Origin of the sequence: Duganella callida (assembly GCF_004614165.1) — a bacterium.
Taxonomy (GTDB): Bacteria; Pseudomonadota; Gammaproteobacteria; order Burkholderiales; family Burkholderiaceae_D; genus Rugamonas; species Rugamonas callida.
In genome coordinates this window covers 1-51,422 of record NZ_SPVG01000245.1, presented here as the reverse complement: position 1 = coordinate 51,422, position 51,422 = coordinate 1, and the positions used below count along the sequence as shown (strand labels likewise).

At 62.7% G+C, this 51,422-nt stretch carries 71 protein-coding genes, 2 tRNA genes and 2 pseudogenes (1 of these 75 running past the window's edge); 41 read left to right on the top strand and 34 right to left on the bottom strand.

Going from position 1 to position 51,422, the window contains the following annotated elements:
• From E4L98_RS24995 to E4L98_RS24930, 16 genes are all read right to left on the bottom strand, one after another.
• Positions 1-135, bottom strand: the 5' portion of a protein-coding gene (locus tag E4L98_RS24995; RefSeq protein ID WP_135204239.1) for a hypothetical protein. It extends 111 nt beyond the left edge of the window; the window shows 135 of its 246 coding nt (coding positions 1-135); it begins with the start codon at positions 133-135; the stop codon falls past the left edge of the window.
• A 37-nt stretch (positions 136-172) separates the two neighbouring features.
• The gene (locus E4L98_RS24990) at positions 173-625 is read right to left on the bottom strand and encodes a hypothetical protein (RefSeq protein ID WP_135204238.1); all 453 of its coding nucleotides are present in this window, start codon (positions 623-625) and stop codon (positions 173-175) included.
• 283 nt (positions 626-908) lie between these two features.
• The gene (locus tag E4L98_RS24985; protein ID WP_135204237.1) at positions 909-1,214 is read right to left on the bottom strand and encodes a hypothetical protein; all 306 of its coding nucleotides are present in this window, start codon (positions 1,212-1,214) and stop codon (positions 909-911) included.
• 2 nt (positions 1,215-1,216) lie between these two features.
• A complete protein-coding gene (locus tag E4L98_RS30215) occupies positions 1,217-1,363 on the bottom strand; it encodes a hypothetical protein (protein WP_167761448.1) in 147 nt (48 codons plus the stop codon).
• A gap of 173 nt (positions 1,364-1,536) precedes the next feature.
• Positions 1,537-1,628 (bottom strand) — tRNA-Tyr (locus E4L98_RS24980).
• A gap of 302 nt (positions 1,629-1,930) precedes the next feature.
• Positions 1,931-2,074: a hypothetical protein gene (locus tag E4L98_RS30210; protein ID WP_167761447.1), complete on the bottom strand. Its 144-nt coding sequence runs from the start codon at positions 2,072-2,074 to the stop codon at positions 1,931-1,933.
• Positions 2,075-2,291: 217 nt separating this feature from the next.
• Positions 2,292-2,852: a hypothetical protein gene (locus E4L98_RS24975; RefSeq protein WP_135204236.1), complete on the bottom strand. Its 561-nt coding sequence runs from the start codon at positions 2,850-2,852 to the stop codon at positions 2,292-2,294.
• A 77-nt stretch (positions 2,853-2,929) separates the two neighbouring features.
• Positions 2,930-3,340 (bottom strand): hypothetical protein, encoded by a 411-nt coding sequence (locus tag E4L98_RS24970; protein ID WP_135204235.1) that lies wholly within the window; start codon positions 3,338-3,340, stop codon positions 2,930-2,932.
• Positions 3,337-4,116, bottom strand: coding sequence for an ATP-binding protein (locus E4L98_RS24965; RefSeq protein WP_135204234.1), 780 nt, complete (start codon positions 4,114-4,116; stop codon positions 3,337-3,339). Before E4L98_RS24965 ends, E4L98_RS24970 begins: the two co-directional genes overlap by 4 nt.
• On the bottom strand, positions 4,103-5,035 hold the full coding sequence (locus E4L98_RS24960) for a phage replication protein O (RefSeq protein WP_135204233.1): 933 nt from the start codon (positions 5,033-5,035) through the stop codon (positions 4,103-4,105). The genes E4L98_RS24965 and E4L98_RS24960 overlap by 14 nt, the downstream gene beginning before the upstream one ends.
• On the bottom strand, positions 5,028-5,444 hold the full coding sequence (locus E4L98_RS24955) for a hypothetical protein (RefSeq protein ID WP_135204232.1): 417 nt from the start codon (positions 5,442-5,444) through the stop codon (positions 5,028-5,030). The genes E4L98_RS24960 and E4L98_RS24955 overlap by 8 nt, the downstream gene beginning before the upstream one ends.
• Positions 5,441-8,083: a DNA methyltransferase gene (locus E4L98_RS24950; RefSeq protein WP_135204231.1), complete on the bottom strand. Its 2,643-nt coding sequence runs from the start codon at positions 8,081-8,083 to the stop codon at positions 5,441-5,443. The genes E4L98_RS24955 and E4L98_RS24950 overlap by 4 nt, the downstream gene beginning before the upstream one ends.
• Positions 8,084-8,114: 31 nt before the next feature.
• Positions 8,115-8,756 (bottom strand): recombination protein NinG, encoded by a 642-nt coding sequence (locus tag E4L98_RS24945; RefSeq protein ID WP_167761446.1) that lies wholly within the window; start codon positions 8,754-8,756, stop codon positions 8,115-8,117.
• Positions 8,757-8,794: 38 nt separating this feature from the next.
• Entirely contained in the window at positions 8,795-9,196 is a 402-nt protein-coding gene (locus tag E4L98_RS24940; RefSeq protein WP_135204229.1) for a hypothetical protein, read from the bottom strand.
• On the bottom strand, positions 9,193-9,798 hold the full coding sequence (locus tag E4L98_RS24935) for a hypothetical protein (RefSeq protein WP_135204228.1): 606 nt from the start codon (positions 9,796-9,798) through the stop codon (positions 9,193-9,195). Before E4L98_RS24935 ends, E4L98_RS24940 begins: the two co-directional genes overlap by 4 nt.
• The gene (locus E4L98_RS24930) at positions 9,795-10,232 is read right to left on the bottom strand and encodes a hypothetical protein (RefSeq protein WP_135204227.1); all 438 of its coding nucleotides are present in this window, start codon (positions 10,230-10,232) and stop codon (positions 9,795-9,797) included. The genes E4L98_RS24935 and E4L98_RS24930 overlap by 4 nt, the downstream gene beginning before the upstream one ends.
• 31 nt (positions 10,233-10,263) lie before the next feature.
• Here E4L98_RS24930 and E4L98_RS24925 point away from each other — a divergent pair, with 31 nt between their 5' ends.
• Positions 10,264-10,464: a hypothetical protein gene (locus E4L98_RS24925; protein ID WP_135204226.1), complete on the top strand. Its 201-nt coding sequence runs from the start codon at positions 10,264-10,266 to the stop codon at positions 10,462-10,464.
• Positions 10,465-10,472: 8 nt separating this feature from the next.
• Here the strand turns inward: E4L98_RS24925 and E4L98_RS24920 are convergent, their stop codons facing one another.
• From E4L98_RS24920 to E4L98_RS31210, 9 genes are all read right to left on the bottom strand, one after another.
• On the bottom strand, positions 10,473-12,758 hold the full coding sequence (locus E4L98_RS24920; RefSeq protein ID WP_135204225.1) for a DNA cytosine methyltransferase: 2,286 nt from the start codon (positions 12,756-12,758) through the stop codon (positions 10,473-10,475).
• Positions 12,755-13,102: a hypothetical protein gene (locus tag E4L98_RS24915; protein ID WP_135204224.1), complete on the bottom strand. Its 348-nt coding sequence runs from the start codon at positions 13,100-13,102 to the stop codon at positions 12,755-12,757. Before E4L98_RS24915 ends, E4L98_RS24920 begins: the two co-directional genes overlap by 4 nt.
• A complete protein-coding gene (locus E4L98_RS24910; protein ID WP_135204223.1) occupies positions 13,099-13,302 on the bottom strand; it encodes a hypothetical protein in 204 nt (67 codons plus the stop codon). Before E4L98_RS24910 ends, E4L98_RS24915 begins: the two co-directional genes overlap by 4 nt.
• Positions 13,303-13,454: 152 nt before the next feature.
• Positions 13,455-13,595, bottom strand: coding sequence for a hypothetical protein (locus tag E4L98_RS30205; protein ID WP_167761445.1), 141 nt, complete (start codon positions 13,593-13,595; stop codon positions 13,455-13,457).
• Positions 13,592-13,846 (bottom strand): hypothetical protein, encoded by a 255-nt coding sequence (locus E4L98_RS24905; RefSeq protein WP_135204222.1) that lies wholly within the window; start codon positions 13,844-13,846, stop codon positions 13,592-13,594. The genes E4L98_RS30205 and E4L98_RS24905 overlap by 4 nt, the downstream gene beginning before the upstream one ends.
• 96 nt (positions 13,847-13,942) lie before the next feature.
• Positions 13,943-14,215 (bottom strand): hypothetical protein, encoded by a 273-nt coding sequence (locus E4L98_RS24900; protein WP_135204221.1) that lies wholly within the window; start codon positions 14,213-14,215, stop codon positions 13,943-13,945.
• Between the two features lie 78 nt (positions 14,216-14,293).
• The gene (locus tag E4L98_RS24895) at positions 14,294-14,737 is read right to left on the bottom strand and encodes a hypothetical protein (protein ID WP_135204220.1); all 444 of its coding nucleotides are present in this window, start codon (positions 14,735-14,737) and stop codon (positions 14,294-14,296) included.
• 239 nt (positions 14,738-14,976) lie between these two features.
• Positions 14,977-15,471 (bottom strand): hypothetical protein, encoded by a 495-nt coding sequence (locus E4L98_RS24890; RefSeq protein ID WP_135204219.1) that lies wholly within the window; start codon positions 15,469-15,471, stop codon positions 14,977-14,979.
• Positions 15,468-15,815, bottom strand: coding sequence for a transcriptional regulator (locus E4L98_RS31210; protein WP_135204218.1), 348 nt, complete (start codon positions 15,813-15,815; stop codon positions 15,468-15,470). The genes E4L98_RS24890 and E4L98_RS31210 overlap by 4 nt, the downstream gene beginning before the upstream one ends.
• Positions 15,816-15,941: 126 nt before the next feature.
• On the opposite strand from E4L98_RS31210, the gene E4L98_RS24880 reads away from it, so the two are divergent.
• From E4L98_RS24880 to E4L98_RS24860, 5 genes are all read left to right on the top strand, one after another.
• On the top strand, positions 15,942-16,580 hold the full coding sequence (locus E4L98_RS24880) for a S24 family peptidase (protein WP_167761444.1): 639 nt from the start codon (positions 15,942-15,944) through the stop codon (positions 16,578-16,580).
• A gap of 14 nt (positions 16,581-16,594) precedes the next feature.
• Entirely contained in the window at positions 16,595-17,533 is a 939-nt protein-coding gene (locus E4L98_RS24875) for a hypothetical protein (RefSeq protein ID WP_135204216.1), read from the top strand.
• A gap of 73 nt (positions 17,534-17,606) precedes the next feature.
• Positions 17,607-17,894 carry a hypothetical protein gene (locus E4L98_RS24870; protein WP_135204297.1) on the top strand — a complete coding sequence of 96 codons (288 nt, stop codon included), beginning with the start codon at positions 17,607-17,609 and terminating at the stop codon, positions 17,892-17,894.
• A 3-nt stretch (positions 17,895-17,897) separates the two neighbouring features.
• Entirely contained in the window at positions 17,898-18,212 is a 315-nt protein-coding gene (locus E4L98_RS24865) for a DUF3761 domain-containing protein (protein WP_135204215.1), read from the top strand.
• Between the two features lie 304 nt (positions 18,213-18,516).
• Entirely contained in the window at positions 18,517-19,005 is a 489-nt protein-coding gene (locus E4L98_RS24860) for a hypothetical protein (protein WP_135204214.1), read from the top strand.
• Between the two features lie 344 nt (positions 19,006-19,349).
• On the opposite strand, the gene E4L98_RS24855 is transcribed toward E4L98_RS24860, so the two are convergent.
• Positions 19,350-19,952, bottom strand: a complete 603-nt coding sequence (locus tag E4L98_RS24855; RefSeq protein ID WP_135204213.1) for a hypothetical protein — start codon at positions 19,950-19,952, stop codon at positions 19,350-19,352.
• 188 nt (positions 19,953-20,140) lie between these two features.
• Positions 20,141-20,806: a PEP-CTERM sorting domain-containing protein gene (locus tag E4L98_RS30890; protein WP_229257559.1), complete on the bottom strand. Its 666-nt coding sequence runs from the start codon at positions 20,804-20,806 to the stop codon at positions 20,141-20,143.
• Between the two features lie 434 nt (positions 20,807-21,240).
• On the opposite strand from E4L98_RS30890, the gene E4L98_RS24845 reads away from it, so the two are divergent.
• From E4L98_RS24845 to E4L98_RS31205, 19 genes and pseudogenes are all read left to right on the top strand, one after another.
• Positions 21,241-21,462: a hypothetical protein gene (locus E4L98_RS24845; protein ID WP_135204212.1), complete on the top strand. Its 222-nt coding sequence runs from the start codon at positions 21,241-21,243 to the stop codon at positions 21,460-21,462.
• Positions 21,459-21,827 carry a hypothetical protein gene (locus E4L98_RS24840; RefSeq protein ID WP_135204211.1) on the top strand — a complete coding sequence of 123 codons (369 nt, stop codon included), beginning with the start codon at positions 21,459-21,461 and terminating at the stop codon, positions 21,825-21,827. The genes E4L98_RS24845 and E4L98_RS24840 overlap by 4 nt, the downstream gene beginning before the upstream one ends.
• 153 nt (positions 21,828-21,980) lie before the next feature.
• Positions 21,981-22,166, top strand: a complete 186-nt coding sequence (locus tag E4L98_RS24835) for a hypothetical protein (protein WP_135204210.1) — start codon at positions 21,981-21,983, stop codon at positions 22,164-22,166.
• Between the two features lie 89 nt (positions 22,167-22,255).
• Complete coding sequence (locus E4L98_RS30200) at positions 22,256-22,408, top strand: hypothetical protein (protein WP_167761443.1); 153 nt, start codon at positions 22,256-22,258, stop codon at positions 22,406-22,408.
• Positions 22,409-22,447: 39 nt separating this feature from the next.
• Positions 22,448-22,529, top strand: a tRNA-OTHER gene (locus E4L98_RS30195).
• Positions 22,530-22,780: 251 nt separating this feature from the next.
• Positions 22,781-22,969, top strand: coding sequence for a hypothetical protein (locus E4L98_RS24830; RefSeq protein WP_135204209.1), 189 nt, complete (start codon positions 22,781-22,783; stop codon positions 22,967-22,969).
• Entirely contained in the window at positions 22,966-23,322 is a 357-nt protein-coding gene (locus E4L98_RS24825) for a hypothetical protein (RefSeq protein ID WP_135204208.1), read from the top strand. The genes E4L98_RS24830 and E4L98_RS24825 overlap by 4 nt, the downstream gene beginning before the upstream one ends.
• Complete coding sequence (locus tag E4L98_RS24820) at positions 23,319-23,540, top strand: hypothetical protein (protein WP_135204207.1); 222 nt, start codon at positions 23,319-23,321, stop codon at positions 23,538-23,540. Before E4L98_RS24825 ends, E4L98_RS24820 begins: the two co-directional genes overlap by 4 nt.
• Positions 23,527-23,661, top strand: a complete 135-nt coding sequence (locus E4L98_RS31095) for a hypothetical protein (protein ID WP_267874927.1) — start codon at positions 23,527-23,529, stop codon at positions 23,659-23,661. Before E4L98_RS24820 ends, E4L98_RS31095 begins: the two co-directional genes overlap by 14 nt.
• The gene (locus E4L98_RS30190; protein WP_167761442.1) at positions 23,658-23,798 is read left to right on the top strand and encodes a hypothetical protein; all 141 of its coding nucleotides are present in this window, start codon (positions 23,658-23,660) and stop codon (positions 23,796-23,798) included. The genes E4L98_RS31095 and E4L98_RS30190 overlap by 4 nt, the downstream gene beginning before the upstream one ends.
• Entirely contained in the window at positions 23,795-24,652 is an 858-nt protein-coding gene (locus E4L98_RS24815) for an ERF family protein (protein ID WP_167761441.1), read from the top strand. Before E4L98_RS30190 ends, E4L98_RS24815 begins: the two co-directional genes overlap by 4 nt.
• 2 nt (positions 24,653-24,654) lie before the next feature.
• The gene (locus E4L98_RS24810; protein ID WP_135204205.1) at positions 24,655-26,568 is read left to right on the top strand and encodes a YqaJ viral recombinase family protein; all 1,914 of its coding nucleotides are present in this window, start codon (positions 24,655-24,657) and stop codon (positions 26,566-26,568) included.
• Between the two features lie 18 nt (positions 26,569-26,586).
• Positions 26,587-27,351: a KTSC domain-containing protein gene (locus E4L98_RS30435; RefSeq protein WP_205746827.1), complete on the top strand. Its 765-nt coding sequence runs from the start codon at positions 26,587-26,589 to the stop codon at positions 27,349-27,351.
• The gene (locus tag E4L98_RS24795) at positions 27,348-27,602 is read left to right on the top strand and encodes a hypothetical protein (RefSeq protein WP_135204204.1); all 255 of its coding nucleotides are present in this window, start codon (positions 27,348-27,350) and stop codon (positions 27,600-27,602) included. The genes E4L98_RS30435 and E4L98_RS24795 overlap by 4 nt, the downstream gene beginning before the upstream one ends.
• Positions 27,599-28,231, top strand: a complete 633-nt coding sequence (locus E4L98_RS24790; RefSeq protein WP_135204203.1) for a hypothetical protein — start codon at positions 27,599-27,601, stop codon at positions 28,229-28,231. Before E4L98_RS24795 ends, E4L98_RS24790 begins: the two co-directional genes overlap by 4 nt.
• Positions 28,228-28,875, top strand: a complete 648-nt coding sequence (locus E4L98_RS24785) for a hypothetical protein (RefSeq protein WP_135204202.1) — start codon at positions 28,228-28,230, stop codon at positions 28,873-28,875. The genes E4L98_RS24790 and E4L98_RS24785 overlap by 4 nt, the downstream gene beginning before the upstream one ends.
• Complete coding sequence (locus E4L98_RS24780; protein WP_135204201.1) at positions 28,872-29,285, top strand: recombination protein NinB; 414 nt, start codon at positions 28,872-28,874, stop codon at positions 29,283-29,285. The genes E4L98_RS24785 and E4L98_RS24780 overlap by 4 nt, the downstream gene beginning before the upstream one ends.
• 8 nt (positions 29,286-29,293) lie before the next feature.
• Positions 29,294-30,190: pseudogene (locus tag E4L98_RS30885) on the top strand (recombination-associated protein RdgC); the annotation flags it as partial.
• A complete protein-coding gene (locus tag E4L98_RS31205; RefSeq protein WP_307722146.1) occupies positions 30,185-30,733 on the top strand; it encodes a DNA translocase FtsK in 549 nt (182 codons plus the stop codon). The pseudogene E4L98_RS30885 and the gene E4L98_RS31205, both read left to right, overlap by 6 nt.
• A gap of 4 nt (positions 30,734-30,737) precedes the next feature.
• On the opposite strand, the gene E4L98_RS24770 is transcribed toward E4L98_RS31205, so the two are convergent.
• Positions 30,738-31,502 carry a RipA family octameric membrane protein gene (locus tag E4L98_RS24770; protein WP_135204199.1) on the bottom strand — a complete coding sequence of 255 codons (765 nt, stop codon included), beginning with the start codon at positions 31,500-31,502 and terminating at the stop codon, positions 30,738-30,740.
• A gap of 69 nt (positions 31,503-31,571) precedes the next feature.
• On the opposite strand from E4L98_RS24770, the gene E4L98_RS24765 reads away from it, so the two are divergent.
• The 11 genes from E4L98_RS24765 to E4L98_RS24715 all read left to right on the top strand — a co-directional run bounded on the left by E4L98_RS24765 (position 31,572) and on the right by E4L98_RS24715 (position 39,343).
• Positions 31,572-32,270: an ASCH domain-containing protein gene (locus E4L98_RS24765; protein WP_229257558.1), complete on the top strand. Its 699-nt coding sequence runs from the start codon at positions 31,572-31,574 to the stop codon at positions 32,268-32,270.
• A complete protein-coding gene (locus tag E4L98_RS24760) occupies positions 32,267-32,596 on the top strand; it encodes a hypothetical protein (protein WP_135204197.1) in 330 nt (109 codons plus the stop codon). The genes E4L98_RS24765 and E4L98_RS24760 overlap by 4 nt, the downstream gene beginning before the upstream one ends.
• Before the next feature lie 109 nt (positions 32,597-32,705).
• Complete coding sequence (locus E4L98_RS24755; protein WP_135204196.1) at positions 32,706-32,948, top strand: hypothetical protein; 243 nt, start codon at positions 32,706-32,708, stop codon at positions 32,946-32,948.
• The gene (locus tag E4L98_RS30875; protein ID WP_229257557.1) at positions 32,945-34,003 is read left to right on the top strand and encodes a hypothetical protein; all 1,059 of its coding nucleotides are present in this window, start codon (positions 32,945-32,947) and stop codon (positions 34,001-34,003) included. Before E4L98_RS24755 ends, E4L98_RS30875 begins: the two co-directional genes overlap by 4 nt.
• Positions 34,004-34,105: 102 nt before the next feature.
• Positions 34,106-35,350, top strand: a complete 1,245-nt coding sequence (locus E4L98_RS24745) for a hypothetical protein (RefSeq protein WP_135204195.1) — start codon at positions 34,106-34,108, stop codon at positions 35,348-35,350.
• Complete coding sequence (locus E4L98_RS24740; RefSeq protein WP_135204194.1) at positions 35,347-35,757, top strand: hypothetical protein; 411 nt, start codon at positions 35,347-35,349, stop codon at positions 35,755-35,757. Before E4L98_RS24745 ends, E4L98_RS24740 begins: the two co-directional genes overlap by 4 nt.
• Entirely contained in the window at positions 35,744-36,001 is a 258-nt protein-coding gene (locus tag E4L98_RS24735; protein ID WP_135204193.1) for a hypothetical protein, read from the top strand. Before E4L98_RS24740 ends, E4L98_RS24735 begins: the two co-directional genes overlap by 14 nt.
• A gap of 47 nt (positions 36,002-36,048) precedes the next feature.
• Positions 36,049-36,318 carry a hypothetical protein gene (locus E4L98_RS24730; protein ID WP_229257556.1) on the top strand — a complete coding sequence of 90 codons (270 nt, stop codon included), beginning with the start codon at positions 36,049-36,051 and terminating at the stop codon, positions 36,316-36,318.
• A gap of 336 nt (positions 36,319-36,654) precedes the next feature.
• Positions 36,655-37,158, top strand: a complete 504-nt coding sequence (locus E4L98_RS24725) for a hypothetical protein (protein ID WP_135204192.1) — start codon at positions 36,655-36,657, stop codon at positions 37,156-37,158.
• 406 nt (positions 37,159-37,564) lie between these two features.
• The gene (locus tag E4L98_RS24720; RefSeq protein WP_229257555.1) at positions 37,565-38,308 is read left to right on the top strand and encodes a PEP-CTERM sorting domain-containing protein; all 744 of its coding nucleotides are present in this window, start codon (positions 37,565-37,567) and stop codon (positions 38,306-38,308) included.
• Positions 38,309-38,473: 165 nt separating this feature from the next.
• Positions 38,474-39,343: a DUF72 domain-containing protein gene (locus E4L98_RS24715; RefSeq protein ID WP_135204191.1), complete on the top strand. Its 870-nt coding sequence runs from the start codon at positions 38,474-38,476 to the stop codon at positions 39,341-39,343.
• Here E4L98_RS24715 and E4L98_RS24710 read toward each other — a convergent pair.
• The 6 genes from E4L98_RS24710 to E4L98_RS24685 form a co-directional block, all read right to left on the bottom strand.
• The gene (locus E4L98_RS24710) at positions 39,335-40,597 is read right to left on the bottom strand and encodes a voltage-gated chloride channel family protein (RefSeq protein WP_135204190.1); all 1,263 of its coding nucleotides are present in this window, start codon (positions 40,595-40,597) and stop codon (positions 39,335-39,337) included. The two genes, E4L98_RS24715 and E4L98_RS24710, sit on opposite strands and share 9 nt — an antisense overlap.
• Positions 40,598-40,652: 55 nt before the next feature.
• Positions 40,653-42,026, bottom strand: coding sequence for a multicopper oxidase family protein (locus E4L98_RS24705; RefSeq protein WP_135204189.1), 1,374 nt, complete (start codon positions 42,024-42,026; stop codon positions 40,653-40,655).
• Complete coding sequence (locus E4L98_RS24700; RefSeq protein WP_135204188.1) at positions 42,023-43,405, bottom strand: TolC family protein; 1,383 nt, start codon at positions 43,403-43,405, stop codon at positions 42,023-42,025. Before E4L98_RS24700 ends, E4L98_RS24705 begins: the two co-directional genes overlap by 4 nt.
• A gap of 61 nt (positions 43,406-43,466) precedes the next feature.
• Positions 43,467-43,871, bottom strand: coding sequence for a hypothetical protein (locus tag E4L98_RS24695; RefSeq protein ID WP_135204187.1), 405 nt, complete (start codon positions 43,869-43,871; stop codon positions 43,467-43,469).
• 58 nt (positions 43,872-43,929) lie between these two features.
• Entirely contained in the window at positions 43,930-44,169 is a 240-nt protein-coding gene (locus E4L98_RS24690) for a hypothetical protein (RefSeq protein WP_135204186.1), read from the bottom strand.
• A gap of 73 nt (positions 44,170-44,242) precedes the next feature.
• Positions 44,243-45,670 (bottom strand): M20/M25/M40 family metallo-hydrolase, encoded by a 1,428-nt coding sequence (locus tag E4L98_RS24685; protein ID WP_135204185.1) that lies wholly within the window; start codon positions 45,668-45,670, stop codon positions 44,243-44,245.
• Between the two features lie 126 nt (positions 45,671-45,796).
• Between E4L98_RS24685 and E4L98_RS24680 the strand changes: the two genes are divergently transcribed.
• The 5 genes and pseudogenes from E4L98_RS24680 to E4L98_RS24660 all read left to right on the top strand — a co-directional run.
• Positions 45,797-46,327 (top strand): GNAT family N-acetyltransferase, encoded by a 531-nt coding sequence (locus E4L98_RS24680; protein ID WP_135204184.1) that lies wholly within the window; start codon positions 45,797-45,799, stop codon positions 46,325-46,327.
• Between the two features lie 134 nt (positions 46,328-46,461).
• Positions 46,462-46,890: a YMGG-like glycine zipper-containing protein gene (locus E4L98_RS24675; protein ID WP_135204183.1), complete on the top strand. Its 429-nt coding sequence runs from the start codon at positions 46,462-46,464 to the stop codon at positions 46,888-46,890.
• Between the two features lie 106 nt (positions 46,891-46,996).
• Positions 46,997-48,037 (top strand): serine/threonine-protein kinase, encoded by a 1,041-nt coding sequence (locus tag E4L98_RS24670; protein WP_135204182.1) that lies wholly within the window; start codon positions 46,997-46,999, stop codon positions 48,035-48,037.
• Positions 48,034-50,583 carry an FtsW/RodA/SpoVE family cell cycle protein gene (locus tag E4L98_RS24665; protein ID WP_229257554.1) on the top strand — a complete coding sequence of 850 codons (2,550 nt, stop codon included), beginning with the start codon at positions 48,034-48,036 and terminating at the stop codon, positions 50,581-50,583. Before E4L98_RS24670 ends, E4L98_RS24665 begins: the two co-directional genes overlap by 4 nt.
• A 3-nt stretch (positions 50,584-50,586) precedes the next feature.
• A pseudogene (locus E4L98_RS24660) lies at positions 50,587-51,422 on the top strand (hypothetical protein); the annotation flags it as partial.

The window sequence follows — 51,422 nt, the reverse complement described above, 5'->3', positions numbered from 1 at the left end:
GTAGGAGACGACCGCCTCCATGTCGCCAAACTTGGCGCGCGTGATCGGCAGCGCGGAGCAAGGCAGTTCGCCCTGGTCCCAACCAGCCGGCGCGCCGAGTACGTCGTTGTTCGATGGATGCTGGATTTTATTCATTGAAAAAAAACCGCCATGTAGGCGGTTCGGGGCGGGGTTAAATTTGCGGGAGAGCTTCTTGAATTGCGTGCAGCAATTCTATTGCTATACGCCTCCGAGTTTGCGTTGGATTCGTCGTCTCGCCCATGTAGTAAGGATGAACAACGCTACCATCGCTAAACTCGAACCCAGCCTCCAGAATCTTGCGAGAGAAGATTATCGGGCCGAACTCGCCATTAGGCAAAGACTCTCTCAAAACAAGTTGACCTATGATCTGCCCATCCATTCGCGCGTGCTGGACAATGCCAGCGAAATCCTTTCGATGTGCCCCAACATAGAGCGCCCAGCCACGAGGAGAGCCATCAGCAATAAGCAAGTGCTTCGGCTCCGGAAAATCCAATTGTTCGGCTGATAGGATGGTTTTGATGAACCAATCCGCCATCTCATCTGCCGCCAATCCTTGGTCAGCTCGTTGCTTTGCTTCCATGTATGTCTTTTGTACATTCATCATTATTCTCCCGAGTTTAGGAGAGTTAACAATAACACAAAAGATGGATGTCGCCGCCCGCTCCGGGCTAGAGCCGCTGGGTGTGTAGCGCACCCGGCAGCCGGACCCACCCGGCCATGTTTCGTCAGCGACTGCGCCCGCTTTTTGAGCCCGCCCGCTGGAGCGCGATGGGCGGCAACGCAACGTTACTGGTATGGCCAGGAAGCCGGGGTTGGTGTGCGCGGCGTGGCCGGCACTGGTGCAGGGCGCTCTACGCCCCACAGGATCATCATGATGGCGAGCATGCTCATGCTGGTAGCCGCGACGTGCGCGCCATGAAGTCAGCGTGAGCGCGCTCGGTGCGGCGGCGCAGCCATGCGTCGAAGTCCATATCCTCCAGCACGATTTCGACTTGGCCGCGCAGCACCTGCAGTTCGGCGAACTCGCCGTCGCGGAAGATTTCGCCGTTGGCGTCGAGGCGATAGCACTCGGCGGTGCCGGCCTCGTCGTCGGCGGTGACGCAGTGCTTCAACTGCTCGCCATTCAGAAACACGGTGGCCTGGCGGCTGCATGTCGAGTAGTGCGGGCTCTTCGGATCGGCGGAAATGCGCATAGTCAGGCCGTCACGGCGAGCAGGATAGGCTTGAGCCAAGCCCACACATATGGGCCCAGCCACATGACCACGCCAATGGCCGCGCCAGCAGCCGCGCCGCCGATCAGCGCGCCTCCAATAAGGATCTTGCGGAGATCGATGTCAGGCATGACCACCTCGAATAAAAAAGCCGCGCAACGGCGGCAAGGCCCAGCGGTAGCTGAACGGGAGAACTGCTGCGGCGCCCGGGCACTCCCAGGCCAGAACCGCGATACTGCGTATTGCCGCCCTGCGGTCTCATCCTCTGCCGTAGCTTCGGGATTAACGCAGATGAAGCGAATTCTGGTGGAGCAGGCTGGAGTTGAACCAGCACCCTGTCAAGCAGACTACGGATTTACAGTCCGTGGCGACTTAGCCGATATTCGCCTCTGCTCCGTGATTGCCTGGTTACAGCGTCCAGGCTGCCGGTCAGGCGCGCGGCCTTGTGGCGGCGTCCGGCTGGTGGTGGCCCGAGGGCCGTGAATTGCATGATCTCGTGGTGGCGTCCCCTGAGTATCTCCGGGCGGGTGCTCCGAAACTCATCAGCCGATTTTTGACCCGTGCGCGCTGTCGTGGCGCTTCTATGCCGGCAGCGGACGGGATTGTCGGCTGGCGGTGAGGCTCTGAGTTTCGCTATTTCATGATGCACCTCCTTGGCGGCCGTCGTGCTGCGGCCTGCGCGTTTCGTGTTCGGTGCGCTACCAGCGCTTCGACTTGCGGCCCTGCAGCTCAGCGAGATCGCGCGCGATGCGCAAGTCGTCTTGCAGCACCAGCAGCGCCATGCACATGCGCGTCCAGCGGATGCGGGCTTGCACCTCGGCGTGGGTCAATTCGGAATCCATGGCGGCCTCGCAGCGGGCGCGGAAATGAAAAAAGCCACCGCGAGGGTGGCTTCGTTGTGCCCCAGCGCTATCTGCGAAGTGGGCGGTGTACACGCGAGCGAAAGCATCAAAGGATTGGTGCTAGCCTCGAATTCCGGCTATCGGTGGGGCCGTAGCCCGCATTACGAGTGCCGAAAGTGTGTGAAGGCCCAACGTTAACGTACTTCGCGAGGCGGTGTCAATCCCGGTGCGTATGACTTGCGCCACGCAGCATGCCGGCCGCGCGCGCATTATGCGACTGGAGCAGCCCTTCCAATTCGCTGACCATGTCCTTGACCTTCTCCAACTCGAAGCCGCCGGCGCCGGTGATCTCAGCCTTGCCGGTACCCTTGCAGGTTACGCAGATGCGCCGATCCAGCGTGTTGCCACTACCAGAGCACGCAGCGCATTTTCCGTCCAGCCAGTGCGCAAGCGAGCGCTCGGCGATACGGCGATAAAGTTTTTGCGCACTATCCGCATCCCAGGCGGTATTCTCCTTCAACCACTTCCGCTCGCGGCCCTTCTGGATCACGCGCTCAGTCCAGATGCGCAGCAAGCTGGCCAGGTTGGCGCTGCCCGATTCGAACAGCTTGTGCTGAGTGCCGTCGGCGTACTTTACGCGCGAGAGCAGCGAACCCAGGCCGGCGCCCGTGACGTCGGCCAGCGCCGCGGCGCACAGCGCATCGGTTGCGTGATGGTGCTCGTCATCGCGCAGATCGCTTGAATTGACGGCGTGCAGGTATCGGTCGGCAAAGCCCATATGTGCGCTCCAGAAAGTGTAGCTGGACGTTAACACAGGTATTTCCGTTGCGCTAGACTGTCGCTATGGCAACTGCGTCATGCACGCAACTGCTGCAGCGCCTTGGCATACGCCGCAGCGAGCGCGCCGACCTCAAGCCGCGGCAGCGCGCGGACGTAGAAGCCGATCGCGCGGCGGATCGCGAGGTATTCGCCGGTCGTCAGGTCCAGCAGTGCCGTGGGCCGCGCGCAGGCTTTGCCCAGCGCCATCCATGCCTCGACCGCCACGTCGTACAGCCGCCGATTGCCTTGCTGCGACCAGATCGCCGCGCTGGTCAGCAGGTGCTCCGTCAGCGTATTGGCCAGGCTAGCCGGCGCCGCGCCGCGCTTCGCGGCATCGAGGGCGATCAGCACCAGCAGCGCCGTCTTGTCGCCCTCCTCTTGGCCGACCAGCTGCTTGCCGGCCAGGAGCGCGAGCGGATTGAGCACGAAGCCATCGCGGCCGCTCACGAGACCACCTCGCGTCGCCCGCGGTACGACTCCCAATCGAACACCACCACCTTGCCGCCGCCCTCGCGCAGCCGGTCCACCGCGCGGGCGCCGAGGTACTTCTCGAGCTCGCCGATGGCCAGATTGCTGATGATGATCGTCGGCCGGCGCGACTCGTAGCGGCCGTTGATGATCTCGAACAGGATCAGCTTCTCGGCGTCGGTACCGAACTGCACGCCCACCTCGTCGAGGATCAGCAAGTCCGGTTCAACCAGGTCGCGCAGCGCCTCTGCCTCGGTGCGGCCGGCGCCCTTGCTGAAGGTCTCCTTCACCGACCGGACCGCGCGAATCACCGACGAGAACACGGCCTGGCCGCCCTGCTCCAGCACCTCGTGCGCGATGCCGACGGCCAGGTGGGTCTTGCCGGTACCGACGTCGCCGCAGAAGATCAGGCAGGCGCCAGACCGGCGTACGGCGCCGAAGTTGTCGGCATAGCGCTGCGCCACCTGCAGCGCCTGCGCCGCTTCGTGACAGGTCGGCTGGTACGTAGCTAGCCGCCGGTCAGCGAAGCGCTCAGGGATCGCCGCGCGCCCCAGGCGGGCGTCCCAAGCGCGCGCCGCCAACTGGCCGCGCCACGCCACCTGCGCCGCGGCGACCGCGGCCTTCTCGGCATCGTGGGTGCACTCGACGCAGGCCGACCAGTTCCCGCCGACCAGCATCGAAGTGTACTCGCCGTGCTGGGCACAAGTCTCCAGCAGCGCGCTGAAAAAGCGCTGACGACCTTCAGAACGAGCCATCGGGAGCAACACCTGCGCGGTAATCTTGCGTGGCGAAGTTGTCATGTTTTTGTCCTTTCTGCGGCGTGCCGCGTTTGATCGTCAGTTGGTCCCACTTCTCGCGCAGCTTGGCCGGCGAGAGGACGTTGGCGCGCCAGAAGCTGTCGCCCTGCGCCCAGTCGAACAGCTCGCAGATAGCCCGGTGTGTGCGCCCATCCCGCTCGCGCATCAGCCGCACCTCGTCCGCCCAGGTGGAGAAATTCGGCGGCTTGTGCTCCGGGTTGCTCGCCAGGATGCGGCCGAAGAGCCAGCGTGCGCAGGTTTCATCCTCTGGCGTGCCGCGGCGTTTCTGCCGACGCTCGGTCGATCCGTCCTCGCGACATTCCGAGGTGAGCGGCGCCGCGGCGGCGGTTTTCGCCGACGTGTTGTTTTTCTCCTGTTCTTGTTCCTGTTCTTGTTCTTGGCTTGGTAGGGGCTTCGAAGGGGCTTGCAAGGGGCTTGTGCTTTCAACCTCAGGAACGCGGCGATTTGTCATGTGAAAAACCTTCGCGTAGCGCTCGTAAAACGCTGAAAGGAAAGGGTTTTCCGGCACTGAATCGTACTCGCGCTGGACACCCTTGCAGCGGTTGTCCTTGAGCTCCAGCTGCTCGCCAATCTGGTACAGCGCCATTTCGGTTACCCACACGACCTCGCTGGCCTCGTCGTAACTGCAAAACCCTACTTCACAGGCCCATTGGAGCCCCTTACTAGCCCCTTCCAAGCCAAGGCCGGTATCGACGGCGATGTAAGCTTTGTTCAGGTAGTACAGGCCGAGCATATTGGCGTGCTGGCAGGTCATCAGATACATGCCGACGATGACCGCCTCGCTGCCCTTTGCCTTCAATGCCTTGCCCGTGCGACCATTCCAAAATTGCGGGCCAACCTTCGAATAATCACGCATGCGCGCCCCCGGCGGCGCCGAACATCGCCACGACCAGCGGATCGCGCTTCACCCGCAGCTTGCGCGCGCGGCCGAGCGCCTTGTACCTGTCGTGGCGCTCTGGGTCAGCGTAGATGCGCGCCTTGTGCGCGGCCTGGCGTTCCCGCTGTGTGAGATTGGCTGGCCGTTGCGCATCTGGACGCGCGCCCAGCCGGTAGACCGGGAGGCGCGTTGCGCGGCCCTGCTGCCGTACTGCCCACGAGGCGATGTAGATCGCACCGGCAGCATGCAGCTCAGCCAAATAGCGCGCCAGGTGCGCGCGACACAATCCAATCTCCAGTGCGATGTCGTCTACCGTCTGGGCGCGCTCGGTCAGCGCCGCAGTGATCTGGGTGATGCGGTAAGCAGTTAATGAATTTTTAATATTCATTTTTCGTTCTCCACATCCAGCGCGGCCAGATCGAACAGCGTCGGCATGCTCACCTCGCGCTCCGCTAGCTGCAGGTAGTGCACCTGGTCGCGGAAATAGCTGGTGTTCAGTTCCGAGCCGGCGCCGCGGCGGCCGAGCTTGACCGCCCGCACGCCGACCGTGCCTAGGCCGTGGAACGGGTCGTAGACCGTCTCGCCGGGGTTGGTGTAGCGGTTGATCAGGCGGTCCACGATGTCAATCTGGAATGGGCACACATGGTTCTCAACGGCGCGCGCCGACTGATCACCATTCAGCGTCTTCATGCGCACGATGTCGTGCCAGACCATCGGATCGTGGCTGCCGGGCGCCAAGCTCATGAAAGTGGCCGGTAGGGTCTTCTCGGCCAACATGCGCTCGCCGACGGCGACGTGGAACTCGTAGTCGTAGACGTTCTGCAGCGAGGACTCGGTGAAGTACTTCGCCAGCTTGCCCGGGCCGTAGCTGGCCATCTCCGCAGCGCCGACCAGGCGGTCGCCGCTTGAGCGCCAGAAGGCGTGCGCGTCCACCTGCCAGCGCGCGACGCTGTAGCCGGTACCAGGGATCGGTGGGAGTTTCCGATCGAACGGCACGGCCGCACCCTGCTCGTCCATGCACAGCGGCTTCGCCTTGGTCGCCGGCGTGTCGGCATAGCTCTTGCTGCGGTCGGTCTGCGGCTTGTGGAACAGCAGCACGTATTCGGGCATGCCCACACCCATCTTCGTGCCGTCCTTGCACACTTCGGAGTAGCCCAGGCGGTAGGTCTGGTTGTTCTCGCGCACCACGTCGGTGACAATGGTGATCATGCCCATGTAGTCGAAGCCATGCCGGCGCGCGTGGAAGATCGCCTCGGCGTGAAACGGGCTGACGGTCGGCACGCCGGCGCCGGTCACGTTGCCGAACAGGATCCGGTCCTTCACGTGGCAGGCATAGATGCGGCCCGGCTGCAAGATGCGCAGCAGCTGCGGCGTCAGGAAGTCCATCTGGCGCCAGAATTGATCATTGTCGACGGTGTGACCGAAGTCGTTATAGCTCGGCGAGTACTCATATTGGTTTCCGAATGGAATCGACGTCAGGATCATGCCCATCGAGTTGTCCGGCTGCTGCAGCGCCTCCAGCACGCAGTCGTTGTTCGCGACGCGGAAGTGCTCACCCTCGGCCACCTGGCGCTCGACACCGATGGTCCTGGCCAGCGTATCCTGCATCTGCAGCTGGTCCAGGCCGTAGGTGCGGATGATCTCACCCATGGTGGCGACCGAGTCGTCGTGCAGGCGCCACTTCTCCATCAGCGTCGCCAGCACCGCGCGCTCGACCTCGGTGTGAATCAGGTGCACGCTGCAGGTGCCCTGCTGGCCGAACCTCAGGATCCGGTGCACGGCCTGGATGAAGTCCGCAAACTTGAAGCCGATGCCGGCGAAGATCATCAGCTGGCACTGCTGCAGGTTCGGGCCGGCGCCGTACATCACCGGCTTGGACAGGAAGATGTCGCGGCGCCGCTCGCGCCAGTCGTCCATCAGCTCCTCACGCAGATCTTGATCTTGGCTCCCGTCCAGCGACGCAACGCTCCAGCCTTCCGCGGCAATCGCGCGCTCCAGCGCCCGCTGCTCGTCGTTCAGGTCGCACCAGACGATGGCCTGGGCGCCGGCCGGCCGCGCGCGCAGCAACTGGACCACCTTAGCGACGCGGTCAGCCAGGCTTTCGCGCTTCTCGCCGGCCGCCGCCGACAGGCCCATGGCGACATTGGGGATCAGAAGACCCTGGCCGTTCTTCTCGTTACCGGCGGCCTGATAGTTGCTTGGTAACTCGTGCACCTGCAGGTTCAGCGGCGGCAGCACGTAGCCCTCGTCCGAGTGCCCCAGGTCGCTGGGCTTTTGCAGGTACAGTGCCCAGCTGGCCACCCAGAGCCAGAACTCCCGTTCCTTGTGGGGGTAAAGCGTCAGGTTGCCGGCCTTCTCGCTGTCGCGCTGGAAGAAGCGGGTCAGCGCCTGGCCGGTGTCCATGACGCCCAGGAAGCCGGCGTAGTGGATCAGCTCCTTCAGGCGGTTCGGGCTCGGCGTCGCCGTGTACACGAACTTGAATTCGGCGTGCGCGAAGATGTCCAAGAACTCCTGAAAGGTTTTGCTGCCGTAGCTGCGCAGCACGGCCGCCTCGTCCAGCGCCACGGCGCCGAACAGCGATGGATCGATCTTACCGTCGCGCACCGGCTCGTAGTTGGTCACGTAGATCACGTCGTCGCGGTCGACCTCGGCCGAAGTCTTAATGAATTTCAGCTCGACGGCGTACTCGCCGGTAAAGCGCTGGCGCACCTCGCGCGCGAACTCCTGGCGCACGCCCAGCGGCATGATGATCAGGCGGCGCAAGCCCGGCCGGTTGGCGCCGATCAGGCGCATCACTTCCAGGTTGGTTGCGGTCTTGTGCAGGCCGAACGATGCAAAGATGGCGCGCTGCCCACCGGAGAGTGCCCAGCGCGCGATGTCACGGGTATGTGGCTTGAGATGTGGGTTGATCTGGTACAGCGGCACGTCGAAGCCGCAGCGCGGCGCCAACTTGATCTTCTCGCGAAGGAATTCGTGGTACTGCGCGGCCACCAGGCTCTGCTGTTCTTCGAGGCTAAATGCGCTCATAGATTCTCCATTGCATAGTTTTGGACGGCCGTCACGCGGCGGCCGCTTTCAGTTTTTTCAGTTCTTGCTTGTAGTGCGCGGTCATGGCGATCAGCTGGTCGACCGTATAGTGGCGAGGCTCGTGGTCGGCTTCCAGCGCCTCAACGGCGGCCAGGCCTATGCGCGCGACGACGCCGGCGCGGAACGACGCCGCCGTGGTGCCCCCGGGCCTGTTGCAGCCCTTCATCTGCTTGAAGACGTTGCGCACGTCGAAGCGCAGGTGCGGGTGGCTGCCGCGTGAGAGGTAGTGGCCGGCGTCCCATTCGCCGCCCGTGAGCGACTGGCTGGACGGCCAGCGTCCGCAGCAGATGCAAGGTTCGTTCCGGTCACGGAACCGCACCCAGGCGTTAAATGCCGTCTGGCAGTCGGCCACGTGGTCGGCCTTGCGCTTAAACTTGGCCAGCTTCTGCTGGCGGTCCTTGCGCTCGGCGGCGGCCTGAGCCTGTTTCTGCTTTGCCAGCTTTGCCATGGCCAGCACCGCGCCGCACTCTGGTGAGCACCAGGTGACAAACGGCGCCGGCCGCACGAATTCGGCGCGGCAAGTGCGCACGGCGCACTTGTGCTTCTTCTCGCGCGCGACGATCTTGTTGACCTCGCGGCCTTCGACTCGCTCGAGGCGATTGAATCCATTCACCTTCATTAACGCCTTGCGCGGTGGCATTCGGGACCGTTTCATTGCGCCACGCCTTTATTCCATAGCAAAAAGCTATCAACAAAAATGATGTGTTGCGTGATAATATTTACAACTACTTGCGAGGGCGTGGCATGTCTTACACTGTTCAGGAGAACTACCGGGGCTGGGAAATCACCATCCGATGCAGCCACATTTCGAGCAAGGTCGGTCACCCATCGAGATATACCGCCGTGGCGGAAGCTGAGCTCGAACCAGCGGAAGATCCGAGCGCCTGGGTTGATCCGCGGATGCAGGTGCTTACGACCGGCGGCCGCAGCTTCCCTAGCGGCGACGAATGCATCGGGCTTCTGCTCAGCGAGGCTAAGCAGTTGATTGACGCCTTGCGCCGATAGCACAACCATTGAGGTCTCGTCGAGCTTGAGGGGTGTGCGGCGCATCATAGAAAGCACATCCCGCTCTCGCAAGAGCCAGCCTCTCGGCCAAACAGCACTTCTTGAGCATCACTGAAGTCCACCTGGTCAATAGGGACGGGCTGGTCTGTCAGCCAAGCGTGGGCATCCAAGCGGCGCAACTCCCGATCAAACTGCACGACTTTCGGCCAATCACGCGGGTCGTTTTTAATCTCGCGCCACTCCCGCATGTGGTGGTTGGGGCACATCCAGCACGAGGAACTTGGCGGCGTCGGCCACCCCATTCCCTCAACGATGGCAATAGCGTTGCTGCGAGATAGCCCAAGGCGAATCAGAGGAAAGCCGACCTGCCACTTTCCTTTATTTTTTGAGGCGCCCTGCGCCCTGAGTGCGCGGCCCATTTCGTCCGTGCTGTAACCAATCCAGTTGGTAGCCGCCTTCACGCCAGCAAGCGTGGCTGCGGTCCAGCCATCTTCAAGCTTGTGGACGATGGACACGGCCAGGCCGCGCTGAATCAGACTGTCGCGGCCGGATTTGCTCGGCTCCTCGCCGTGCTGTAATGGGCCGCGCTCGATCAGCGCTATCAGGGTGTCGATTTCGGCACCGGTGAGTTCGAGTGCATCGCGCGTCATGGCCGCGCTCCCAGCGACAGTGCCACCCGCGTGCGCTTCGCATCCAGGCCGGCCAGCCGGCAGCCGACCTCCGTCGCGTGGAAGTATTGCAGTTGGAGCAGCACGGCGCCGGCGCGCGCGAAGCCGGCCGCCACCAGGCGCTCCATAGCAGCGCGATCGCGGCGGTTGACCAGGTAGTGGTTGCGGTAGCCCCAGCGCACGCGCGGCCAGTGCGGCGTGGCGCCGAGCATGAACAGCAGCAGGTCGGCGTCGCCGGGTTCGAGCGTGGCGACGCGGTCGGCCAGCTGGCAGGCGTGGCATTTGCCGTGCTGGACCAGTACCTTGGCCGGCGCCGCCTTGCCGCAGGTGCAGCGCTTTGGCACCAGGTTGGGTGCGGGCTTTTCATTGCTGATGGCGCGGTGCTGGCGCTCCGCGCGGCTTAGATCGTAGATCATGCTATGCTGCCTCTTTGTGATTGGATTTTTAATGTCCGATAACGCTTTTCAATATAAAGGCCATCGCGTGGAAATTTCCGTTTCCGTTGATTCAAAGGGTAATTGGCGCTGGTCTTTTACCGTCGACGGACTCGATTACACAGAGATGTGTGATCGCCCGATTCCCGGATACGAGCTCGCGCTGATGGAGGCTGCCCAAGAAGCAAAGCAGCGCATCGATGCGAAGAAATAGGCGATTTCTCACGCCGCCACCAAGCCCATCTCACGCTCGTGCGTGAAGTTGGCGCGAATCAGCGCTTCCGACAACGGCGGGCAAACGCTGTTTCCGCACATGCGTACCTGGGCTGATTTCGTCAGCGGCACGCGCGGCAGCAGCAGCGGGTCGCCGTCGGCCTGGTGGCCGTCCTTGAACAGTAGCTCCGGGTCAGGAATCTCGCGGATCACATAGTCGGCCGGGAAACCCTGCGCGCGATACAACTCGGCCGGCTCCAGCATGCGCAGGCCGATGTCGACGATCTGGTAGTCCACACCCTGGATGGTGACGAGGCCGTATCGGTCCTTGGTGGTGACCGTGTGCAGCGGCTCCTCCAGGCGCGGATCCTGGTCGGTGCCGTAGTACTTCAACAGAAACGCGCGCACCTCGGCGTGGTGCTGGCCGCCGGCGCCAATAGTGTGCAAGGACTCGTCCATGCTAGCTGTAGTGCTGGTGCCGCGCAGCTTCACGAGGCTGCTGGTCACGATACCGCCGGCGGCGCCGCTCGCGGTCACGGTGTTCAGCGGCTGCTCCACATCGCGAATACCATGGCTGAAGCGCTTTCCGCCAGCCTGCCCCTCGCCGTGCCCCATGTGGATCAGGTTTGCCGTCACGATGCCCATCGCGTGCGCGCACCCAGCCGGATTTTCCTTCGGACCAGCGGTGATCGTCGGCAGAGGCTCGGCCATGTCGCTCCCGGTGGCGCCGGTGCGGAACTTGGTAATGTGCGCGACCGCGAGCGCCTGGTTGCCCGCTGCGGTGATAGTGGGTACCGGCGCGTCGACTTCAGCACCAGGGTGGCCGGTCGTATTGGTCATGACGAATGGCGCCAGTTCGGCGGTGACGACTGCGGTATCTCCCTTTGCGGTGATGGTTGCAGCCGGCTCGTTCGCGCCGCGCGGGCGGCTCTCACCGGCGCGGCCGCCGACGCCCACCAGGGTCGCGGACACGGCGCTAAAGTGGCCGCCCTTCACTTGGGCGCAGATGGTGCGCAGCGGCTCGTCCGCCGGCATCACGCGCTGATTGTGCGCATTGGCGTGCTCATTCAGAAATGCCGTGACCAATGCGGCCTTGTTCGCGCTCACCACCGTACCGGGCGGCTTCTCGACGTCGAGTGCGCGCGGCGCCTGGCCGGCGCGTTCACCGTAGCCCACTTGCACCATGGTGGCGGTAGCCAGCGCCTTCTCCCCGCGCTGCGCGCCGGTGATCGTGCGGAACGGCTCGTGCACGGATTCGTTCCGCTCGCCGCCTTGGTGCGTCAACGGCACGATGCTGGGCACGACCACGGCGCGGTGGTTCTCTGTGGTTAGGGTGCCGAACGGCTGCTCCGCCGACACCGGTTTGCCAGAGTAGATCGGGCCACCCTGCCCCACGATGAACGGCGACGCCGACTCCACCACGTAGCGCATGATGCCCTTGGCGATGCGCCGCATCGTGGCCTCGGCCAGCGGGCGCTTGCGCTCAAAGATCGATGGGCAAGGAATCGACCAGTCGATGCACTCGGCGGCTGTTCGCCACGGTGCTAACTTGCCTGCGATGACGGCCGCCGACGTCGGCGCGCCATTTGTAGCTTCCGGCCACCGAATTGGCAGTCCGTCGCGGCGCGCGATCATGAACAGACGTTTGCGGATCGTTGGCGTGCCGTAGTCACAGGCGCGCAGTTCGCGAAACTCTACAATATAGCCGAGGCCCTTCACCAAGGCTTCGCGCGGCACGCTCTCGCCCAGCACTTCGCAGATTTCTTCCAGATCGGGATGGTCAGCCGGAATGCCGGTCGACAGTGCTGCCTTGAACGCCTCGAACAGGCGCCCGCGGAATTCGGGATCGGGATACATGTTGCCGTCGGCGCCGACCTTCAGCGGCCCCCAGGTCCTAAACTCTTCAACATTTTCGAGCAGGATGGCGCGCGGCTTGGTCAGGTAGCCCCAGCGCAATCCTACCCATGCGAGGCCACGGATGTTCTTGTTGACCGGCGTGCCGCCCTTGGCCTTGCTAAAGTGTTTGCAGTCCGGCGACAGCCAGACCAGCGCCACCGGCTGGTTGTTGGTTACCTTGATTGGATCGACGTCCCATACGCTCTCGCACAGGTGCTTCGTGTGCGGGTGGTTGATGGCATGCATCGCCAGCGCTTCGGGATCGTGGTTGATGGCGATGTCGACCGGCCGACCGAACGCCGCTTCGAGGCCGGTGCTAGTGCCGCCACCGCCAGCGAAGTTGTCGATGATAAGTTCGTGCCCCAGCGGCAGTTCGAAGGTGCAGGCGTCGCGCTTCATGCCCGCGCCCCTTCCTTCGGCCGGCGTGTGATGAACACGGTGGTCGGGTGGTGCTCTCCGCGGAACGCCGGGCCCGCGACCTGGCCGACGTACGGAGGTGGCGCCGGCGGCACGATGCCGAATGCTTCGCGCGCCTCGTCGGTAAGCGAGTACATGATGCCGTGCTGCTGGGCGTGGCCGCCGATCATGGTGGCGAAGATCGGGCGCAGACGCGATTCGACACCTGGTTGCTCGATGTCGAAGCCGGCGCGCTCGCAGACCTGATAGAAGGTGCCCGGGCCTTGCTGCAGGGCGATCAGCAGCGCGTAGGAGCGCGTTTCCTTGCGTGGAAGCGCGCGCGTCATGGCTGCCCCGCAGGTGCGTTCAGGTCAACCGTCATGCGCAGCTTACGGCGCGCGCGGTACTCGGCGGCCCCGGTGGTGGCGCTCTTCTCGGCGATGTGATCACGGTCCTTTTCGCGCCATTCGCGCGCGGCGAGCGTGATGTTGCCCTCCGGCGTGCCAGGGTGGTCTGGCGCCGGTCCTTGCTGTAAAATTGTGGACATGTGTTTCCTCTGCTATATGGTCAGGCCGCGCTGCAACGTGGCCTTTTATTTGCATTACCTAACCGTAATTTTTCCCGCTTCAGGCTGTGCTACGATGGTCTTCGAAATACCCTGAAGTGGATTTTTTCGGCCGCGCATCGACGCGGCCTTTTTTATTTACGCCGCTCTTCTCGCAGCTCGCGGAGCATTCGTTCGTAGTGCTCGCGCTGGCGGTGCTTCTCGTGCGACATGACGTGGGCCGGCTCGACATCCATCGGCTTGTCGTCGTGCGCTGGTTGTTGCGGTTGGCTCATACGGTCAGCGCCTCACCGGACAGAACTTTGCGGATCGGCGCGACTGCGAAGTTGAACTTCTCGTGCGCCTTCAGGATCATGCGATCACCGAAGGGAATCTTGTCCTTGCGGATCTTGCTGATCACCGGCGGCGCCACCTCGAAGGCGCGCGCCAGGGCAGCGTCGTTCTTCAACCGCAGCTGGGCGGCAAACTGGTCCAGCAGAGCGGATGCGGCGCCGGGCTTTTGCTGTTGTAGCGATGCTTTGGACATGTGATTTTCATCCTCTATTCGCCGCGCGCGACGGGGCGCGGCATCCCGGTTAGATCAAGGCTCAGCACTCCAGGTGGGAATAGACTGGCCGAGGATTCACATACGCATGTGGTGGCGCGGCACGCTGAAATTCGCGCGGCCGGGCAAAAACATGGCCATGTTCTGGCCAGCTTTCGGCCATTCCGTTTGCGCGCCGCGGCGCCTATCATTTTGAAAACGCGCCGACCAGTCGTTTGCCAGCTGGCGCAGCGTGCGGCTCTGCGACTCGCCGGCCTCGGCACATGCGGCGCTGAAGTCGCGGTATTCATCCTCGTTGAACAACGCTTTCGCGACGAGGACGCGAGGTTTGGGCATCTTGTTGCGGTTCATGGTGTTTTTTCCTATAAAAGTGATTCAGGATTTCAGGTGATGCGGATGATGCTGGTGGTGCAAATTTCGATAGCGGCGTCAGCCCGGCATGCCGCAAGCGGCGGCGCCGCAGACTGGATCACTGGCCGCTGCCGCGATACGCATAAATTTTTCACGGTCAGCTGGATCCTGCAGGTTGAGGTCGCTGATAAGTGCTTGCTGCTGCTTCGCCTTCGAGTCGCCATCGACGTCCGCTGGGGATGCAGGCGCGAAGAATTTGATTTGCTGGTCGCCCTGCTTGGCGATCACTTCCAGCAGCGTGGTCTGCTTGCGCAGCTCGGCCAGCATCAGCGCCTGGGTTTCATCGCCCACCAGTTCGACGCCGGCGATGTTGGCCACGGTCACAGGCGGGCCGCGCAGGATGGTGGCGAGCTCGATCAGCAGCGTGGCGGCCGTGTCGGCGATGGCGGCCGGGTCGCGGCTATCAGCGTCGAGCTGGAATGCGGCCAGCAGCGCGGCGCTCAGGGCTTGGTGGTTGCTCATACAGCTTCCTTTCAGAAAATCGGGCGGGAGATTCCAATGCGGTACAGTTGCAGTTCTCACACAACAACTTGCAAAGGGATCTCCCATGGACTGCAAACAAAATGTTCAGATCACGTTCAGCGAAAATTTCGAAGCGGAAGCAACCTACGATTTCGATTGGCTCAAGATCAACGTCAGCGTGAACGTCTCTATAGCGGATGTCGATTCGTACACAGCGAAGGATCTGAAGGAAATTCCGATCAAATCCGCAATCCTGCAACTTCAGAAGCTGCTGAACCAGGAGCCCTAACGCCACCAGTCGCCGGATCGTATTCCATTGGACGATCCTCCATCCATACAGGCGCAGCGCTTCCGACAATGCATGCCCAGTGGCCGCGCTTTGCGCCGGCCGGCGGCGGCACATGTGCGAAGCGCTCGCGGTCGGTGACGGTTGCGAGGCGTGCGCCAGAGTGCTCGCGAATCGACTTGAGTTCAGCACGCATGGCACGTAATTCGTTGAGCACGAGACCGCCATCCGCCGGTACCGGCGCGGGCATACCAGCAGCCGCGCTCACCGCCGCGACGGCAACCTCCGCCTTCTGCGCGACGCTAATCACCTTCTCCAACAGGGTGAGCGCGTCGCTTACCTGGCTGGTGTCGATTTCGATCTTCAGTGGAGTGAAGGCTAGCGCATCGAGTGCGGCCGCCGGCACGTACCCCAGCTTCGCCATCAGGCGGTCGATGATCTTCTTCATGCTTTTTCTCCAAGCAGAGGTGTCACCACCGCACGTTCAGGAACAGTGTCGGTGATGTTGTGAGGGGATGATGGTTGGCGGCCGGCGTGGCCAGCGGGTGGTGCGGGGTCGGTGGCGCGGCGAGTGTGGTCATCGGCCAATTCTGGCCAGATGTTTTGCCAGTCGTCGGGGCGCAGGTCTTTGCGTGTGACCTGGCCGTCTGTAGCTTTTTCGATGGCGAGACAATGCTCGACAGGCACGCCGCGCACGCGCCAGTTGCCGAGGCGAGCAGAACTAATGCCAATTTTTTCCGCTAGCGATGACAGGCCATCGCACCACTGAATTGCTTTGTCGAGTGAGTTCATGAGGCCATGCTACACATCTTGTGTATCGCAGTCAAACTTTTTGTGTAACACGTTTTGTGAATAGGTCGCTATCCTTCGCGCATGAGTAAAAGAGGCAATATTCCTTGGGCCCGGATAGAGGCCCGCTTGGCAGAGCTTGGAAAGGATCAGGCGTGGTTGCGCTCGAGCCTTGAAATTGAGGCGAATGTCATCACGAACTGGAAGTCTCGCGGCGCACCCGCCAGCAAAGCGGTATCGATCGCTCTAGCACTCGGGCTCACCACTGACCAACTTCTCGGCTCTCCAGCTGATCCTGTCGATATTCCTGGCGCAATGCGCGTGGTGATCGCCGAACAGGGTGACCCGAATTTCTACCACATCAAAAAGGTAAAGCTTCAGCTCCGCGCCGGCGTTACCGGTTTTCAGACGGTGCCTGACATCTACGACGGCGACACGATCAGCTTGCGCAAGAACTGGGTGGACCGCAAAGGAATTCACCCGTCCACGCTGCTTGCGCTTACAGTGGCCGGCGAAAGCATGGAACCCAATTTGTACGAAGGTGACGTGGTCATCATTGATACCGCTGACAAGGCGATGAAGGATGGGGTGGTCTACGCCTTCAATTACGACGGCGAGGCGGTGATCAAGCGGCTAGTAAAGGAACGTGGCGATTGGTGGCTATTCTCTGACAATCCAGACCAGGCCCGGCACCGCCCCAAGGGTTGCCGGACTGGGGATTGCGAGATAATCGGACGCGTGGTTAAGCGCGAGACTGACCACATCTGACGGAACCATGCGGTATGAGCGTATGGCGCTTTGCCTCACACGAACCCACGCCAGCGAATGACGACATTGTTCCTGGGTTCGTGGTTGGGCAACTTCTTAATCTCGTTCGCATAATTAATGAATCCGCGCAGCTTGCGGCCAAAAGCACAAACATCGATACTCGAAGGTTGCGCCTAGACTTAGCCCGAGAAAAGCTTCGTGAATTTGAATTCATCGCCGCAAAATATCCCCGCATCAAAGCCACCAATCTAAATGAACTGAAAGCGGGCATCGCAGCGATTCAGGTGGAAATCGATGCGACATTTGAGCTCCATCCTTTGCAGCGCGGAGGTATCTATGATGGGTGGGAGTATCGCGCCGTCATGCACTTTTCCACGCCTCTTGAACATCTGCTGCTGCATGGAACTCGTGACCTTGAGCAGACCCGGATGCCGGGCGCGCCACCAGGTGATTACGGTCACTGGCGTGCAAGGACAAAAACCCTCCGCCAAATGGGCGTGGATATGGATGAGCCCGCGCCAGCTTGGGTGCCGCTTGAGGTGCAGGTGCGCAATGGTGACGATTGGGGCTATCGGGATTTTCTGGTGGCCCTCAGACTAGCCGCTGAAACCCCAGGCTTGATTGAGCATCGCCATAACGCCGTTTTTGCGGCGGCCAGCGATCCTCGATGGGGAAAGTATAGAGGCTTGATCGGACATCGCGCCGAGGATCTTTGCGGCTGGTTCTTCCCGCGATTCATCGACACAATTCCGGGGCTCCCTTATACGGCAGTTACGGCGATGTGGGATGTGGCGCTCGATACGCCCAATCGTATCAGCGACGCATCCGATGATCAACTGCTCAAAATCAAGGGCATCGGACCCGTGACACTTCGAAAACTGCGCGCGCGATGCGCCGAAATATTAGAAGGTCGAGATGAGGTGAGGCTAGATCGGATTCGCCAATCGAAATAATTGGATAGATTTCCAATTGTCAATAAATCATATAATTTCCGAACGAAACGGCACGTTCTTGCCGATCCTGGAGATGATTGTGAAAATAGCATTGGTCGTAATTCTGGCAATCTGCGCCACAACATCCGCGTTCGCGCGCGGCGGTCATAGCGGTGGGCATTCTGGTGGCGCTCACTATTCCAGCAAACCGGCTACTGGTACCGGCGCGAAGTCCTCCCGCGAGCATGTGTCTAGCTACACAAAAAAGGATGGCACCCACGTGGCCGCACATAATCGATCCACCAAGGACGGCACGAAGGCCAACAACTGGTCCACGAAGGGTAACGTCAATCCCGAAACCGGCAAGCCAGGTACGAAGTAAGCGATGTTGCGCGCCCTCCTCCTCTCCCTGCTACTTGCGGGCGGTGTTTGCGATGCCCTCGCCCAGCTCGCGCCACCACCAGGCACACCTGCAACTGCGCCGGCCGCGCCAAAGAAAACCGAGCCCAATGAAGCCGACCTGCAGACGCACGGCCACTACGTGAACAAGGCTGGCCAGGATGTGCACTCGCCGGCGAAGAGCGTCGATGGCAAGGTGCCGGACGGCGCCACGGCGAAGTGCCGGGATGAGAGCTACAGCTTCAGCAAGAGCCGGCGTGGCACTTGTTCGCGGCATGGCGGCGTGGCGAGTTGGCTCTAGCCCCGTGTCGCCGCTTAGCCAGAAATACGTGTTCAAAATAACGGGCACGGGATCGATCCTCACATTTGGGAGAACTTTGGTGGTCAAAATATCGATGCTAAGTTTTCGGCTCGATACTTGACATTGCTCTAATTTTTAATGTCAGTAATTTGGCGCAAAAAAATTTTAACTGGTATGATTCTCCAATCAGAACGCCTATTGACAAAAATAGGTTGTAGCGCCATCTGAATGCCTGAAGGACTTTTATAGGAACCGAAATCGATAGCCGATTTCGTATAGACGGGACTCCCCGAGGGAGGACATCATGTCAGCAGTTGAATTGCAAATACTTGGCGCCGTGGGGCGCACACTCCGCGAAATGCCGCAGGCTCGCGACCTTGAGCTGTTAGGTAAAATTGACCAAACCCTTAAGGCTGTTGCTGATCAGACTGTTAAATTTCAGTCCATGTCACTTATGGTAGACAGCCTTATTGACCCAGTGCAGAAAGCAAAATTTCCAAACACAGACAAGTTGGTTGAGGTTGAGGCCGCGTTTGTCAGCGCTCTCCCAGTGAGCGAAAAATACTATGATACCGTCGTCGCTATGCGTCAGAGTGCGGTTGACGATAAGCGCTTGACCGAAGACGATGGCATTGTGGAGGCATACGACGCTTTGGTAGAGCAAGCTGCGGCCTACCACAACAGCTTGAGCAATCTTGCATGGATTATCGGTGAGCAAATTGTGGACGCGGAAGAGACTGTTCCGTTATCGTTCGAAGATGCTGATGATATGTTTGCGTCGATGGGTGTGTAATTGCGTACCCGCCTGCGTGTTACTGAGCTGCAGTACAAGCCCAGATTCGCAAAGGATATGAAAAGCCTTCCCATTGATATCCAACTCGCAGCGAAAGAGGTTGTTCGTGATCTACTAAAAGATCCAATACCGGCAACCCGGCGCTTACACCCACTGACTGGATTTAAAAATCCGAAAGTGTACACTGTCGACGTGCTATCCAATCACAGCTACAAAATTTCACTTGAAATCGAGGGTGAAACCGCAACCCTTCGGAGGGTTGCAACCCATAAAATCATCGACCGGTGCCCATGAAGATTACGAGCTCCGCGGTCGAGGCTTTTAATTCTATCGCGCTCGCAGAGTCAGCTTCTCTTCGTGATGAGCGATGTCCGATCAAACGCCATCTCCAGCTGCGCGGGCTCACCGAACCGCTCGCGCGTCCGATCCTCGAGCAGTGCGAAATCCTCCGGCGTCGCCGTACCGCTGGCCAGCCTCTGCGCCGCCGGTAGCGCCTTCACCACCTGACTCTTGGTCATCTCGTTGTAGTGCTTCGAGCCGGCCAGCGCGTTGTTCGCGGTGTGTGCGGTCGAAAAGAGAATTCCGTGGCGGCCGACCATCTCCAGCGCGGCCTGGTGCAGCGGCAACCGGTCACGGTAGGTGCTCAACTGCTGCAGCGCCAGCTCGGCCTCCAACTCTACCATCCTATCCCACACACGCGCCTGCAGCTCGTAGCTGTAGCTCATCGCCATCAGACAAGCTTCCCGTTTAGGGAAATAGCAGCAGTCGTAGGTTTGGCCATTCTGAGGATGCTGGTAGGTGCCCAAAAATTTTTGGACACCCTCCCCCAGCACTTTTCGAGCCTTGGTCATCAGACTCTCGTGCCGCAACTCGACGTACGGCTTCTCCGCCGTCGCCCTTGCCTTCCTGTCCGCGTTGATAAATTCGACCATCTCCATGCTGCTCATGGCCGGCTCAAAATCTCGTATGGGACCGCTCATCGAATTATCTCTCCGCGCTGGGTTTGGGGATGTGTTCGCCTGAAGACATAAGCTTAGCACGACCTGTATGAATCGCCAGTGTTTTGGCGACCGATTCGGTACCTGCGCCGGCCAATAAAAAGCCGCCCGAAGGCGGCGTCTCTACGCTGGCCAGCTCAGACTTGGCGGCGCCGGCGCGCTACCGCAGCCAGGACGCTCAGGCCGCCTAGCAGCATGCCGTAGGTCTCAGGCTCAGGAACTGCCGCGACTCGTTCTAGAGATGTGATTTCGGCGCGAACGTGGACCTCGTCTGCACCGACGTTCATATAGTAGTAGAAATTCCTTTGGAAAAACTCATCCAAAGTCAGCTGTTCGGGAATTGCCGAATTACTAAAAGTCTTGCCGGTGAGATCGACAAGCTGGACATACAGGTATTCTCCCGGAGACGACGTATAGGATGAAAAGGTAAAGCTGTCCAACCAGTGCCCGGGTCCTACCGGGTAGTTGTTAGACGTATCTAAAAGCGTCGTGTAGGGCTCAGGACGATCTCCAATAGTTGGACCATTGTCGAACTTAGCCGACAGTGCGCCAACGTTGAGATAGACTTTCCAGTAGTCGCCTTCTCCACCCCAGACAGGTGCAGATGTGTCGTAGCTAAATCGGCCGTGCACCGTATTGCCAATCCCAACGCTCATCCCCTTGATCACAGTTTCGTCAAACGATTCATCGCCCTCGCGATTAGATATCTGCGCAACCGATGCGGAAAAATCGTAGGTAATCACTTCAGCCCTAGCCGAGCATGCACCGGCGACCAACATTGCTGCCACAACCAGCTTGAACATTCTCATCCCGATCCCTTTCAACGTTGTAGTTATTGCATCTAGTTAATTATCTTATTTAGAACTATTTTTGGCAATTGATTTGTTTGCAGGATCGGCGCTGTACATGAGTCAGGCCGTTCAGGACCACAGTCGGCGCAGCACGTTGCCCCCCCCCGCCCCCAAAGCACCCCGCCAAGCGGCTTTTTTCGGCATGGAGATTTGGGCGCAACACCGCCCTTACACATTTCGAAAATTAATTACACAAATCGTTTGATATAACTACACAGTTTGTGTATTATCACTTCATCGACGCACCAATCACGATGGAGAACGAAATGTCTCAAGCCGAACTGAAAGCCCTGATCGACGCAGCCGCTGCTGCTGGCGACGCAGTTCCCGCCTTCGACTTCAGCCAGCCCGCCGCGCCGGCGACGCTGGGTTAAGCGGAGGCCGCCATGCGCAAAGTCCTCCGCAAGAACACCACCGACCTGCAATGCGCCGGCCTGGTCGCCAGCATCGGCTGCCCGCGCCGCCTGGAAATTTGCAACGAGTTCGGTCGCAAGCTGACGCGCCGTCGCCTGTACTACACCGAGAGCGACCTGGCCGCGCAGCAGCGCATGGAGCGCAGCCGCGCCGCGGCATTGGCGTCCGGCTGGATTTTCGAGGTCGCAGCGTGAACGCTCCAATCTCCGCCGCCGTGCTCCAGCTGCGCTCCAACGCGCCGGCGCCGCGCGTTCAGCCCACCGTACCTCCGACCGCGCGCCTGCTGGCCGCGCAGTTCGAGCACGACGGCCTGCTGGTTGACCTGTACGGTTCGCTGGATGAGTCCGGCTACCTGGTGGAGCACGTCGCGCTCTGGCCATCGCAGCACCAGCAGCTGAAGGTCGACCTGGGCGCGTGGCTGGCGCCAACCGTGCTGTTCCAGCTGAGCGCCTGGTGCAACCGGCGTCTGCCGAGCACTGACGAACTGCTGCTGGCCTCGCAGCACGAAGACCGCGCCGAGCGCGCACTGTGGATGCGCCGCGTCGCAGAGCCACCCTGATCCGAATTCGGAGCGCGCTGCCCCGAAGTACAACGCAGCGATAGCCCTGGCCAGGCGATAGAACTGCGCCCTGTGGGATCAGTATGCCCCGACCACGCCGCGCGGTCGACCCATCCCGGGCCAGCGCGGCACCAACCAACGAAAGGCAAAAACATGGCAGCAGCACCATTCAAGAAAAACGCGCCGGTGAAGGCACGCAGTGCGAAGACTGGCAAGGTCTCCGACGGCAAGTTCGTAGCCGAGCGCCCGGCCGGCAAAGGCGTCTTCTACGACGTGGACCTGGGCGAAGCGGGTGGCGGCGTCAAATCCTTCCGACCATCGCAGGTGACCGCAGCGTGAAAGGCCGGCGGCCAAGCCGCCACTAGCACCAACCCGCCCCGCGCCGGGCTCGCGCGGGGACCTGCTCAAACAACCTGCCGGAGTCACCCATGAAACTGCGATGCATCGTCGGGCTTCACAAATGGACGTACACCAGCAACACCACGCGGCAGTGCGCGCACTGCGGCAAGGCTCAGCGACTGGATGAGGAATCGGCGCGCGATTGGGTGGAGGCCAACTGGCTCGATGAGCCGAAGCAGTAGAAGGACCGTCCCGCGCCGGTTAAGCGCGGGAACCACATCGAAGCTGTCGTCTAGCGGCCAAGGGCACCTATTCCGCGCGCGACGGTTCCGGGAGACGCTGGTTCGAATCCAGCCGGCTTCGATGTGGTGAGCGATGGAGCTTAGGCATTTGCCGATCTGAGAAGTCGCATAAATGCAGCGGACATGACAGGCCGTTGCCGCCAAACGCCAGCCTGAGTGCGCACAGGCCCAAGGAGGACTTGGTCAAAGCCTCGCAGTACCCCGTTAGCTCAGTGGAGAGCGCCGAGGAAACTAACTCGGAGGATGGCTTAGCGGCCGGGTTCGACTCCCAGCGGGGCACCAACGAACAACGAAGTCAACAGGGAGAACGCGATGTTAAAGCAGCAGGAGATGCAAGCAGCGAAGAACACCGGGAAGGTCGCGTGCCGGCTGATGTCGTTTCGAAACCCGTACGATCTCAAAAGGCACGCCGTGCTGCACCAAGCTTTCGAGGAAGGCTATGCGGAGGAATTCAAACGCCGCAGGTCCGAGTTGAATGGCACATCGGCAGGTGCTGTATGAGCACCGTCACGCACATCACCGCAGGCAAAGCCTCGCGCCTCGCAGTATCTGCCCTGCTCGCCTTCGCCTACCAGGACTCGGGCTTTGAAAGCGCGCTGACTAGCGGCAACCTGGATGCGCCGAAAGCGGCGCCGGCCGGCAGCCACGTCAGCCGCTACCAGATCGCCGGCGGCGGCCGCAATAGCGTGGCGCCGCAGCTGGCTGCGCGCGAGTTCGGCCTGAGCTACGTGATCACCGTGCGGGACGCTCACGACCGCGCGCGCACCTACACCGCCATCGGCGATCCGCGTGCGCTGGAAGATGCTGCCCGCGACGCCGGCGCCATGGGCTTCTCGATCCGGGTGCGTCAATGAGCGCCGCCATCGCCGCGCTGGAACACATCATCACCGTGGCGCGCTGTGCCGGCGCCAAGTTGAATGGCCGCGAACTGCGCGTTGTCGAAATCGCCCTGGAAGGCTTGGGCTACAGCCCGGACGCGCGCCAGCAAGAATTGCGCATCCTGATCCAGTGGAAGCGCGATCGCATCATGCAGCGGCGCGCCCGCCGAAAGGATCGCCGTGAAGCTGCGTGAATGGCTGGCCATGGCGGCCCTGGGCATGCTGATCGGCAGCGCCTACGCCTTCATGCAGCAGGCCGACGAAGAATCGGCGGTGCGCGACCGCGCGGTCCTCGTCGGCAAGGCGAATAAGTGAAAGCCGCCCTCGCCTATCTCGCCAGCGCCACGCTGCGCAACCTGCGCGCCGGCCACCGCCCAGCCCATGCGCTGCGCCTGGCGTTGCTGAATATCGAAGTGAATAACCTGAACCGGAGAATGAAATGGGAAGCATGAACGATGTGCTTGAAATGGAAAAGCCGGCGGCGGAGCAGCGCGCCATCGCGGCGCCGGCCGCCCAGCCGCTGGCTGTCGTACCCACGACGCCGTTTGAACTGGTCGCCCACGCGGCGGCGCGTGGCGCATCGATGGAGGAGCTGCGCACCTTTATCGAACTGCAGGAGCGCCTGGAGGCGAACCAGGCCCGTAAGGCCTATGTCGCCGCAATGGCGGAGTTCAAGCGCAATCCACCGCAGATCGTGAAGGACAAGCTCGTCAGCTTCGATGGCCGCGACGGCAGTAACACAAGCTACATGCATGCAACTCTGGGTAGCGTGTGCGGCGCCATAGTCGAGGGGCTGGGGAGGCAAGGCTTCTCGCACCGCTGGGACACCGAGCAGCCTCCTAGCGGCATGGTGTCGGTCACCTGCACTATCACGCATTCCATGGGGCACTCGGAGGTCACTCGCATGCAGGCCCCGCCGGATGCCTCGGGCAAGAAGAACGCGATCCAACAGATCGCTTCGACCATCACCTACCTGCAGCGCTACACGTTGCTCGCCGCCTGCGGCCTGGCCACCAACGAGCAGATGGACGACGACGGGCACGGTGGTCAATACACACCAGTGAACGAGACACCGGCCGCCACCACCGTGAAAGGCCAAACATCCTCCGGATTGCCGTTGTGCAGCGACGACCTGTTCGCAGTGGAATCGCCGAAATGGCGGAAGGTCGTCGAAAGCGGCAAGAAAACGGCCGAGGAAATGCTGGCCACCGTCAGCACCCGCGCCACCTTCACCGAAGCACAGAAAAAAACCATCCTCAGCTGGACGAAAAAGCCGGCTGATACAACCGCCGATAACAAGGAATAATCATGCAGCGCGAAATCTCCCTCACCCGCGAAATCCACAACCTGCTGCAGGGCAGCGACGAATGGCACGCCTTCCGCTTCAACCACCACGGCGCCAGCGAGGCCGCCGCGATGCTGGGCCTGTCGCAGAAGGTAACCCGCTCCGAACTCGTGCGCATGAAGGCCACCGGCCTCGCCAAAGAGTTCAGTGACTGGGTGCAAGAGAACATCTTGGACTACGGCCACGAGGTCGAGGCGCTGGCGCGCCCGCTGGCCGAAAAAATCATCGCCGAAGATCTGTATCCGGTCACGCTGTCCTTGGGCGCCGAAAGCGCTTCCTGCGACGGCCTGAGCATGGATGAAACCATCGGCTGGGAGCACAAGCAGTGGAACGCCGAGCTGGCGGCCGCCGTCGCCGCCGGCGAGTTGCCCGACACGCATATGCCGCAGGTCCAGCAGCAGCTCATGGTCAGCGGCGCCGAGAAGTGGATGTTCATGGTCTCCGATGGGACTGAAGAGAACATGGTCTGGATGTGGGTGCAGCCGGATCCAGCCTGGTTCGCGCGCATCGTCGCCGGCTGGGAACAATTCGACGCCGACGTCGCGAACTACACGCAGGTAGACCACGCGGTAAAACCCGAAGCGGCGCCTGCTGCCGCCCTGCCCGCGCTGGTCGTGCAGACCGAAGGTAAGGTCGTCAGCAGCAACCTAATTGTGTATCAGAAGGCCGCAGAGAAGTTCCTGGCCACCATCAAGACCGACCTGCAGGACGACCAGGATTTCGCCGACGCGGAATACAACGTCAAATTCTGCGGCGAGGCCGAGACCAAGCTCGAGCATGCCAAGGCGGCCGCGTTGGCCCAGACCTCGACCATCGACGAGGTGATGCGCACGGTCGACCACATCAAGGCGCAGTTCCGCGCCAAGCGCCTGGAGCTGGAAAAGCTGGTCAAAGTCCGCAAAGAGCAGATCAAAGAAACCATCCTGAACGAAGGCCGCTACGCCTATCAGGACCACGTGCAGAAGCTCGAAACCGAAATCACGCCGATTCGCCTGTCGCTGCCGGCGCCCGACTTCGCCGGCGCAATGAAGAACAAGCGCACGCTGGCCAGCCTGCACGATGCGGTCAACACCACGCTGGCGAACGCCAAGATCGCCGCAAGCCAGGCGGCTGCTGACGTCCGCGCCAAACTCGCATGGTACAACGCCAATGTCGGCGACCACGCTGGCCTGTTCGCCGACCTGCAACAGCTCTCTTGGAAGGCGTACGATGACTTCCAACTGGTGGTGCGCACGCGCATCGCTGATCACCAGCGCGCTGAAGCGGCGAAGGCCGAAGCGCTGCGCAAGCAGATCGAAGAGCAGGAGCGCGCCAAAGCTGAAGCTGCAGCCGCCGAGAAATTAGCCGCCGAGCGCAAAGCGGACGCCGAGCGCCAGGCCGCCGAACAGGCGCGCGTCGCCGCCGAAACGAAACGCCAACTGGAAGCGCAAGCCGCGCAGATCGCAGCGCAGCGCCAGGCCGAAGAGCAGCGCCCGCAGCAGGTCGCCCAGGCCGCGCGCCCAACCACAGCCGCCGCTGCTATCGCTCAGGCCCAGCAACTGGCCGCCGCCGACCGCGCTGCGTCGCTGGCCGAACAAGCCCGCCTTGCCGACATGGCAGACGCCCAGCCAGTCACCGATGCGCCGCCGGCCGCCGCTGCCGATGGCGACTTATTCGGCCACACGACGCCGACGCCCGCCGCGCCGCCTTCGCTGAAGCTGGGCGAAATCAACGACCGCCTGGGCTTCACGATGACTGCCGACTTCCTGGCCTCGCTGGGATTCGTCCACACGAAAACCGACAAGCCGGGCAAGTTGTTCCATGACGCCGACTTCCCGCGCATGTGCGCCGCCCTGCGCCGCCACATCGATGCAGTCCAGCAGAAGTATTCCGCATAACAACCACAGGAGAGCACCATGAGCGCCATCCCCACCATCACCATGCAGAAAGTCGAATCCAGCCAGTTCGCAGCCATCGGCCATGTGCCGGAGCTGAACCTGCTGGCCATCCAGTTCCACCCGAAGAAATCGACGGGTGAGTCGGATATCTACCACTACCAGGGCGTCAGCGCCGACATGTTCGCCGAGTTCCTTGGCGCCCAATCGCAGGGCTCGTTCTTCATTCAGCGCATCAAGAAATGCGCGGACCAGTTCCCTTACACAAAGGTCGACCAGGCGGCGTTCAACCACACCGCGCCGCAGCCGGTGGCGAAGCCTGCCACGCTGGCAGAGGCCGCCGCGCCGGTGCTGACGAAGGAACTGCTGGCCCTGGCGCTGAACGGCCGTCAGACCGGCAGCGAAATCACCCGCGAAGAAGAACTGCAGGCCAAGGCCGCCGGCCTGGTGGTAATTTTCGGTGCCAGCGACGACCTGATGGTGCTGAGCGGCGCCATCGATGACGAGGCGAGCTGCTACGACGGCGGCACGGTGCTGATCGACGCCAAGGGGGCACTGCCGGCGCGCGATGATATCGACCCGGACGACGATGCGGCGCTGAAGGACTACTTCGCCCGCGAGCCGGACGCGAAGAAGGTCGAGGCGCTGTGGTGCGACAGCGATGACAACGCGACCTGGTCGTACAGCACGGCCGTGCCGCACGCGACGTTCGAGGTGTTGGAAGGGGCCGAGGTGTACTGCCGCGGCATCGTAATCAGCGTGGCCGACCTGGGCGGTGCAGTATGAGCAGCCGCGTATCCCGCCGCCTTGCGCAGGCTGGCGCGCAGCTGCAGGCCGCCTGCGACAAGTTCAATGCCGCGAATCAGGTCGGCACCACCGTCACGGTGCTGCTGGACGGAGGCGAAGTGCGCGAGACGATCACCACCAGCGAAGCTCAGGTGCTGAGCGGTCACAGCGCGGTGATCTGGCTCAAGGGCGTCAGCGGCTGCTATCTGCTGGAGCGCGTGACGCCGGTAGTCGGCAAGGCGGCGGCATGAGCAACGTGCAAATCGCCGCCCTGCTCATGAGCGTCAGCGCCGTCATTTTTTCGTGCGGCGCGATGCATGTGCAGCATATTGCGCGCGGCAAGGCACCCGCCGAACCTGCGCCGCTCGCGCCGGCACCGGTTGCGCTGATCGAACCATTACCGGCCCAGCGTGACGATGATGGCTGGTATTGGCACCCGGGCCTGCCGGACTTCGAAGAAGACCACCGGGCGTACGCCGCCTGGATGCTGGAGCAGGGCTTGGAATATCGCTTCGACTCGCTCGAGGATGAGCGTGATGACCATCCGGCTGCCATCGCGTATTACGAGCAGAACGCCTGCCACGTGCGCGATTGGTACTGCGAACCGCCGGCCGGCGAAGGCTGGTTCACCCTGTCGATACACGACAGCGAATCCGGGCCGCAGTGGGTGTGGGTGCGCCGTGTCGGCACCGAGGCGCTAATGGCGGCGGTCCAGGCCGAAGCGCTGGCATACCACGAGCGCTACTACGTGAAGCTGCTGCCGAACGGCCAGCGCTACAGCGGGTCGACGTTCAAGAACAATGGCGAGCCGATCCTGCTGCGCGCCGATGGGAAGCGCAGTGTGTTCTGCGACCTGTGCGATGACTTGGAGGGCGCATGACCCACGAATGCACCGAAGCGCGCTTCCTGCGCGACGTGGACGATCACAAGATGATCGTGATCCGCGATGAGGGCGCGAACCGCCATGTGCGGTTCAAGCAGCCAAATAGCAGCAACATGTATTTCGACCTGATCACCTGGCCGGGCTACCTCTGCTACACCGGCGACATGGGCACCTACGTGTTTCAGCGCACCGAAGACATGTTTGCATTTTTCCGGACGGATCGCCTGCACCAGCGCCCAGGAGACGCGCGGCTGGCCGTCAACCGCAGCTATTGGGGAGAGAAGCTTGAAGCTATCGGTAAAAACGATGGTTACCGGGAATTCTCGTCCGACAAATTCAAGCAGCAGGTGATGCAGTATGTCGAGCGCTGCGGCCTGACCGGCAAGCTCGGGCACGGACTGCGCGAAGAACTGGAATCCGAAGTGCTGGCTCATGCCGACGACGGCGCCGATGAGGCCTACCGCGCGGTGCGAGATTTCGTATGGGACGGCCGTGCCGTGTTTAACGACTTTTGGGAGGTCGACTGCGAAGAGTACACCTTCCGCTTCCTCTGGTGCTGCTACGCGCTGGCTTGGGGCATTGAGCAATACGACAAGGTCAAGCAGGCGGCCGAGGCGGTGCCAGCGGAGACACCGCCATGACGCGCCGCACATTCTTTCTCGCGCACGAACAGGCCCGGCGCAATGTAGCCGACTTCGCGCAAAAGGCGCCAGATGGCTGGATGGTGGTGTTCTCCGAGCCGCGCAAGAAACGCGCCCAGGAAGAAAAGTACCACGCCATGATCGCGGAAATCGCCTCCCAGGTCGAACACATCGGCCGCAAGTGGGATGCCGACGACATGAAGCGCCTTCTGGTGGATGAGTTCGCCGACGAGATGCGCCTGGCCGGTACGCCACTACACCACGACGGCCGGGTGACCGTCAGCTTTGATGGGCGCCGCACCGTGCAACTCGGCATTCAAACAGCCGAGTTCTACGTGAAGGAAGCAGCGCAGTTCATCGAGTTTTTGTATGCCTTCGGCGCCGCTCGCGACGTCGTTTTTTCCGAATAGGATCAGTAATGTGGTTTAAAAATCTTCAAATCTATCGCCTGCCGCGCGACTACGCGCTGACCGCCGACGCGCTGGCCGCCGCCCTCGCGAAGCAAGCATTCGCACCGGCCAGCAGCAGCGAGCTGTTACGCCAGGGCTGGGACGCGCCTCGCAAGGACGGCGGCTTGGTGCACACCGTCAACAGGCAGATGCTGATCCGCCTGCGCGGCGAGAAGAAGCTGCTGCCGGCGACCGTCATCAACCAGATGACGAAGGCGCGCGCCGCCGAAATGGAAGAGGCCCAGGGCTTCGCGCCAGGCAAAAAGGCGATGAAAGAACTGAAGGAGCGCGTCACCGACGAACTGCTGCCGCGCGCCTTCAGTATCGAATCGAACACCTGGGCCTGGATCGATCCAGTCAACGGCTGGCTGGTCATCGACGCCGCCAGCCCGGCCAAGGCCGACGAAGTGATCAAGCTGCTGCTCAAGGCGGTCGACCGCATGCCGCTGGAAAGCCTGCGCGTGCAACGCTCGCCAGTCGGCGTCATGACCGAATGGCTGGCCACCGACGAGGCACCGGCAGGCTTCACCGTCGATCAGGACGCGACGCTGCGTGCCACCGGCGAAAGCAAGGCGCAGGTGGCGTACAAGCGCCACACGCTGGAGCCGGCCGAAGTGCGCCGGCACATCGACACCGGCAAGCAGTGCACCCGCCTGGCCATGACTTGGGACAGCAAGATCAGCTTCGTGCTGGACGAGAGCCTGGCCGTCAAGTCGGTCAAGCCGCTGGACGTGCTGACCGAGCGCGAGATCACCAGCCACAACGACGATGAGCGCTTCGACGGCGACTTCGCGCTGATGACCGGCGAGCTGGCAAAGATGCTGGGCGACCTGGTCGAGGTACTGGGCGGCGAGGCAACGATGGAAGCGTCTGGCAACCAGGCAGAGCCGGGGCAGCAGCAGGTCGAACGCGCCATCAAGCTCACCTCGGAAATGTACAACGTGCGCGACATGCACCGCGCCGTGCTAGACACTCTGTACGAGCAAACGTTGAAACCGTACATCGACACCGTCCGCGAGTCTATGCAGCAGACCGGGGCCGACGAGATCCAAACAGCGCTCACGCTGGCGAAGCAACACACCGGTGGCGCGCAGACGGCGCAAATGTTCTTGGTCGCGGCGATTGAAATGGTCGAGCCAAGTCCACGGCCGGCCAAAGGTGACGAGCCGGTACGCGAGCAGCGCGTGGTCGGCGCTGCGACCGACGTGCCGGCCGGCGACGGCAGCGCCACCGATCCGCTGTACGACCAGGCCGTGGCCGTGGTGCGCACCAACCAGCGCGCGTCGGTATCGCTGATCCAGCGCCACCTTCTGATCGGGTACAACCGAGCGGCGCGGCTACTGGAGGCCATGGAAGGATCGGTCGTCGGACCGGCAGGTTCGAACGGCAGCCGCGAAATTCTCGCGTAGCGATTTATGACGATTTCAATGGGACCAGTGATAAATGTGACACCCCAGGCAAGGAGGCTAGCCATTGCCACAGGTTCCCGCCATCGTAGGAAATCGTGAACGTCAAGAGGAAAAACCAAAACGCTGCGAGTACCGCACCAACGTAAATAGGAATTCTGCTAACTGAGAACTTCATCAAAATGACACTATTCCAAAATCTATGCCAAATCCAAGGTTTGCCAAGCGCTAGCTCCTCGCGATTTGCTTTGGTCGTCGCCTTCGCGATGATTTCGAGCGGGTCAGCTTGGCGCGCCAAGGTCGAGTTCACCACATTCAGCCGGGTCAGCTCACTCTGCTTTAACCCATCTTTGTCCGCCGTGAAAAAATGGCTGACTCGAGGCTCATCCTTGAGCGCTTCAAGCAACCAGATTTCGGTAGTCTTCGCCGCTCGCTCCCAGCGCACCTGCCAATATTTCGAGCCCGCAGCCATACCTATCTGGAGGATCGATACTAGAAATCCCGCCGCGCAGACTGCGAAAGCGACTACAGGAGCAGCCGCTCCCCCAGACTGGATCAGACCTGCCATCAGTACACCCTGGAAGATCATGAAGAAATTATTTCTTTGGGTCAATTGCGCGATTTCGAATTCGCGCTGGCGAAGAGCGAGCTCGAATGCAGCCGCCAATTTGCCAACAGGAGAGTCTGAGCCATCGATCAGCTGCGACGCCGAATGGGGCGTAGTTGATGACTGCGCCTGAGCGCTAGTTGGCGTTTGAGGGGCAGTTGCCATTTCGATTAATAGTTAGCAAAAGGGAATATTAGCATGAGTAGGGACCATCCGATTCTCTTCAGCGCACCCATGATCCGCGCACTGCTCGGCGGCACCAAGTCGCAGACGCGGCGCATCGTGAAGCCCGATCCAGGCCCGTACTGGAATCCAGTCGTGGGCTTGTGCAACCCGGCTGTAATCGACAACAGCGGGTACGACGCGCCCGGCCCTGAAATCTTCGGCGCATCGGACGAAACTGCCGGCCGAAAATTCCCGCACGGCGGCCCTGCCCACTGCATCTGGGTGCGCGAGACCTTTTTCGCCTACGGCCGCTGGGAGACTCGCTACACCGAGAAGAAACAGCGCGACGAGTGGCACTTCATCGACATGACGACCGAGTGCGGCCGCGCCTACCAGTACGACGCCGACAGCCCTGACGTGTCGCTTGCAACGGGACGCGGAGGCGCGCTGCCAGGATGGTACAAGCGGCCCGCCATCTTCATGCCGCGCGCGGCCAGCCGGATCCTGCTGGAGATCGTCAGCGTGCGCGTGGAGCGGCTGAACGATCTCAGCGAGGCGGATGCAATCGCCGAGGGCATCGAGCAAATGCCGTGCGAGGTGCCCGACACCAAGCTCTGGCGCAATTACCGCCCCGAGAACGGCTGGACTCCTCGGGTATGCATGCCTCAAAACTCGTTCCGCTCGTTATGGGAGTCGATCAATGGGGAGCCGAACTGGCTGACAAACCCATGGGTCTGGGTGGTCGAGTTTAAGCGGGTGGCGCCTTGACCAGGATCGCCAACATCGGCAGCGGCTGCGCTGCAGCTCTGGCGGCAATCGCGCACCTTCCGCATGTGAAGGTGCTCCTAGAGTCCGCGCAGGAGGCCGACAAGGAAGCCGTCCGCTCGCGCATCTTGACCAGTCGCGGCCACGGCTGCGTCGCTGGTCAGCAAGTGCAGGTTGGCAGCGAAGTCTATGTCATTGCCGGAGCGCCGAGCCGCGTCGAGATGGATCTTGAACGGATGGTACGCGCGTCTAGTCAGGAACCGAAGCGCAGTGCGCCCGCCTACGGCAGCGACCGCCCTTACCTCAAAAAGAAGAAAGGCAGATCATGAGCAGCAATAACAAACCTGCGCGCGACCACAATGCCCGCGCCACCGTCTGGCGCGAGATCCTGGTGATCTACGGCCTGCTGATCGCCGCCCTACTTTGGGACTGGCTGGCATGAGCGCCCGCGACAAACTGCCAGCGGCGCCGGTTGAAACCGCCCGCGACCTCGCCGAAAAGCACGACATGCGTCTCCTGCGCGCCAAGCAGCTGTGCCGTCCGGTGCTGTACAAGGGTATCAAGCAGTTCATCGCCGGCCTGCACTGGCACAAGGGCGATGCCGAAGGAACGGTCTACCTGGAAGGCATCGTCGAGCCGGTGCGTCCGAGTGAATTAACGATTACTGAGGAACCGCAATGATAAGCAAAATTGAGAACGGCGACGCCGGCGCAACTTTCCAGCAGCGCGTGCAACCTTGGATGCTGGCCTGTTTCGGCGAGCTGATCGCCAGCGACCGCGAAGAGCGCAACCACCGCTTCCTGGAGGAGGCGCTGGAGCTAGTGCAGGCCACCGGCTGCACGGCCAGCGAGGCGCGCCAATTGGTGGACTACGTCTACGGCCGGCCGGTCGGCGAGCCAGCTCAGGAAGTCGGCGGCGTCATGGTCACGCTGGCAGCGCTGTGCCTGGCGAACGATCTGGACATGCACCAGTGCGGCGAGACCGAACTGGTGCGCATCTGGACGAAGGTCGAGGCGATCCGCGCCAAGCAGGCCGCGAAGCCGAAGCATTCGCCGCTGCCGGCCGCGCATGCATCAGCGCCAGTGGCAGCGAGCACAGATCTCGTGGTAGCTGCTCAAGCGCTGCTGGCAGAACACGAGGAGGCATGCCTCACTGATCCGATGTTCGCGCTGGTCGAGATGGCGGAGGATGATGAGGACGCTGAGGTCAGTGCGGTGCTTCTTGCAGACCTGTTCCGTGCAGTTCGCGTTCTCACCGCCTCACAGCAGCATGCGCAAGCCTCCGACCCAATCGGCGAGCACAATTCCCAGGCCGCGCAGGAGAAGCTGGTGGAGCATGCGCACGCGGTGCCAAAGTGCAAAAACTGCGGCGGCACTGGTGTCGTGGATGATGGCGAAATTGACTGCTACCCAAATGGTGAGCCGTTCATGCATGGTCCCGTAAAGTGCGTGAAGGATTGCCCTGATTGCAGCGGCGACATGGCAGTACTGGCCCAGCCCGTAGCAGGGGAACTGCCGCCGCTGCCCACGAGTTGCGATGGATTCGGTCTTACTTGGACGGAGCCTGAAGCCAAAGCAATCCGCATCTACGGCCACCAGTGCCGCGCTGCTGCGCTGGAACGGACAGGGAATGCGGCACACCAGTTCGCGCTCGAGCAGCTTGATCCTGACCGCTTGCAAGCCGGGCTCGACTGCGAAGCGGTAATTCGCGCACTCAACAAAACGGAGGGCGCATGAGCGAATTCTACGGTGAACTGCGCCGCGTGATACGGCAACAAAACATGCTTTCCCAAGCTGCGGCCATGATGCGCCACGCCCTCAAACAATAAGGACACTACCATGGAAACGAACAAAGACATTCAGGCGCTGAGCGAAATCGACTTGGTGCGTGCGCTGCGCAAAGCAATCGAAAGCACCAAGGTGCCGGACGACTTCCGTGCTGCACTGGTTGGCTATTTCGGCAATGAGGTTCGCGCCATCCTCGTCGCCCGCCAGCCCGCGCCAGCAGTCGGCCAACAGGCCGGTGGTGTGGTAATGGACGAGGTGATCGATGCGCTTACGTTCTATGCCGATGGAAATCATTTCGCCAGACACGCCCCTGATGCGTGGGATACGGTGAGTGGCGAGCCTTCCAACTTTCTTGAGGACAGAAGCAACACCGCAACTGTCGAGGACGGATGGATCGCGAAGGCCGCATTAGAGAAGCTTTTGGCCGCACATCCCCCAGCAGATACAGCGCCAGTGGATGCGAAGCCGGTAGAACTGGAGCAACTGCACACGGCTGCGGCTCAGCACAAGATGGCTTTGGTCCCGCTGCACCTCACCCGCGGCATGCTGGAAGTGTTGGCCGATGAGTGGGAGTGGGAAGACTTGCTCGCGGCGGCGGAAGCCATCACCGATGAGCAGTATGCCGAAGTCTGCGCAGGCCCCAGCGCCGCACAGCGTCGCGTTGAAGAGCTGGAATACCTGCTTGAAGCCGCCCAGCCCTCCAACGCGCAGGGTGAGGCGGTTCCTTGGCCCGCGCAACAGAATGGCGGTTTAGTGCGCTCGGCATTGATTGATGTGATGGTAGCTGAAAAGTTCGCGCTTAACGGTGCTGGCGACTTCCAATCGCAATCCGATCTGACGGCCCGTTTTGCTCGTGCACGGCAAGCTCTGGCCGCAACTGCCGGCGACGTGCAGGGTGAGGCGCTGAACCAGGAAGCGGGCGATGTGGATCGTTATCGTTTGCATGAGCACTCGGAAGGCGCTTACTTCCACAAGGAAGGCGAATTCGTAAAATACAGCGACTATGCAGCCCTCGCCCAGCGCGGCGCCAGCCAGCCGGACAGCGAGCACGATGCTGCGACACCCGCCGCAGTGATCGCTTGGCACGCCGCCGAGAAGGCGCGCATCGAAGCCGTTGGCAAGTACAACGGAAAGCTCGCCGCAGCAAAGGACCATGACTTCCCCGGCCCAGACGTGAGCGCCGAGTTCAAGGTGATGACGGATGCCGGCAATGTAGCGCACCGCCTACTGCGCCCGATGTATGAAGCTATCGCTGCCATGGCCGCGCAGCATGGCGAGAAAGGCGGTGCTGCGTGAGCCTCTACAACACCCTCATGACCCGGCCTCGCGAGCGGCTCGTGAAGGAACTGCAGGGCGAGGCGCGCGACAACGCCCTGCTCCGCCGGCGCGCGCTCGAGCTGGAAACCGAACTGTTCTGGCTGAAGCTGGAACTGAACCGCGCACCGCTCGGCGCCACCGCCGCCCTGCTCCTGGAAATCTCGGAATGCGCCGGCGGCATGGTGAACGGCAACCAGCTGGCCAGCCGCGCCAAAGCGGCCGTGGCAGCTGACGGCGCCGCCCTGGGCCTGCGCCTGGTGGTCGATCCGAGTCTGCCGCCCAACATCGCAGAAATCCGCAGCGATGCCGGGAAGCTGGTGGTGCGGATCGAGAACATCGGGCAGCCGGCACATGGCTCAGTGGAGGCGCGCGATGCCCGGTGCTGATCATAAATTCCCGCCGACGCTGGGCGCCAAGAAACGTGAGCTTTTGGCGGCGCTGGCGCAGCCCGAGGTCTCGCTGGCCGACGTGCTGCACGCCATCCACGCACTGACCGACAAGATTGATCGGGTCGAGACTGCGCTTGCGCACCGCGCCTCGTCGCTGACGCTCGACCCGGCTGAGATTGCCAGGACGATGATGCAACTGCGCTCCAGTGCCAGGCCAGTCACCGGTGCAGCAGACCGGTGATCAGGTCAAGGCGAGAACTTAACTCAAAATATGGAAAGGAAATCCGCATGAATATGAGCGATTCGGAAATGGTCGAAAGGCTGGTTGCTGCGATCGAGAAACTGCAGCGCCCGGCCCTGCCGGTGGCCGTCGACCTCTGGGATACCAGCTTGGTGGCTGCGTACTTGAAGCGTTCCCCCGACAATGTGCGCAAGGAAATCATCCCACTCCCGTCGTTTCCAAAGCCCATCCGGCTTCCGGTTGCAGGCCGCGCCCAGGCCCTCTACAGAGCGCGCGACGTCGTTGCGTGGGCAGAGAGTCACCAGCAGAAGAAATGAGATATGCTTGGCTGGCAGCCGGTTTTGCCGGCCGCATTTTAGCTTGGCGGTGACCCGCACCAAAGCCAGGGCTGCTTTTTTCCGCCTTCAACTTTATGGCAGGAAATTGACAGTGAGGATTGCAACATACTGATTCTATTCATAAAACGATTCCGGCTCGAGGCACCAGTTTTCTCCTATTGCACCATCAGCGCCTCGTGCTTCGTGCTTTCATTCTGGCTGCGGACTTGTATTGCCAATTCACATTGAGCATACTGAATACTGCAAGCAAATCTGTTGGGCAATCGATACCTGTCACGCGCACTGGAGTAGCTTTCGGTTAGACCAGGAGATCACATGAAAAACTTCCCTATTCTAAGCACATTAATTTTGTGCTCATTGTGCAGCGCAGCAGATTTCCGCAGCGATGATCTGAAATTTGAAAGATTAGGGAAGCTTAAGATTGGCCAAAATTTTGAAGATTTAAAAAAAGACTTTGGTGGGCAAATTCATTGCGTGCCAAAAGAATTGTGGGCATCAAAGAATTGCTACCATACTGGGTTAAAACATAACCCTGAGATTACATTGATGATTCTAGATGGGAAATTAGTCAGAATCGATTTGACAGCCACACCAGGTAGAGCAGCTTCCGGAATCGCCATTGGCGACAATATAACAAAATTAATCAAACGCTACCCGCAATCAAAGCGCATCGAAAATACTTCTGATTTGACAGCCGAGTTTTTGATTATTTCCGACGACCGGAAATACGCCATGAAATTTTATCTAACCGGCTCTATAGTCACCGCTATCTCATCTGGCACGACTTATGCTATGTCATTAGACGAAGGGTGCTTTTAAAGCAGCAGTCAAATCGGCTATTGCAATACTCTGGCTGCTTGCGCGTTGTGCGCTTGCAGCATACCTTCCAGTTCGCTCATCGCCCTCACCGCTCCAGCTCGAAAACCCGGCCGGAGCTGCACAACTTCCTATCCAGCCAATAGGCAAACGAGCGCCCGCTTGCGCTCGCGGCCCTTCTCGATCCCGCGTTGGTCCAGAGACGAAACAGTGCGCCGCGTCATACACTAACCAATAGTTAAGAATGGTTGAAAAACAACAACTGGTCTAAATATCAGTCCTTGCACAGTTGACATAGAGACATCGCAAGTGAAAACTGTATAGGTCGTTTAAGCCTAAACAAAGGTCGCGACACGCTGCTGTCCTACTGCTATTTACAATCTATTGTTAAAAGAGAAAGATTTTGAACATGATCAAAGCAAATATGTTGGCTATTCTGTTGGCGCTTGCGGGCACCAGCGCCTTTGCAAACCCCTCCTCATCGACGGTGAACTTCTCTAACGGTACCGAAGGTTGGGTTGGACTCCAGGGTGAAGATGGCGGCACCAAAATTGATAACTCGGTTGGCAATGGCACCCCAGGTCTGCACACCGATTATCTGTACACGGGCGTGTTGTTCTGGAATACAACCAACCAGAATTTCCTTGGCGATTACACCAGTGCAAAATCCGTCAGTTTCGGCATCGATGTCAACACACACTCCATCGATAGCGGCGGCTTCGATAACGCACAATACCCGCGCGACTTCGTGGTCGAACTGCGCCAGAACATCGCGCCAGGCAAATGGAACAGCGTGTGGAAAACCCTGGGCGTACTGGACAGCAGCACCGGCCTTCAGCATTTTTCCGCTTCAATTGCGGATACCGGGGCTTCATTGGCAAGCTCGGGCTGGAAAGGCTATAACCCGGCCAGTGCCGATCTGGCGCTGCCGGATGGCGTAACCCTGTCCAGCGTGCTATCGCACGTGGATGAAGTGATCTTCAGCACCTGGGTGCCAGGTTTCAGCTATGACCCAGCCCACTTCGACGTGACCGTGGACAATATTTCCATCACTTCGTCGGTACCTGAACCGGAGCAAATGGCCATGCTGCTTTCCGGATTGGCGCTTTTGGGTGTAGCCGCCCGTCGCAAGAAAGCAGACAAGTGCGCGTAAGCGTGTTGCCAGCGTGACGAATACGTGATGGGTGGGCGTTCTCAAGTTACTCGTGAGGCCATGACGACCTGATTACGGCATGTCCGTCTTCCGCGGGCGTGTCGCGTCGGGCTCTGCGGCAGCAGGCGTGCTTCGCCGTCGCTGCGATTTGTCTATAGTCACGGCATGGGCAAAATCCATATCGGCATTTCGGGCTGGCGCTACCGGCCGTGGCGCGGCGTGTTCTATCCGGAAGGGCTGGCGCAGGCGCGCGAGCTGGCGTTTGCTTCGCGCCAGGTGTCCACCATCGAGCTCAATGGATCGTTCTATTCGCTGCAGCGGCCGTCCAGCTACGCGGCCTGGTACGACGCCACGCCGCCCGGCTTCGTGTTCGCCCACAAGGGCAACCGCTATCTGACCCATAACCTGAAGCTGGGCGAAGGAACAGAACAGGCGCTGGCGAACGTGATGGCCTCCGGCGTGCTGAATCTGCGCGAGAAGCTGGGCCCTTTCCTGTGGCAGCTGCCGCCCACCTTCCGTTTCGACGCCGACCGGCTGGAGCGCTTCTTCCGTCTGCTGCCGCGCGATCTGCATGAAGCGCAGGCGCTGGCGCGCGGCCACGATGCACGCCTCGACGGCCGGGTGGCGCTGGACGTCGACGCCAATCACAAGATGCGTCACGCACTGGAGGTACGCCACGATAGCTATAACGATCCGGCTTTCGTGGCGCTGCTGCGCAAGCACAAGGTGGCGCTGGTGGTGGCCGATACCGCCGGCAAGTGGCCCGATTATGAGGACATCAGCGCCGGCTTCATGTATCTGCGTCTGCATGGCGCGGAGCAGTTGTACAGCAGCGGCTACAGCGATCAGGCGCTGGACCACTGGGCTGCGCGCATCCAGTCCTGGGGCGCCGGCAGCCAGCCGCGGGACGCCAGGCTGATTTCCGCTCTGGCGCCACCGAAGCGCGCCAGCCGCGATGTCTACTGCTACTTCGATAACGACGTCAAAGTCCACGCGCCGTTCGACGCGCAGAATCTGGCGCGCAAGCTAGGATAGCGGCGGCTGGCGGTCGCGCGCCACCGGCGGCAAACGGTGCTTGAGCAGGCCAACGCGCTGGGAACGATAAATGCCGCAATGGCCGGAAAACAGGTACGCCACGACGCACGCCAGTGCCGCGAAGGGACCGATTTGCGGACCGAATAATTCGATCGCCATGATGGTGGAGGCCAACGGCGTGTTGGCCGCGCCCGCGAACACGGCGACAAATCCCAGGCCCGCCAGCAACGCAAACGGCAGATGCAACAACGGCGCCAGCGCGTTGCCCAGGGTCGCGCCGATGAAGAACAGCGGCGTCACCTCGCCGCCTTTGAATCCGCTGCCCAGCGAGCCGACCGTGAACAGGAATTTGCCGATGCTGTCCCGCGGCGCGAGCGGGTGCTGAAAAGCTTCGACGATCACCGGAATGCCCAGGCCGATGTAACGCGTGCCCAGCCACCAAACCGCCAGCGCCACCACCACGCCACCCGCCATCGGCCGCAGCGGCGCGTACGGAATATGGCGCTTCATGAAGCCCGAGGCGGCGTGCGTGGATTTGGCGAACGCCATGCCCACCAGACCGAAGACGATGCCGGCCACCAGCACCGCGCTTACGCTGAGGAAGTCGATCGGGGCGGTGCTGCCGATGTGGTAATGCGTGTGATGCACGCCCCAGGCCATGCCCACCTGGTCGGCGGCGATGGCGGCCACCATGCAGGGAAAAATCGCGTCGTAACGCAAGCGGCCAATGGCCAGCACTTCCAGGCCGAAGATGGCGCCGGCCAGCGGCGTGCCGAACACCGACGCGAAGCCGGCGCTGATGCCGGCCATGAGGATGATGCGCCGTTCGGCATGGCGCAGGCGGAACACGTGGGTGAGCTGGTCGGCCAGGGTGCCGCCCATTTGCACCGCCGTGCCTTCGCGCCCGACCGAGGCGCCGAACCAATGCGAGACCACGGTGCCGAACAACACCAGCGGCGCCATGCGCAACGGGACGACTTTTTTGGGGTCGTGGATTTCGTCGATCAGCAGGTTGTTGCCGGCTTCGACGCTGCTGCCGAGCTTCAGATAGATCCAGCCGACCGCGAAGCCGGCCAGCGGCAGCGACCAGATGATCCACGGATGCGACTCGCGCCAGTTGGTGGCGTAGTCCAGCGCGAACAGAAAAAAAGCGGAGGCCGTGCCGCTCAGGACGGCGACCAGCCCGGCGAGCAGCGTCCATTTGCCGACGTATGGCAGCAGCGCGATGGGCTCCGGGAGGCGGGATGAGGTCATATAGCTCCGCATGCTAACAAATCCGCCGCGTTGGATCAAATCGGACGCGGTCAGCTCAATGATGGTGATGCATATCCCCATCCCGCTTCACGTCCATCGCCTGCGCCGGACTGGATGGCGGCGCGCCGGCCGCGCGCGGCGCCGGCGGCAGTTCCCCGCTCCACTCGTGCGCCACCGTGCCTGCCGGATGCCGGTACCAGCCGGGGTCCTTGTAGTCGTTGCGCGCCAGTCCTTCCCTCACCTTCACCACCGTGAACATGCCGCCCATATCGAGGCTGCCGAACGGACCGGCGCCGGTCATCATCGGCAGCGTGTTCTCCGGCAGCGGCATTTGCATGCCGCCCATCGCCCCGCCCTTGTCGCCCATGACCATGTAACCCGGCACGAGGTTATTGATCTTTTCCGCCACCCCGCTGTGATCGACGCCGATCATGGTCGGCACCGCGTGGCCCATGGCGTTCATGGTGTGGTGCGACTTGTGGCAGTGGAAGGCCCAGTCGCCCGGCGCGTCGGCGATGAACTCCACCGCGCGCATCTGACCCACCGCGATATCGGTCGTCACCTCGGGCCAGCGCGCCGACGGCCGCACCCAGCCGCCGTCCGTGCCGGTCACTTCGAAAGTGTGACCGTGCAGGTGGATCGGATGATTGGTCATGGTCAGATTGCCGACGCGGATGCGCACACGATCGTCCTTGCGCACCACCATGGGATCGATGCCGGGGAAGGCACGGCTGTTGAAGGTCCACAGGTTGAAGTCGGTCATGGTGTTGACCTTGGGCGTGTAGCTGCCTGGATCGATGTCGTAGGCATTGAGCAGGAATACGAAATCACGGTCCACGGCGTGCTGCTGTGGATCCTTCGGATGCGTGACCCAAAAACCCATCATGCCCATGGCCATCTGCGCCATTTCGTCGGCGTGCGGATGGTACATGAAGGTGCCGGCGTGGCGCGCGACGAATTCGTAGACGAAGGTTTTACCGGGCGGGATGCCCGGCTGCGTCAGTCCCGTCACGCCATCCATGCCGTTCGGCAGGCGCTGGCCGTGCCAGTGCACGCTGGTGTGCTCGGGCAGCTTGTTGGTGACGAAGATGCGCACACGGTCGCCTTCCACCACTTCGATGGTCGGACCGGGACTCTGGCCGTTGTAGCCCCACAGGTTGGCTGTCATGCCGGGCGCGATCTCGCGCACCACGGGTTCGGCCACCAGGTGGAATTCCTTGACGCCTTCCTTCATGCGCCATGGCAGCGTCCAGCCGTTCAGCGTGACCACAGGATTGTACGGCCGGCCGTTGGGCGGCGCCAGCGGCGGCTGGGTGGCGGCCGAGGACTGCACCGGCGCTTCCGGCAACGTGGCCGCGCCGGCCTTGCTGACGACACCGGCGCCGATCAGGGTGGCGGCGCCGCTCAGAAACGATCTGCGGGTGGTCATGGTTGTACTCCTTGTGTCGGGGGCAGACGGCCGCCCAGCGCGGCCTCCAGGTTGGCTTGCGCGGTCCAGTAGTCCTTCAGCGCGCCGATGTAGGCGCTGACGGCGGTGGCCTGTTCGCGGGCGTCCGCCAGCAGTTCGAACACGCTCATCAACATGCCGTTGTAGCGCAGCAGGATCTGATCGGAGATCTGTTTGCGCAGCGGGATCACCTGGTCGCGGTAGTGCCGCGCGAGATCGTACGCGCTGCGGTAGGCGGCATGGTTTTCCCGCGCTTCGCTGCGCGCATCGATCACCGCCTGGGCCAGCTGGTTCACCGATTGCATGTAGGTCGCCTCGGCACGGGCGACGCGGGCCGCGCCCCAGTCGAACAGCGGAATCTCCAGCGTCAGCTCGTAGCCGCGCGTGGCGGCTCCGCCGTCGGTGTTGCGCACCGCCCCCAGATCGAGCACGTTGATGAAGCGCGTGGTCCTGGTCAGGCCCAGCGTGGCGGCGGTTTGTTCGGTATCCAGCCGGGCGGCCCGGATATCCAGCCGTTCGTCGATGGCGGTCTGCTCGACGTCCGCCAAGGCGCGCGGCGCGGCCGGCAGATCGGGCAAGTGGTCGGGCAGACGGTAGCCGATAGCCTGCTCGCCGCTCAGGCCCAGCAGCCGGGTGAGCTTTTCGCGCGCGGCGACGGCGGCCTGCCTTGCGTGAGCGACGTCGGCCACGGTCTGTGCGTGATACGCCTGTTCGCGCGCCAGGTCCAGCGCGCTCCAGTTGCCGGCCTTGCGCATGCGCTCCGCCAGCTCGGCGCTGGCCTGGGCCGAGGCTTCGACCTGCTGCGCATAATCGGAGCTCTGGCCGGCGGCCACCGCGTCGATCCAGGCGCGGCGGGTGTCGGCGGCGGTCTGCAGCGCGGCGTTGGCGACCAGCAGCTTGACCTGCTCGTAACGCCGTCCTTCGATACGGCCGGCCATCGGCGTGGTGATCAGTCCGAGCAGGTTGAACGTCAGCGTGCGTTCGATGCCAATTACGCCGTCGCCGCGACTGCGCTTGAAGTCCAGTACGGGATTCTGCAGGCGGCCGGCCTGCACCAGGTCCGCTTCCGCCACGCCCAGCGACCAGTAAGTCGCCCGCAGGCTGCGGTTGTTGAGCAGCGCGACCTGCACGGCGTCGTCCGCGCTCAGCGGCTGTTCGAGTTTTTGCCGGATCACGGCGGCCAGCGCGCGCGCGTCCTCGTCATTGCGCGGCAGGCGGCCGGCGACGCTGGCGCGCGCGCCGCTGCGCTGTTCGCTGATGGCGGCGGCGGCGCCGAAGCCGCCGTCGCCGGACAGCGTGGCGCAACCGCCCAGCGTCAGCAGCAGGCCGGCGCCCGCGGCGAATTCATGGAAACGATTCATGTCCTGTACCTCTGATTATCGATGGGAAGACACAGCGCCGATAGACGGAGCTGTGGCGTGATCAGACGTGCAGGCTTTGAGGGGGGCGTTCGGGGTGGGCCAGGTCGACCGCGGGCAGGTAGGCCGAGTAGAAGGCGACCGCGCGCGCGGCAGGCGGCAGCGCCGGGACAACGACCGCCAGCGCCAGGACCGGCGCGGCGCCGGCACAACAGGCGGAGCCGCTGCACTTCATGCTGGTGTGGGTGTGGGATGCTTCGTCGCCATGGTGTCCGGCCTGCGCCTGGACCTGAGCGTGGGCCTGGGCCTGGGCCGCCAGCATGGCGGCATGGTCGTGCGGACCGGCCGGCATGCCGACGTCGACCTCGGCCGGAGCGACGCACAGCATCATCTGCGCCGAGGCGTATCCCTGGTACGGGAGCGCCAGCAGCATCAGCCAGACGATGAAGGAACGAAGCAGGACGGTCATACGACTATGTTATCACAGCCGCCGACCATGGCGCCGATCGCGGCACCGATCGTGGCAACTAAGCCAGCCTTACCTGGGGATCGGCGACCAGGTTGTCGATCTGGATACGCGCCTCGTCGCAGGCGGCGGTCAGCGCGGCGTCCTGGCTCGGGCGCACGAACTGCATGGTCGCGGCCTCGAAGACTTCCTCGCCGTCGGCATTGACGCGCGCGAGGTCGCAACTGGCCGTCCATTGCTGATCGGCGGTGGGTAACACGTTGGGGATGATGGCCCAGCCCCGGTACTGGAGTTTGCTCATGATGGCCTCCTTTCTTGCAAGAAGACTATCACGAGCGCCTGGCGGGCGGCGCACGCCTGCGCCGTCCGGCGGTTTAGTCCAGCTTCAGCGTGCGGCCGATGTTCTGGTCCATATTGGCCAGGTACCACGTCAGCGACGTCATCACGGCCACGTGGCGCTTCAGTTCCAGCGGGCTGACCTTGTCGAAGGTGTCGGCCGGGGTGTGGTGGTAGCTGAAGTAACTGCTGGAATCGACCAGCGGCTCGAACACCGGCACGCCGGCGCGCTCCAGCGGGGAAGTGTCGGCCGCGCCGGCGATGTCGTGGCGCTCGAACAGGCCGGCGCCGATCGGCGCCAGCGCGGTCTTCAGCGGATCGAAGTACTTGACCATCTGCGGTGTCACGCTGCCGATGAAGCCGAACGGACGGCCGCCGCCGCTGTCCGACTCGATCGCGGCGAAGTGCTTGTCCAGCTTGTCCTTGTTGGCGTCGAAATAGCCACGGCCGCCACGCGTGCCGTTTTCCTCGTTCATCCAGGCGATCACGCGGATGGTGCGGCGCGGTTGCAGGTTCAGCTTCTTCAGGGTCTCGATCACGCCCATGGCGCCGACCACGCCGGTGCCGTCGTCGTTGGCGCCGGTGGCCAGGTCCCAGGAATCCAGGTGACCGGAGACGATCACCACCTCGTCGGCCTTGTCGCTGCCCGGCAGGTCGGCGATGACGTTGTAGCTGTCGGCGTCCGGCAGGGTTTGCGGCGTCAGGGTCAGGTGCATTTTCATGGCGCCACGCGCGGCCAGGCGCGTCATCAGCATCGCGTCTTCGGCGGTGACGGCGGCGGCCGGGATACGCGCGTTATCGGCCAGCAGCGTGGCGCCGGTGTGGGCGATACGGTAGTTGGCGCCGCCGACCGAGCGCACCAGCGCCGCCACGGCGCCCTGCTCGGCCGCCAGTTTCGGACCTTGGGTGCGGATGCGCGAGCCGGCGCCATACGCCGGGCCGGCATGCCCGCGGTCCGCCATCTCCTGGTCGAAGGCGACGTCGAACAGCACGATGGCGCCCTTGACCTGCGCGCCCTTGGCCTTCAGTTCTTCGAAGCTGTGCACCACGATCACCGGCGCGGTGATGCCGGAGGCCGGCGTCGCGCCCGAGCCACCGAGCGCAGTCAGCACCACCTTCTGGCTGATGCCGGCGGGACGGCCGGCATAATCCACCAGTTCCGCCTTCTCCTCGCCGCGCACCCAGTGCGGCACCTTGACCGGCTGCAGCGTGACCTTGGCGCCCAGTTTGCGCATCGCCTCCGCCACCTGTTCCACCGCCGCCGCCGCGCCGGCCGAACCGGACAGGCGCGGGCCGACCAGATCGGTCAGGTCGGACAGGCGCTCGTAGGCCCATTCGTCCTTCATGGCGCTGTCGCGGATCTGCGCCAGGGTGTCGGCGTCGTTCGGTGCGGCGTGGGCGCCGATGCTCAACAGGCTGGTGGCCAGAGCAGTCAGCGACAGGGATTTTTTGAAGACGGATTTCATGCGATTCCTGTTTTAATGGTTGGGTAAGCGGGAGACGATAACCGATCGTGATGCGCTTGTCATCCATGTTGATTTGCTATCGCGCTTGCACTACCATGGATCTTCAACTGGTATAAGAAAGCCTCTATGCTCAAGGGACAACTCTGCACTGTCCGGCACCTGGTGACCGCCGATCTGAACACCTTCATCGCGCTGGTCAACGACCTGCCCTCGCGCGGCGATTATTTTTCCACCCACTTCAAGTCGCCGGAGACCATGCGCAAGGAGTTCATGACCAACAGCTTCGTCTCCGAGGACAGCGAACTGTTTGTGATCGAAGACGCGCTGCATCACATCGTCGGCGTCATCACCCACTTCAAGAGCCGCACGCCGACCACGCGCGAAATCGGCTACCGTTTGTTCGAGACCAAGCTGGCCGGCCATGGCTACGTGACGGAGGCATGCCGGCTGCTGGTGGATTACCTGTTCAGCGTCTATCAGTATCACCGGCTGGAACTGCTGTCGGCGCCGGAGAACGTCGCCTCGGTCCGTGTGGCGCAGAAATGCGGCTTCCGGGCGGAGGGCACGCTGCGCCAGGCGTTCTTCATCAACGGTCGTTATCAGGATGTGACCGTTTTCAGTCTGCTACGCCCCGAGTGGGAAGCCGGACGTCTCTAAATGTTACAAGCCATTACCGGCGGCTTTGCTTTGTAAGCAGGTGTATTAGTGCTCGCGCTTCCCGGCCAGAGGTTTATAGTGGACTCATGGCTAGCGGATCATGGTGATTCGAGGCCGCAGCAAGGGGACTAACCATGTTGAGCAAAAAAATGATGGGTGCAGCGTTATTGGCCACCGCAGCGCTGTCGACTTCGGCCTTCGCAAGCGACCGTGATTTCAACACGGTGGCCGGTGCTGTGGTCGGCGCCGCCATCGGTAACAGCGCCGGCGGCCGCGATGGCGCGATTGTCGGTGGCGTGGTCGGTGCGGCAGTGGGCAACAGCCTCCGCACCTCGGACGACCGTTATTACCGCGGCGGCCGTGGCTATGTGGAGACCCGCGTGTACGAGCAGCCCGCGCCGGTATATTACGAGCGTCCGGCGCCGGTGTATTACGCTCCGCCCCCACGCTACTACGCCCCGCCGCCACGGGTGGTATACGTGGAACCGCGTCCGTACTATCGCGAATACCGCGAATATCGCGGCGAACGCTGGGAACACCACCACGACCACTGGCGCCGCTAAGCCGCACCCAGCCGCGCGCTATGTAACTCAGGAACACAAGAGCCCCGATCGTCAGTCGGGGCTTTTTTCATTCCCCCTCCGCTAGACCTGCCGGACGGGGGAAATCATGACGACAGCAGACGCAATCATCGCTTTGGAACTGGGCCATTACCGCTTGCGCGAGCAGATCGGCGGCTCGGCCTATGGCATCATCTGGCGCGCCAGCGGGCCGCGGGCGACGCGCGACGTCGCCATCAAGTTGATCAACCAGGAACAGATGGAGCGCGCCCAGCCCGAGCAGCGGGCGCGCTGGATCGCGTCGGCCGGCAACGAGATCGCCTTTCTGCAATCGCTGGAGCCGTGGGACGAGCGCCACATCGTGCGCCTGCTGGACAGCGGCTGGCATCAGGGTTTGCCGGTGCTGGCGCTGGAGCTGATGAGCACTGACCTCGGCCGGCACATGATCGCGCTGAAAAGCCGAGGCGAGTCGCCGCCACTGTCGCAGGCGCTGGCCTGGATCGCGCAACTGAATCAGGCGCTGGCCAAGGTACACCAATACGGCTTCCGCTATCTGGACCTGAAGCCGGCCAATGTGCTGCTCGATCCCCATCTGAATACCGTCAAGCTGGCCGATTTCGGCACCAACCGCGAGCTGGCCGATCTGCGCATGCACTCGTATGCCGGCACCGCCAACTGGCAGGCGCCGGAACAATTCTTCCCGGCCGACAGCGGCGGCTACCTGACCGGCGCGCGCAGCGACTATTTTTCGCTGGGCGCGCTGCTGTACTTCCTCGTCACGGGCGGCACGCCGCTGCGTTTTTGCGCCGATTGCGGACTTGCCTATCGCGAGCACCACGTGGCCGGCGCCGATCTGCTGCGCAGCGCCAATGGCGGCGCGGTTCCCGCCGCGCTGCGGGAGGACGAAGAGGCGCGCTTCGCCGCCGCCGTGCCCGATGCGCAGCGCGATGCCGCGCTGGCCTTGTTACGCGCCCTGCTCCACATCGACCCACTCAAGCGTCCACACCATGCGATTCAGATCAGCCGCATGCTGCAGGCAATCCAGGGGCAGCGACAAGAGCGCGGCGTGCTGGACGCGGTCGATCCCGCGATCGGCATGCGCCGGCCGACAGCGGTCAACGGCTGGCAAACCATGCGGGGGACGGCATGATGCGTGCAACTGCGCCGCTGCGCACAGCCCATCCCCCGCGTCCCTCCGCCGCGCAAAGTCTGGGCGCCATGCTTGCGACGGTATCGCGCGCGGCGTTCCGCCACAGCGGACTGGCGCTGACGTTGGCACTGCTCGCGGCACTGGCGGCCTTGCAGGCACTGGCGCTGCTGCGTGCGCCGGCGGCGTGGCTGCCGGCCGAGATCACCATCCAGCTCGCGCGCGGCGAGAGCATCGTGCTGGGGCAACGCGAGCTGGCCGCGCCGCAAACCGACCGACAACATCTGGCGCTGCGGCGCGATGGCGGCGGCCGCTGGACCATCCGCAATCTGAGCGGCGCCAGACAAGTGGTGCTGTTGCGCGATGGCGGCGATCAGCGGCTGGGCAGCGCGCCCCTGCACGAACTGCGCCGCTTCCAGATCGACGGCGCCATGTTCGCGCTGCGCTCCGCCGACGCTCGTGCGGCAACCTTCACGCGCGATGGCCATGCATGGCGTTACGACGGCGCGGTCTTGTACCGCGACGGCGTGCAGCAGGCCGATTGTCCCGACGCGCATCTGGCCACCAGGGCGCTGTCGGTATGGAACCGCGTCATGCCGCTGGCGCTGACCATAGCACGGCCGCTGTCGTTCGGCGGCAATCTGTATTGCGACAACCGCCTTGGCCTGGCGCAGGTGACGCCCGGCGCGGCGCAGATCGCGCGCATCAACGGGCGCTTGCAGCTCCTGGCCGGCAATCCCGACGGCGACCGCGCGGCGGTGCTGGTGACCGACGGCGCCGGCCAGACGGATCTGCGTACGCAGGAAGCGTCGTTGGACGGCGTCAGCGCGCTGATGATCGGTCATACGCGCCTGCAGATCACCATCGACGGCGATCAACTGCGCCTGCGGCCAAGCCGCCATGTAAAACTGTTCAGCGACCCGGACCAGCGGCTGCCGGAACAGGTTCGTTGGACCTGGCAACAGCGCACGCTGTGGCACGGTGACCATATGGATGCCGTGTGGATCGGACTGATAATCTGCGCGGCGAGCATGTCGGGCAGTGTCGTCGTCCGCGTCGCGGCGAACCGGCGGCATCGCCAGACCAATCAGGTGCGCAGGCCTGACGCGCGCAAGGCCGGTACGACGGTCGCAAGGGCCGCGGCCAGCTCCGGCGCGGCGCGACTTGCATCGGCTACCGCGGCATCACCGCTTGCGGCGCTGCCGGCCGGTGTGGCTGCCACCGCGCTGCTGCTTACCGGCGTGACTGCGCTGATCGCGCAACGGGCAGGATATGCGCCGAGCGCCGCGGCATCGCTGCTGATCGGCGCGACTGCGCTGCTGATGTGGCTTGCCCTGCCGGGCCGTCTGACGCTGGCCACGGCCGCCGGCGCGGTCCTGCTGGCCGCCGGCCTGCTGGCGCAACTGGAACTGGGCCTTGGCGCCCCCGAATCCTCCTGGCTGCGCTACTACCAGAAAAGTGCGGCCATGCTGGCGATCGGGGCGGGTCTGGGTGGCATGGCGCGCCTGTGGATGCAGCATCGGAGCGCGCGCGGCGCCCACCTGCGGCAGCACACCATCGAATGGCTGCTCGCGCTGTTCGCCGTCGTCGCGCTGGCGGCGCTGGCGGCACAGGTGCTGTGGGGCGATGAAACCGGCGTGTTCGATCTGCAGCCGGTGGAGCTGGCCAAGCTGGCGCTCACCGCCCTCAGCGCGCACTGCCTGGCGCTGCGCTTCCATTGGCACAGCGGGCCGCAGCGGCTGGCCGATCACGGCGCGCGCTGGCTGCGGCTGATCGCGCCGGCGCTGCTGTTCCTGGCCTTGCTCGGCCTCGCGCTGGTGCAGGTGGACGACTTCTCGCCGCTGATCCTGCTGCTGGTGTGGAGCACCGGCATGGGGCTGGCTTACGCCGTCGCCGCCCGCAACCGCGTGCTGAGCACCGGCCTGACAGCGCTGGCGCTGCTGGCGGTGGTGGCCATCGCCTGGCTGCGGATGAGCGGCACGGACGACCTGATACGCTGGGGTTTTTACGCCGACCGCTTCCTGGTCTGGCTGAACCCCGCCGAACATCCGCACACCGGCCAGCAACTGCTGCTGGGTGCACGCGCCATCGGCGAAGGCGGCTGGTTCGGCGCCGATCACTGGTTCGGCCTGCGCGCGCTCGGGCAACCGGCCGGCGCCGCGGTGCAGATCCCCGCCGTGCAGGATGATTTCGCCGCCTCCTTCTTCCTCAACCGCCACGGGCTGCTGGGCGGGCTGCTGCTTTGGCTGACGCAGGCGGCGTTCCTGATCGGCATCGTACTGACCGCCGCACATGCGCTGCGCGTTGGCGCGGTCGCGCGCAATTTCCGCCACGCCTGGCAGGGCCGCTTCCGCTATTTCATGCTGTGCGGCGGCGGCGCCTTCGTGCTCGGCCACTTCCTGCTGTCGTGGGGGACCAACCTGGCGATCTTCCCCATCATGGGCCAGCCCATGAGTTTTCTGTCGGCGGGCGGCAGCCATCTGCTGTTTTTCCTCTGCCCCCTGCTCACGCTGATTGCGATCAGCGCGCCATCTTCAGAAGGAGTATGAATCATGCCGACCTACGTACAACACGCCGTCCTGGGACGCATACCGGATGTCTTCAACGCCGAGGCCATCTGGCAGGCCCCCGGCCTGGCGCTGTTTTCGCGCCGTCCGCTGCTGCGCGACCTGCTGGAGCGCAGTCCGCGCGAACATCGCGGCCGCGCCGTCACCCGCTGCTTCTCGCATGTGACGCTGGTGCTGCCGCAGGAAGACATCGACGACGATTACCACCTGACGCGCGGCGCCCGCGCGCGCGATCTGGCGCAGACCCTGGCAGCGCTGCACCAGAAGGATTTCGGCGATCTGCTGGGCAGCGACCAGGTGCGTTACGACGTAGTGGGCGACAGCGCGCTGGCGCCGGACGAGGTGCAGGTACGCTTCGGCCATGCCGTGTATCTGCCCGCGGCCGACGAGAAGATCCTGTACAACGTCAGCGTATCGCGCGACAGCGCCATCTGGCATCCGGTCTGCCCGATTTATCCGAACCAGCGCCTGGCGCTGATCGGCGGCGCCGGCGGCGAGGCGGCCGCCGTGGCGCCGGGCTGGCCATTCGGCCCGGATGCCGCCATCCTGATCCTCAACGACGGCCCGGACGCAACACCGGTGGCGCAGGTGCGGCCCAAGGCTGCGTTCGACTGCCGCTATGATCCCCTCGGCGGCCACTATGTGATCAAGTCGCTGCGCGAGCCGCAGGGCGGTCCGCGCCTGCTGCTGAAAATAACGCGCTCGCTGGCCATGCCGCCCCGCGGTGAGCGCGGAACAGCGGCCGAGGATGCGCCGCTGTCCGCCCGCTTGCGCGAGCCAGCCGCCGCCCGCGCGCCACTGCCAGCCATGCGGTCCGAGGC

What these genes read in the sequence shown, in the direction of transcription:
- E4L98_RS24990 (WP_135204238.1), bottom strand. Translation starts at nt 625, where the DNA reads ATGATGAATGTACAAAAGACATACATGGAAGCAAAGCAACGAGCTGAC.
- E4L98_RS24985 (WP_135204237.1), bottom strand. Translation starts at nt 1,214, where the DNA reads ATGCGCATTTCCGCCGATCCGAAGAGCCCGCACTACTCGACATGCAGC.
- E4L98_RS30215 (WP_167761448.1), bottom strand. Translation starts at nt 1,363, where the DNA reads ATGCCTGACATCGATCTCCGCAAGATCCTTATTGGAGGCGCGCTGATC.
- E4L98_RS30210 (WP_167761447.1), bottom strand. Translation starts at nt 2,074, where the DNA reads ATGGATTCCGAATTGACCCACGCCGAGGTGCAAGCCCGCATCCGCTGG.
- E4L98_RS24975 (WP_135204236.1), bottom strand. Translation starts at nt 2,852, where the DNA reads ATGGGCTTTGCCGACCGATACCTGCACGCCGTCAATTCAAGCGATCTG.
- E4L98_RS24965 (WP_135204234.1), bottom strand. Translation starts at nt 4,116, where the DNA reads ATGGCTCGTTCTGAAGGTCGTCAGCGCTTTTTCAGCGCGCTGCTGGAG.
- E4L98_RS24960 (WP_135204233.1), bottom strand. Translation starts at nt 5,035, where the DNA reads ATGCGTGATTATTCGAAGGTTGGCCCGCAATTTTGGAATGGTCGCACG.
- E4L98_RS24955 (WP_135204232.1), bottom strand. Translation starts at nt 5,444, where the DNA reads ATGAATATTAAAAATTCATTAACTGCTTACCGCATCACCCAGATCACT.
- E4L98_RS24950 (WP_135204231.1), bottom strand. Translation starts at nt 8,083, where the DNA reads ATGAGCGCATTTAGCCTCGAAGAACAGCAGAGCCTGGTGGCCGCGCAG.
- E4L98_RS24940 (WP_135204229.1), bottom strand. Translation starts at nt 9,196, where the DNA reads ATGATGCGCCGCACACCCCTCAAGCTCGACGAGACCTCAATGGTTGTG.
- E4L98_RS24935 (WP_135204228.1), bottom strand. Translation starts at nt 9,798, where the DNA reads ATGACGCGCGATGCACTCGAACTCACCGGTGCCGAAATCGACACCCTG.
- E4L98_RS24930 (WP_135204227.1), bottom strand. Translation starts at nt 10,232, where the DNA reads ATGATCTACGATCTAAGCCGCGCGGAGCGCCAGCACCGCGCCATCAGC.
- E4L98_RS24925 (WP_135204226.1), top strand. Translation starts at nt 10,264, where the DNA reads ATGTCCGATAACGCTTTTCAATATAAAGGCCATCGCGTGGAAATTTCC.
- E4L98_RS24920 (WP_135204225.1), bottom strand. Translation starts at nt 12,758, where the DNA reads ATGAAGCGCGACGCCTGCACCTTCGAACTGCCGCTGGGGCACGAACTT.
- E4L98_RS24915 (WP_135204224.1), bottom strand. Translation starts at nt 13,102, where the DNA reads ATGACGCGCGCGCTTCCACGCAAGGAAACGCGCTCCTACGCGCTGCTG.
- E4L98_RS24910 (WP_135204223.1), bottom strand. Translation starts at nt 13,302, where the DNA reads ATGTCCACAATTTTACAGCAAGGACCGGCGCCAGACCACCCTGGCACG.
- E4L98_RS30205 (WP_167761445.1), bottom strand. Translation starts at nt 13,595, where the DNA reads ATGAGCCAACCGCAACAACCAGCGCACGACGACAAGCCGATGGATGTC.
- E4L98_RS24905 (WP_135204222.1), bottom strand. Translation starts at nt 13,846, where the DNA reads ATGTCCAAAGCATCGCTACAACAGCAAAAGCCCGGCGCCGCATCCGCT.
- E4L98_RS24900 (WP_135204221.1), bottom strand. Translation starts at nt 14,215, where the DNA reads ATGAACCGCAACAAGATGCCCAAACCTCGCGTCCTCGTCGCGAAAGCG.
- E4L98_RS24895 (WP_135204220.1), bottom strand. Translation starts at nt 14,737, where the DNA reads ATGAGCAACCACCAAGCCCTGAGCGCCGCGCTGCTGGCCGCATTCCAG.
- E4L98_RS24890 (WP_135204219.1), bottom strand. Translation starts at nt 15,471, where the DNA reads ATGAAGAAGATCATCGACCGCCTGATGGCGAAGCTGGGGTACGTGCCG.
- E4L98_RS31210 (WP_135204218.1), bottom strand. Translation starts at nt 15,815, where the DNA reads ATGAACTCACTCGACAAAGCAATTCAGTGGTGCGATGGCCTGTCATCG.
- E4L98_RS24875 (WP_135204216.1), top strand. Translation starts at nt 16,595, where the DNA reads ATGAGCGTATGGCGCTTTGCCTCACACGAACCCACGCCAGCGAATGAC.
- E4L98_RS24870 (WP_135204297.1), top strand. Translation starts at nt 17,607, where the DNA reads ATGATTGTGAAAATAGCATTGGTCGTAATTCTGGCAATCTGCGCCACA.
- E4L98_RS24865 (WP_135204215.1), top strand. Translation starts at nt 17,898, where the DNA reads ATGTTGCGCGCCCTCCTCCTCTCCCTGCTACTTGCGGGCGGTGTTTGC.
- E4L98_RS24860 (WP_135204214.1), top strand. Translation starts at nt 18,517, where the DNA reads ATGTCAGCAGTTGAATTGCAAATACTTGGCGCCGTGGGGCGCACACTC.
- E4L98_RS24855 (WP_135204213.1), bottom strand. Translation starts at nt 19,952, where the DNA reads ATGAGCAGCATGGAGATGGTCGAATTTATCAACGCGGACAGGAAGGCA.
- E4L98_RS30890 (WP_229257559.1), bottom strand. Translation starts at nt 20,806, where the DNA reads ATGTTCAAGCTGGTTGTGGCAGCAATGTTGGTCGCCGGTGCATGCTCG.
- E4L98_RS24845 (WP_135204212.1), top strand. Translation starts at nt 21,241, where the DNA reads ATGCGCAAAGTCCTCCGCAAGAACACCACCGACCTGCAATGCGCCGGC.
- E4L98_RS24835 (WP_135204210.1), top strand. Translation starts at nt 21,981, where the DNA reads ATGGCAGCAGCACCATTCAAGAAAAACGCGCCGGTGAAGGCACGCAGT.
- E4L98_RS30200 (WP_167761443.1), top strand. Translation starts at nt 22,256, where the DNA reads ATGAAACTGCGATGCATCGTCGGGCTTCACAAATGGACGTACACCAGC.
- E4L98_RS24830 (WP_135204209.1), top strand. Translation starts at nt 22,781, where the DNA reads ATGTTAAAGCAGCAGGAGATGCAAGCAGCGAAGAACACCGGGAAGGTC.
- E4L98_RS24825 (WP_135204208.1), top strand. Translation starts at nt 22,966, where the DNA reads ATGAGCACCGTCACGCACATCACCGCAGGCAAAGCCTCGCGCCTCGCA.
- E4L98_RS24820 (WP_135204207.1), top strand. Translation starts at nt 23,319, where the DNA reads ATGAGCGCCGCCATCGCCGCGCTGGAACACATCATCACCGTGGCGCGC.
- E4L98_RS24815 (WP_167761441.1), top strand. Translation starts at nt 23,795, where the DNA reads ATGAACGATGTGCTTGAAATGGAAAAGCCGGCGGCGGAGCAGCGCGCC.
- E4L98_RS24810 (WP_135204205.1), top strand. Translation starts at nt 24,655, where the DNA reads ATGCAGCGCGAAATCTCCCTCACCCGCGAAATCCACAACCTGCTGCAG.
- E4L98_RS30435 (WP_205746827.1), top strand. Translation starts at nt 26,587, where the DNA reads ATGAGCGCCATCCCCACCATCACCATGCAGAAAGTCGAATCCAGCCAG.
- E4L98_RS24795 (WP_135204204.1), top strand. Translation starts at nt 27,348, where the DNA reads ATGAGCAGCCGCGTATCCCGCCGCCTTGCGCAGGCTGGCGCGCAGCTG.
- E4L98_RS24790 (WP_135204203.1), top strand. Translation starts at nt 27,599, where the DNA reads ATGAGCAACGTGCAAATCGCCGCCCTGCTCATGAGCGTCAGCGCCGTC.
- E4L98_RS24785 (WP_135204202.1), top strand. Translation starts at nt 28,228, where the DNA reads ATGACCCACGAATGCACCGAAGCGCGCTTCCTGCGCGACGTGGACGAT.
- E4L98_RS24780 (WP_135204201.1), top strand. Translation starts at nt 28,872, where the DNA reads ATGACGCGCCGCACATTCTTTCTCGCGCACGAACAGGCCCGGCGCAAT.
- E4L98_RS31205 (WP_307722146.1), top strand. Translation starts at nt 30,185, where the DNA reads ATGGAAGCGTCTGGCAACCAGGCAGAGCCGGGGCAGCAGCAGGTCGAA.
- E4L98_RS24770 (WP_135204199.1), bottom strand. Translation starts at nt 31,502, where the DNA reads ATGGCAACTGCCCCTCAAACGCCAACTAGCGCTCAGGCGCAGTCATCA.
- E4L98_RS24765 (WP_229257558.1), top strand. Translation starts at nt 31,572, where the DNA reads ATGATCCGCGCACTGCTCGGCGGCACCAAGTCGCAGACGCGGCGCATC.
- E4L98_RS24755 (WP_135204196.1), top strand. Translation starts at nt 32,706, where the DNA reads ATGAGCGCCCGCGACAAACTGCCAGCGGCGCCGGTTGAAACCGCCCGC.
- E4L98_RS30875 (WP_229257557.1), top strand. Translation starts at nt 32,945, where the DNA reads ATGATAAGCAAAATTGAGAACGGCGACGCCGGCGCAACTTTCCAGCAG.
- E4L98_RS24745 (WP_135204195.1), top strand. Translation starts at nt 34,106, where the DNA reads ATGGAAACGAACAAAGACATTCAGGCGCTGAGCGAAATCGACTTGGTG.
- E4L98_RS24735 (WP_135204193.1), top strand. Translation starts at nt 35,744, where the DNA reads ATGCCCGGTGCTGATCATAAATTCCCGCCGACGCTGGGCGCCAAGAAA.
- E4L98_RS24730 (WP_229257556.1), top strand. Translation starts at nt 36,049, where the DNA reads ATGAATATGAGCGATTCGGAAATGGTCGAAAGGCTGGTTGCTGCGATC.
- E4L98_RS24725 (WP_135204192.1), top strand. Translation starts at nt 36,655, where the DNA reads ATGAAAAACTTCCCTATTCTAAGCACATTAATTTTGTGCTCATTGTGC.
- E4L98_RS24720 (WP_229257555.1), top strand. Translation starts at nt 37,565, where the DNA reads ATGATCAAAGCAAATATGTTGGCTATTCTGTTGGCGCTTGCGGGCACC.
- E4L98_RS24715 (WP_135204191.1), top strand. Translation starts at nt 38,474, where the DNA reads ATGGGCAAAATCCATATCGGCATTTCGGGCTGGCGCTACCGGCCGTGG.
- E4L98_RS24710 (WP_135204190.1), bottom strand. Translation starts at nt 40,597, where the DNA reads ATGACCTCATCCCGCCTCCCGGAGCCCATCGCGCTGCTGCCATACGTC.
- E4L98_RS24705 (WP_135204189.1), bottom strand. Translation starts at nt 42,026, where the DNA reads ATGACCACCCGCAGATCGTTTCTGAGCGGCGCCGCCACCCTGATCGGC.
- E4L98_RS24700 (WP_135204188.1), bottom strand. Translation starts at nt 43,405, where the DNA reads ATGAATCGTTTCCATGAATTCGCCGCGGGCGCCGGCCTGCTGCTGACG.
- E4L98_RS24695 (WP_135204187.1), bottom strand. Translation starts at nt 43,871, where the DNA reads ATGACCGTCCTGCTTCGTTCCTTCATCGTCTGGCTGATGCTGCTGGCG.
- E4L98_RS24690 (WP_135204186.1), bottom strand. Translation starts at nt 44,169, where the DNA reads ATGAGCAAACTCCAGTACCGGGGCTGGGCCATCATCCCCAACGTGTTA.
- E4L98_RS24685 (WP_135204185.1), bottom strand. Translation starts at nt 45,670, where the DNA reads ATGAAATCCGTCTTCAAAAAATCCCTGTCGCTGACTGCTCTGGCCACC.
- E4L98_RS24680 (WP_135204184.1), top strand. Translation starts at nt 45,797, where the DNA reads ATGCTCAAGGGACAACTCTGCACTGTCCGGCACCTGGTGACCGCCGAT.
- E4L98_RS24675 (WP_135204183.1), top strand. Translation starts at nt 46,462, where the DNA reads ATGTTGAGCAAAAAAATGATGGGTGCAGCGTTATTGGCCACCGCAGCG.
- E4L98_RS24670 (WP_135204182.1), top strand. Translation starts at nt 46,997, where the DNA reads ATGACGACAGCAGACGCAATCATCGCTTTGGAACTGGGCCATTACCGC.
- E4L98_RS24665 (WP_229257554.1), top strand. Translation starts at nt 48,034, where the DNA reads ATGATGCGTGCAACTGCGCCGCTGCGCACAGCCCATCCCCCGCGTCCC.